The 57,671-nt window shown below is 40.2% G+C and carries 56 protein-coding genes, 2 pseudogenes and 1 riboswitch (1 of these 59 running past the window's edge); of the genes and pseudogenes, 15 read left to right on the forward strand and 43 right to left on the reverse strand.

From position 1 onward, the window contains the following. Positions 1 to 263: 263 nt before the first annotated feature. Positions 264 to 1,766 carry a leucyl aminopeptidase gene (locus NYE23_RS21645; RefSeq protein ID WP_341080984.1) on the reverse strand — a complete coding sequence of 501 codons (1,503 nt, stop codon included), beginning with the start codon at positions 1,764 to 1,766 and terminating at the stop codon, positions 264 to 266. A gap of 88 nt (positions 1,767 to 1,854) precedes the next feature. Continuing rightward, positions 1,855 to 2,232 carry a DUF309 domain-containing protein gene (locus tag NYE23_RS21650; RefSeq protein WP_341080985.1) on the reverse strand — a complete coding sequence of 126 codons (378 nt, stop codon included), beginning with the start codon at positions 2,230 to 2,232 and terminating at the stop codon, positions 1,855 to 1,857. Positions 2,233 to 2,345: 113 nt separating this feature from the next. On the opposite strand from NYE23_RS21650, the gene NYE23_RS21655 reads away from it, so the two are divergent. The 3 genes from NYE23_RS21655 to NYE23_RS21665 all read left to right on the forward strand — a co-directional run bounded on the left by NYE23_RS21655 (position 2,346) and on the right by NYE23_RS21665 (position 4,709). Then, entirely contained in the window at positions 2,346 to 3,011 is a 666-nt protein-coding gene (locus tag NYE23_RS21655; protein ID WP_341080987.1) for a hypothetical protein, read from the forward strand. A gap of 421 nt (positions 3,012 to 3,432) precedes the next feature. Further along, on the forward strand, positions 3,433 to 3,909 hold the full coding sequence (locus NYE23_RS21660) for a divergent PAP2 family protein (RefSeq protein ID WP_061793504.1): 477 nt from the start codon (positions 3,433 to 3,435) through the stop codon (positions 3,907 to 3,909). 14 nt (positions 3,910 to 3,923) lie between these two features. Further along, the gene (locus tag NYE23_RS21665) at positions 3,924 to 4,709 is read left to right on the forward strand and encodes a cobalamin-binding protein (RefSeq protein ID WP_341080990.1); all 786 of its coding nucleotides are present in this window, start codon (positions 3,924 to 3,926) and stop codon (positions 4,707 to 4,709) included. A 50-nt stretch (positions 4,710 to 4,759) separates the two neighbouring features. Here the strand turns inward: NYE23_RS21665 and NYE23_RS21670 are convergent, their stop codons facing one another. From NYE23_RS21670 to NYE23_RS21690, 5 genes are all read right to left on the reverse strand, one after another. After that, positions 4,760 to 5,473 carry a 3D domain-containing protein gene (locus NYE23_RS21670; protein WP_341080995.1) on the reverse strand — a complete coding sequence of 238 codons (714 nt, stop codon included), beginning with the start codon at positions 5,471 to 5,473 and terminating at the stop codon, positions 4,760 to 4,762. A 190-nt stretch (positions 5,474 to 5,663) separates the two neighbouring features. Beyond that, positions 5,664 to 5,987 carry a YuiB family protein gene (locus tag NYE23_RS21675; RefSeq protein WP_341080996.1) on the reverse strand — a complete coding sequence of 108 codons (324 nt, stop codon included), beginning with the start codon at positions 5,985 to 5,987 and terminating at the stop codon, positions 5,664 to 5,666. Positions 5,988 to 6,316: 329 nt separating this feature from the next. Next, positions 6,317 to 6,442 (reverse strand): YuiA family protein, encoded by a 126-nt coding sequence (locus NYE23_RS21680; RefSeq protein ID WP_159867914.1) that lies wholly within the window; start codon positions 6,440 to 6,442, stop codon positions 6,317 to 6,319. A gap of 161 nt (positions 6,443 to 6,603) precedes the next feature. Beyond that, on the reverse strand, positions 6,604 to 7,095 hold the full coding sequence (locus NYE23_RS21685; protein WP_341080998.1) for an NUDIX domain-containing protein: 492 nt from the start codon (positions 7,093 to 7,095) through the stop codon (positions 6,604 to 6,606). 102 nt (positions 7,096 to 7,197) lie between these two features. Further along, the gene (locus NYE23_RS21690; protein WP_341081001.1) at positions 7,198 to 8,415 is read right to left on the reverse strand and encodes an NAD(P)/FAD-dependent oxidoreductase; all 1,218 of its coding nucleotides are present in this window, start codon (positions 8,413 to 8,415) and stop codon (positions 7,198 to 7,200) included. Between the two features lie 383 nt (positions 8,416 to 8,798). Between NYE23_RS21690 and NYE23_RS21695 the strand changes: the two genes are divergently transcribed. Further along, a complete protein-coding gene (locus NYE23_RS21695) occupies positions 8,799 to 9,797 on the forward strand; it encodes an NAD(P)/FAD-dependent oxidoreductase (protein ID WP_341081003.1) in 999 nt (332 codons plus the stop codon). 54 nt (positions 9,798 to 9,851) lie between these two features. On the opposite strand, the gene NYE23_RS21700 is transcribed toward NYE23_RS21695, so the two are convergent. Continuing rightward, positions 9,852 to 10,214, reverse strand: coding sequence for a HesB/IscA family protein (locus NYE23_RS21700; RefSeq protein WP_341081006.1), 363 nt, complete (start codon positions 10,212 to 10,214; stop codon positions 9,852 to 9,854). Positions 10,215 to 10,406: 192 nt separating this feature from the next. On the opposite strand from NYE23_RS21700, the gene NYE23_RS21705 reads away from it, so the two are divergent. Then, a complete protein-coding gene (locus NYE23_RS21705) occupies positions 10,407 to 11,102 on the forward strand; it encodes a DUF2225 domain-containing protein (protein WP_341081010.1) in 696 nt (231 codons plus the stop codon). A 398-nt stretch (positions 11,103 to 11,500) separates the two neighbouring features. Here NYE23_RS21705 and NYE23_RS21710 read toward each other — a convergent pair whose 3' ends face one another. The 11 genes from NYE23_RS21710 to NYE23_RS21760 form a co-directional block, all read right to left on the reverse strand. Next, a complete protein-coding gene (locus NYE23_RS21710) occupies positions 11,501 to 11,989 on the reverse strand; it encodes an SRPBCC family protein (protein ID WP_335687192.1) in 489 nt (162 codons plus the stop codon). A gap of 111 nt (positions 11,990 to 12,100) precedes the next feature. After that, positions 12,101 to 13,054, reverse strand: a complete 954-nt coding sequence (locus NYE23_RS21715) for a DUF6073 family protein (protein ID WP_335687189.1) — start codon at positions 13,052 to 13,054, stop codon at positions 12,101 to 12,103. A gap of 58 nt (positions 13,055 to 13,112) precedes the next feature. Further along, positions 13,113 to 13,931, reverse strand: coding sequence for a helix-turn-helix transcriptional regulator (locus NYE23_RS21720; RefSeq protein ID WP_341081017.1), 819 nt, complete (start codon positions 13,929 to 13,931; stop codon positions 13,113 to 13,115). A gap of 19 nt (positions 13,932 to 13,950) precedes the next feature. Next, positions 13,951 to 14,481 carry a hypothetical protein gene (locus NYE23_RS21725; RefSeq protein ID WP_341081019.1) on the reverse strand — a complete coding sequence of 177 codons (531 nt, stop codon included), beginning with the start codon at positions 14,479 to 14,481 and terminating at the stop codon, positions 13,951 to 13,953. Beyond that, positions 14,481 to 14,918: an acyl-CoA thioesterase gene (locus NYE23_RS21730; protein ID WP_341081022.1), complete on the reverse strand. Its 438-nt coding sequence runs from the start codon at positions 14,916 to 14,918 to the stop codon at positions 14,481 to 14,483. Before NYE23_RS21730 ends, NYE23_RS21725 begins: the two co-directional genes overlap by 1 nt. Continuing rightward, positions 14,915 to 20,623 (reverse strand): SDR family NAD(P)-dependent oxidoreductase, encoded by a 5,709-nt coding sequence (locus tag NYE23_RS21735; RefSeq protein ID WP_341081024.1) that lies wholly within the window; start codon positions 20,621 to 20,623, stop codon positions 14,915 to 14,917. The genes NYE23_RS21730 and NYE23_RS21735 overlap by 4 nt, the downstream gene beginning before the upstream one ends. Next, positions 20,599 to 21,501 (reverse strand): enediyne biosynthesis protein UnbU, encoded by a 903-nt coding sequence (locus NYE23_RS21740; RefSeq protein ID WP_341081026.1) that lies wholly within the window; start codon positions 21,499 to 21,501, stop codon positions 20,599 to 20,601. The genes NYE23_RS21735 and NYE23_RS21740 overlap by 25 nt, the downstream gene beginning before the upstream one ends. Beyond that, positions 21,502 to 23,391 carry a CRTAC1 family protein gene (locus tag NYE23_RS21745; protein ID WP_341081029.1) on the reverse strand — a complete coding sequence of 630 codons (1,890 nt, stop codon included), beginning with the start codon at positions 23,389 to 23,391 and terminating at the stop codon, positions 21,502 to 21,504. After that, on the reverse strand, positions 23,379 to 24,323 hold the full coding sequence (locus NYE23_RS21750) for a DUF1702 family protein (protein WP_341081032.1): 945 nt from the start codon (positions 24,321 to 24,323) through the stop codon (positions 23,379 to 23,381). The genes NYE23_RS21745 and NYE23_RS21750 overlap by 13 nt, the downstream gene beginning before the upstream one ends. A 17-nt stretch (positions 24,324 to 24,340) precedes the next feature. Beyond that, positions 24,341 to 24,556, reverse strand: a complete 216-nt coding sequence (locus NYE23_RS21755) for a helix-turn-helix domain-containing protein (protein ID WP_341081035.1) — start codon at positions 24,554 to 24,556, stop codon at positions 24,341 to 24,343. Then, positions 24,496 to 24,861: a sigma factor-like helix-turn-helix DNA-binding protein gene (locus NYE23_RS21760; RefSeq protein WP_341081037.1), complete on the reverse strand. Its 366-nt coding sequence runs from the start codon at positions 24,859 to 24,861 to the stop codon at positions 24,496 to 24,498. The genes NYE23_RS21755 and NYE23_RS21760 overlap by 61 nt, the downstream gene beginning before the upstream one ends. A 136-nt stretch (positions 24,862 to 24,997) precedes the next feature. On the opposite strand from NYE23_RS21760, the gene NYE23_RS21765 reads away from it, so the two are divergent. Together NYE23_RS21765 and NYE23_RS21770 are read left to right on the forward strand one after the other, a co-directional pair. Then, positions 24,998 to 25,153: a YvrJ family protein gene (locus NYE23_RS21765; protein ID WP_335687177.1), complete on the forward strand. Its 156-nt coding sequence runs from the start codon at positions 24,998 to 25,000 to the stop codon at positions 25,151 to 25,153. A 391-nt stretch (positions 25,154 to 25,544) separates the two neighbouring features. Beyond that, the gene (locus NYE23_RS21770) at positions 25,545 to 27,260 is read left to right on the forward strand and encodes a S8 family serine peptidase (RefSeq protein ID WP_341081039.1); all 1,716 of its coding nucleotides are present in this window, start codon (positions 25,545 to 25,547) and stop codon (positions 27,258 to 27,260) included. 421 nt (positions 27,261 to 27,681) lie between these two features. On the opposite strand, the pseudogene NYE23_RS21775 reads toward NYE23_RS21770, so the two are convergent. Both NYE23_RS21775 and NYE23_RS21780 read right to left on the reverse strand, forming a co-directional pair. Beyond that, a pseudogene (locus tag NYE23_RS21775) lies at positions 27,682 to 27,845 on the reverse strand (transposase); the annotation flags it as partial. Between the two features lie 182 nt (positions 27,846 to 28,027). Next, complete coding sequence (locus tag NYE23_RS21780; RefSeq protein WP_341081040.1) at positions 28,028 to 28,267, reverse strand: YuzB family protein; 240 nt, start codon at positions 28,265 to 28,267, stop codon at positions 28,028 to 28,030. Between the two features lie 276 nt (positions 28,268 to 28,543). Between NYE23_RS21780 and NYE23_RS21785 the strand changes: the two genes are divergently transcribed. Further along, entirely contained in the window at positions 28,544 to 29,611 is a 1,068-nt protein-coding gene (locus NYE23_RS21785; protein WP_341081042.1) for an NAD(P)/FAD-dependent oxidoreductase, read from the forward strand. 37 nt (positions 29,612 to 29,648) lie between these two features. Here NYE23_RS21785 and NYE23_RS21790 read toward each other — a convergent pair whose 3' ends face one another. Next, positions 29,649 to 29,972, reverse strand: a complete 324-nt coding sequence (locus NYE23_RS21790; RefSeq protein WP_341081043.1) for a YuzD family protein — start codon at positions 29,970 to 29,972, stop codon at positions 29,649 to 29,651. A 483-nt stretch (positions 29,973 to 30,455) separates the two neighbouring features. Here NYE23_RS21790 and NYE23_RS21795 point away from each other — a divergent pair. Continuing rightward, a pseudogene (locus NYE23_RS21795) lies at positions 30,456 to 30,677 on the forward strand (NifU family protein); the annotation flags it as partial. A 43-nt stretch (positions 30,678 to 30,720) separates the two neighbouring features. Here the strand turns inward: NYE23_RS21795 and thrB are convergent. From thrB to yutH, 5 genes are all read right to left on the reverse strand, one after another. Beyond that, positions 30,721 to 31,656, reverse strand: coding sequence for a homoserine kinase (gene thrB / locus NYE23_RS21800; protein WP_341081044.1), 936 nt, complete (start codon positions 31,654 to 31,656; stop codon positions 30,721 to 30,723). Then, the gene (gene thrC / locus NYE23_RS21805) at positions 31,653 to 32,714 is read right to left on the reverse strand and encodes a threonine synthase (RefSeq protein ID WP_341081046.1); all 1,062 of its coding nucleotides are present in this window, start codon (positions 32,712 to 32,714) and stop codon (positions 31,653 to 31,655) included. The genes thrB and thrC overlap by 4 nt, the downstream gene beginning before the upstream one ends. Then, on the reverse strand, positions 32,711 to 34,009 hold the full coding sequence (locus NYE23_RS21810) for a homoserine dehydrogenase (protein ID WP_341081048.1): 1,299 nt from the start codon (positions 34,007 to 34,009) through the stop codon (positions 32,711 to 32,713). The genes thrC and NYE23_RS21810 overlap by 4 nt, the downstream gene beginning before the upstream one ends. Before the next feature lie 206 nt (positions 34,010 to 34,215). Further along, positions 34,216 to 35,178, reverse strand: a complete 963-nt coding sequence (locus NYE23_RS21815) for a 2-hydroxyacid dehydrogenase (protein ID WP_341081051.1) — start codon at positions 35,176 to 35,178, stop codon at positions 34,216 to 34,218. Positions 35,179 to 35,250: 72 nt separating this feature from the next. Further along, positions 35,251 to 36,258: a spore coat putative kinase YutH gene (gene yutH / locus NYE23_RS21820; protein ID WP_341081054.1), complete on the reverse strand. Its 1,008-nt coding sequence runs from the start codon at positions 36,256 to 36,258 to the stop codon at positions 35,251 to 35,253. Positions 36,259 to 36,515: 257 nt separating this feature from the next. Here yutH and NYE23_RS21825 point away from each other — a divergent pair, with 257 nt between their 5' ends. Then, entirely contained in the window at positions 36,516 to 37,019 is a 504-nt protein-coding gene (locus tag NYE23_RS21825; RefSeq protein ID WP_035331967.1) for a phosphatidylglycerophosphatase A family protein, read from the forward strand. Between the two features lie 32 nt (positions 37,020 to 37,051). Here the strand turns inward: NYE23_RS21825 and NYE23_RS21830 are convergent, their stop codons facing one another. The 3 genes from NYE23_RS21830 to NYE23_RS21840 form a co-directional block, all read right to left on the reverse strand. Then, on the reverse strand, positions 37,052 to 37,819 hold the full coding sequence (locus tag NYE23_RS21830) for a TIGR01457 family HAD-type hydrolase (protein ID WP_341081058.1): 768 nt from the start codon (positions 37,817 to 37,819) through the stop codon (positions 37,052 to 37,054). 176 nt (positions 37,820 to 37,995) lie between these two features. Further along, the gene (locus NYE23_RS21835; protein ID WP_341081060.1) at positions 37,996 to 38,622 is read right to left on the reverse strand and encodes a helix-turn-helix transcriptional regulator; all 627 of its coding nucleotides are present in this window, start codon (positions 38,620 to 38,622) and stop codon (positions 37,996 to 37,998) included. A gap of 69 nt (positions 38,623 to 38,691) precedes the next feature. Then, positions 38,692 to 39,132 carry a DUF86 domain-containing protein gene (locus tag NYE23_RS21840; protein WP_076258790.1) on the reverse strand — a complete coding sequence of 147 codons (441 nt, stop codon included), beginning with the start codon at positions 39,130 to 39,132 and terminating at the stop codon, positions 38,692 to 38,694. A 229-nt stretch (positions 39,133 to 39,361) separates the two neighbouring features. On the opposite strand from NYE23_RS21840, the gene NYE23_RS21845 reads away from it, so the two are divergent. Together NYE23_RS21845 and NYE23_RS21850 are read left to right on the forward strand one after the other, a co-directional pair. Continuing rightward, positions 39,362 to 39,628, forward strand: a complete 267-nt coding sequence (locus NYE23_RS21845; protein ID WP_035331963.1) for a DUF3055 domain-containing protein — start codon at positions 39,362 to 39,364, stop codon at positions 39,626 to 39,628. Positions 39,629 to 39,730: 102 nt separating this feature from the next. Then, positions 39,731 to 40,018: a hypothetical protein gene (locus NYE23_RS21850; protein ID WP_035331961.1), complete on the forward strand. Its 288-nt coding sequence runs from the start codon at positions 39,731 to 39,733 to the stop codon at positions 40,016 to 40,018. 43 nt (positions 40,019 to 40,061) lie between these two features. On the opposite strand, the gene NYE23_RS21855 is transcribed toward NYE23_RS21850, so the two are convergent. Next, a complete protein-coding gene (locus NYE23_RS21855; RefSeq protein ID WP_035331959.1) occupies positions 40,062 to 40,337 on the reverse strand; it encodes a YutD family protein in 276 nt (91 codons plus the stop codon). Between the two features lie 167 nt (positions 40,338 to 40,504). On the opposite strand from NYE23_RS21855, the gene NYE23_RS21860 reads away from it, so the two are divergent. Beyond that, positions 40,505 to 41,191 (forward strand): YhcN/YlaJ family sporulation lipoprotein, encoded by a 687-nt coding sequence (locus tag NYE23_RS21860; protein ID WP_341081062.1) that lies wholly within the window; start codon positions 40,505 to 40,507, stop codon positions 41,189 to 41,191. 72 nt (positions 41,192 to 41,263) lie between these two features. Here the strand turns inward: NYE23_RS21860 and lipA are convergent, their stop codons facing one another. Beyond that, positions 41,264 to 42,181, reverse strand: coding sequence for a lipoyl synthase (lipA, locus tag NYE23_RS21865; protein ID WP_048011989.1), 918 nt, complete (start codon positions 42,179 to 42,181; stop codon positions 41,264 to 41,266). Between the two features lie 315 nt (positions 42,182 to 42,496). On the opposite strand from lipA, the gene NYE23_RS21870 reads away from it, so the two are divergent. Then, the gene (locus tag NYE23_RS21870) at positions 42,497 to 43,489 is read left to right on the forward strand and encodes a M23 family metallopeptidase (RefSeq protein ID WP_341081063.1); all 993 of its coding nucleotides are present in this window, start codon (positions 42,497 to 42,499) and stop codon (positions 43,487 to 43,489) included. A gap of 38 nt (positions 43,490 to 43,527) precedes the next feature. Here NYE23_RS21870 and NYE23_RS21875 read toward each other — a convergent pair whose 3' ends face one another. After that, entirely contained in the window at positions 43,528 to 43,635 is a 108-nt protein-coding gene (locus NYE23_RS21875) for a methionine/alanine import family NSS transporter small subunit (protein ID WP_341081065.1), read from the reverse strand. Beyond that, positions 43,635 to 45,152: a sodium-dependent transporter gene (locus NYE23_RS21880; RefSeq protein ID WP_341081067.1), complete on the reverse strand. Its 1,518-nt coding sequence runs from the start codon at positions 45,150 to 45,152 to the stop codon at positions 43,635 to 43,637. Before NYE23_RS21880 ends, NYE23_RS21875 begins: the two co-directional genes overlap by 1 nt. A 465-nt stretch (positions 45,153 to 45,617) precedes the next feature. Between NYE23_RS21880 and NYE23_RS21885 the strand changes: the two genes are divergently transcribed. Continuing rightward, the gene (locus tag NYE23_RS21885) at positions 45,618 to 46,484 is read left to right on the forward strand and encodes a YsnF/AvaK domain-containing protein (protein ID WP_341081070.1); all 867 of its coding nucleotides are present in this window, start codon (positions 45,618 to 45,620) and stop codon (positions 46,482 to 46,484) included. A 94-nt stretch (positions 46,485 to 46,578) separates the two neighbouring features. Here the strand turns inward: NYE23_RS21885 and NYE23_RS21890 are convergent, their stop codons facing one another. From NYE23_RS21890 to sufB, 9 genes are all read right to left on the reverse strand, one after another. After that, positions 46,579 to 48,156: a Na+/H+ antiporter NhaC family protein gene (locus NYE23_RS21890; protein WP_341081072.1), complete on the reverse strand. Its 1,578-nt coding sequence runs from the start codon at positions 48,154 to 48,156 to the stop codon at positions 46,579 to 46,581. A gap of 159 nt (positions 48,157 to 48,315) precedes the next feature. Next, positions 48,316 to 48,522: riboswitch (Lysine riboswitch) on the reverse strand. A gap of 65 nt (positions 48,523 to 48,587) precedes the next feature. Beyond that, complete coding sequence (gene yunB / locus NYE23_RS21895) at positions 48,588 to 49,334, reverse strand: sporulation protein YunB (protein ID WP_341081073.1); 747 nt, start codon at positions 49,332 to 49,334, stop codon at positions 48,588 to 48,590. A gap of 71 nt (positions 49,335 to 49,405) precedes the next feature. Next, positions 49,406 to 50,500: an HD-GYP domain-containing protein gene (locus tag NYE23_RS21900; protein WP_341081074.1), complete on the reverse strand. Its 1,095-nt coding sequence runs from the start codon at positions 50,498 to 50,500 to the stop codon at positions 49,406 to 49,408. Positions 50,501 to 50,722: 222 nt separating this feature from the next. Continuing rightward, positions 50,723 to 51,025, reverse strand: a complete 303-nt coding sequence (locus NYE23_RS21905) for a YunC family protein (RefSeq protein ID WP_341081076.1) — start codon at positions 51,023 to 51,025, stop codon at positions 50,723 to 50,725. 81 nt (positions 51,026 to 51,106) lie between these two features. Then, entirely contained in the window at positions 51,107 to 51,952 is an 846-nt protein-coding gene (locus NYE23_RS21910) for a DUF72 domain-containing protein (protein ID WP_341081077.1), read from the reverse strand. Positions 51,953 to 52,321: 369 nt separating this feature from the next. Then, positions 52,322 to 53,500 (reverse strand): Ger(x)C family spore germination protein, encoded by a 1,179-nt coding sequence (locus NYE23_RS21915; RefSeq protein ID WP_341081078.1) that lies wholly within the window; start codon positions 53,498 to 53,500, stop codon positions 52,322 to 52,324. Beyond that, on the reverse strand, positions 53,487 to 54,584 hold the full coding sequence (locus tag NYE23_RS21920; RefSeq protein ID WP_341081080.1) for a GerAB/ArcD/ProY family transporter: 1,098 nt from the start codon (positions 54,582 to 54,584) through the stop codon (positions 53,487 to 53,489). The genes NYE23_RS21915 and NYE23_RS21920 overlap by 14 nt, the downstream gene beginning before the upstream one ends. Positions 54,585 to 54,596: 12 nt before the next feature. After that, the gene (locus NYE23_RS21925) at positions 54,597 to 56,162 is read right to left on the reverse strand and encodes a spore germination protein (protein ID WP_341081083.1); all 1,566 of its coding nucleotides are present in this window, start codon (positions 56,160 to 56,162) and stop codon (positions 54,597 to 54,599) included. A gap of 429 nt (positions 56,163 to 56,591) precedes the next feature. Continuing rightward, positions 56,592 to 57,671, reverse strand: partial view of a Fe-S cluster assembly protein SufB gene (sufB, locus tag NYE23_RS21930; protein WP_061793255.1) — the 3' portion only. It continues 318 nt past the right edge of the window; 1,080 of the gene's 1,398 nt are visible here — the last part of the coding sequence; its start codon lies beyond the right edge, outside the window; it ends in the stop codon at positions 56,592 to 56,594.

Genomic DNA, 57,671 nt, shown 5'->3' on the forward strand with positions numbered 1-57,671 from the left:
AATTGGTAGAGAACTAAAACACATGTATTAAATTATCATACTTCTTCTTTTTATGTCAATGATTTTTGGCGAATTCAGAAATGGGAGTTTAGGCCAGTAGAAGCTATTCGCCGGTATTTGTATGATATAGGGCCGGATTTTGCCGGTTTTGACCCGTAATTCAAGGATTTTTTCCGGTAATTTACATTTCTGTAGTTCCTTATGTTAATAGAGAAAAAACGCATAAAAAAACTCCGGAGATGTCCGGAGTTCCGAAATCAATATTATTTTGTTTCAAATCTTTCAACCAGCAATGCCAATGTACGCACCATTACGCCTGTCGCGCCATCTGGCCCAAGATCATGGCTTTTTGCTGTTGTGGCTGTACCTGCAATATCGAGGTGCACCCATGGTGTGTTTTCGGCAAATTCGCCGACAAAACCTCCGCCCATGATCGCATGGCCGGCACGTCCGGGTGAATTGTTCAAATCCGCAATCTTGCTGCTTCTGATTCTTTCTTTATCTTTTTCAAAAAGAGGCAGCCGCCAGATTGGTTCGCCTGCTTCATAGGAGGCTTCCAGCACTTGTTCAAACCACTCTTCATTATTGGTTAATGCACCTGTTGTTTCTTCTCCCAGCGCAACAATGACACCGCCAGTCAGAGTTGCAACATCCACCAGGAAGTCAGCTCCATGATGCTTCGCATATGTTACTGCATCAGCAAGTGCAAGACGTCCTTCTGCATCTGTGTTGAGGACTTCAATGGTTTTTCCGCTCATGGAGGTGATGACATCATCCGGCTTAAATGCAGTTCCGCTCACCATATTATCTGTAGAAGGAATGACAGCGACAACATTTTGTTCAGGCTTCAGTTCGCCGATGACTTCCATTGCGCCAAGTACTGCCGCTGCACCGCCCATATCGGATTTCATGCCGACAATGCCGTCCTTCGGCTTAATGGAATAGCCCCCTGTATCAAAGGTGATCCCTTTACCGACGAGGCCAATAACATCCTTCCATTCTTCCTTGCCCTGATATTTTAAGACAATCATCTTAGGAGGCTCTGCAGACCCCTGATTAACTGCCAAAAGAGCACCCATGCCAAGTTTAAGCATGTCTTCTTTTTCCAGGATTTCCACTTCAAATCCGTATCTCCACGCCAGTTCAGATGAGTAATTTGCCAAATCAGTGGCAGTCAGCATATTGCCTGGCAGATTTACTAATGTACGGGCTGAGTTCGTTCCTTTCCCATGGGCATATCCAACTGTAAGGGAAGCCTTTACATCTCCCTCTTCGGCGGCTTCGCAATAAACGGCAATACTCTCAATTTCCTTTTCCGGTTCATTTGATTTCTGTTTGTAATCTTCAAACTTATAGGTGGACAGGGCAAACGCCTCGCTTAGGGCATGTGCTGCATCCAGCGCATCTACATTTCCGCCTATAAAAGTATCAAGACAAACACCGGCATTTTGAAGCTTGGACGATTTCACTTCCTTGAATGCCTTTCCCAATGCTTCACGCAAACCTTCAAAGCTGAATTCTTTTTCTTTTCCAAGACCTACTGTAATAAATCGTTTGGCCCCAATTTTTCCAAAAGTATGTATTTTTGCAATGGCTTTTTTCTTGGCAGAAATATCGCCGCTCTTCACAAGTTCTGTCAAATGGCCCTCAAATTGTTCATCTGCACGGGCAAGTATTCCTTCAAACCTGGCTGGTTTATCAAAAACACCAACAATCAGGCATTCCTGTTCGGCTGAAACGTCAAATTCTTTCTTAACAGAAAACATACTGGCACCCCCATAATCTATTTATCACTTTATTATATCGAAAATACTGAATTATTTCGACTATCTAATTTTATAATGTTCTGCTTTGCTACTCTTCCAGATACAGTATCAGCTGAGGCAATTTAGGCAGAATGCCGACCTTTTCAAATGGAAGCCGGTCGATATCTTTCGGAAATATGGAGAGGCATTCTTCAATAAAGCCGTACACATGCTCAAGATCCAGCCCCCAATGTCCGGGCCTGTATGCCTGCAGATATTCATGTGCAGCCTGCATCATCAGCCTTGCACCTTTGACATTGCCATATTCATAATGATAAATGCTGACACTCATTTGCAGCAGGCCTTTAAAAAACAAATTGCCTTTATCAGTCATCCACATTTCTTCAAGAAGATCATGGCAGGTGTAATAATCACCTTCATTGAAACTGACAAAGAATTCGTAGTATTCAAGAGGATAATCTTTCATGAAATCACTCCAAATTCCATACTTTCTTCTACTGATCATTTTAACAAAAGAAAAGGGATTAAATATAATCATTAATTATGGGGTAAAGAAATAGAAACAGAAAGGAGAATGTTATGGATCCTCTATTATTTGCCGTTTTCACAGCCGGATATATACTGCTATTTATTTGGGCCGTTCTCACTGTAAAGAACAGCGGCCCTGTTAGTGCTGCCTTCCTGCTGCCTGTAATTCTCGGATTGATTTACGATAATGGAATTCTTGCTGCTGGCAGTTTGATCGGGGAAGGCAGCACTCTAAAGCTGCTGAATTATCTCCGATACTGGATTCACGCCTTCTTTACGCCGCTGCTTGTTCTATATTCCTGGCATACTTTAAAACAAGCTGATATTGATTGGGCAAAAACAAGTAAGCTAAAATGGGCTGCATACCTGCTTACTGCCGGATTGGTTCTTCTGGAGCTTTTCACCGAGGTTTTCGGCCTTAAACTGGAAGCGAGATCGGAATATGGAGTTCTAAGCTATTCAAACGCAGAGGCGCAGGGCGGCCCTCCGAAAATGGTACTGATCGTTTCCGCTGTATTGCTGGCGGCATCTATCATTATTTGGCGCATACAGGGGTGGTTCTGGTTTTTTGCGGGGTCCTTATTGATGATTATCGGAAGCGCCATAGATATTCCCATTGAAAGTGCCGCTGCCGTGAATGCTTTTGAATGGCTTCTGTTGCTGTCACTGACTGCAACAGCGTATTTTCAAAAAAAACGCTGTTTAACAAAAACTTAAAGCAGACCCTCTTGCAGGAAGGAACAATCTATTGGAGAATATTAGTTAGTATAACTTTACGGCAGCTCCTGAATCTTGAAGAGTCCGAGCAAGGGTATAACTTCGGACATTGAAAGCAGAAATGTGCTGGTCAGAGTCAGAACCCGATTCAACTTCTGACACAGAAAGCAGAAATGCGCTGGCCTGAGTCCGAACCCGATTCAACTTCTGACACAAAATGCACATATGCGCTGGCCTGAGTCCGAACCTGGTTCAACTTCGGACACAAAAAGCATAAATACGCTGGCCTGAGTCCGGATCCGATTCAACTTCAGACACAAAAAGCAAAAAAGAGCAGCTCAGAGTCCGAACCTGGTTCAACTTTCAGAATGCAGAATAGAAGTCAAATATGGAGTATCATAAAACCCAAAGGTGGTCTCACATGGAATTATTGACAAATTTCCCTCTATGGTCTGCTTTGGCAGCCATCTTCTTTGCCCAATTTGTAAAAGTGCCCATTCAATTTATTGCCACCCGAAGAGTGGATTGGTCCCTTTTAACCAGTACAGGCGGAATGCCAAGCTCACACTCGGCTGCAGTAACTGCCCTTTCAACCGGGGTGGCACTTGAGACCGGAATGGATTCCGCTGTTTTCGCTGTTTCTGCTGTTTTTGCCATTATCACCATGTTTGATGCTACCGGAGTGCGGCGCCAGGCCGGGGAACAGGCGATTGTATTAAACCAGCTTGTTGCCGACTTCAATAAATTCGTTGAAGAAGCAAAGACATGGCAGAAAAAAGCAGGCCGGGAAAAACAGAAAGAATTGAAGGAGCTGCTGGGCCATAAGCCGATAGAAGTACTCTTTGGCGGCCTGACTGGAATCTTATTAACCTTAGGGCTTCATTATTTATTTTCCTAAAGGGTGTGATGTGAATGAAAATCCTTTCTTTATGCCCAAGCAATACGGAATTAGTGGAATACTTGGGATTGACTGATATGCTTGCGGGCGTGGACGATTATTCGGATTGGCCGGAGCAAATTTCCAATCTGCCCCGGCTGGGTCCTGACTTGTCTATTAATATGGATAAAGTGGAGGAATTGAAACCGGATCTTGTGCTTGCCTCCCTGAGTGTTCCAGGCATGGAAAAGAATGTAGCAGAGCTTGAAAAAAGGCAGATTCCGCATATTGTCTTAAATCCCCAAAGTCTCACAGATATTGCAAATGACCTGGTTTTTGCTGCTGAAAAAATTGGGAGGCCAGAGAGAGGGATTTTGGCGGCTAAACAATTTACTGAAAAAATAGAGGAACTTAAGCGTATCTCAAGCAGGATTGAAATAAAACCAAGCCTCTATTGGGAATGGTGGCCAAAGCCTGTATTCACACCAGGCAAGGTCAATTGGCTGACGGAAATCAGTGAAATAGCCGGTGGACGGAATTTATTTGCTGATGTTGAGCTTGCAAGTGTCCAGACTGATTGGGAAGATATCCTGAATCGGCAGCCGGATTATATCTGTCTCGCCTGGGTCGGTGTCAGAAGAGAAAAGGTAAATCCGGAGATTGTCCTGAAACGTCCCGGCTGGAGTGAAATGGAAGCAGTAAAACAGAACAGAATCCTGGTTCTGGAAGAAGAACTGTATTGCAGGCCTTCACCGCGGCTGATTGAAGGGGCCATTAAATTAGCGGAAAAGATCCATCCGCAGGCATTTTCTATTTGTTAACACAAAAAGGCAAATCCGTTCATTGTATCGGATTTGCCTCCATCTGCTGTTTATTTTTTCTCAGATTTAATATATTGCTGTCTGAAGACCTGCATGGCTTCATTTTCATTCAGTAACCTTAAATCTTCTTCCGTAAGGGTTCCATCGCCCATTTCAACGATATAAACATCGAGCGTTTTCTTTCCCCAATTATTATAAACATCATCAACCGTTTCATAATAGAGATCCAATTTATTCCCCTTAATGGCACCGCCTTTATCTGCTACAACACCATACCCATATTCAGGAATAAACAGGATCGTTCCAATCGGAAAAACATTTAAATCTGCTGCGACGGTAGAGTATAAGTCCCTTTTAACTTTAACACCTGAGTATGTAATACCAAAGGACGGGTGATCCGGATTTTTTCCCGTCGACTCGTAAAAAGCGGTATATCCTGTAGCAATTACTTGCTTTTTCTGATACTGCGACCAGTCAATTGATTCTTCCAAGGTCGGCGCCTGTTCAATTGCCACAGCTTCACTCGCAGAAATCTTCGGTTCCAGGCTCACGGCCTGCTTCAAAAACTTAAATGCTACGCCAACCGATTTTAATGTATGTTCAAACTTTGAATTTCCATTTTCGCCAGCTTGTTCAGCATTTTGCTGCAGCTGAATAATTGATCTTGCTTCCACACCGGAAATCGAATGAAAAGTTGTCAATAATGCACCTATAAATAAGGCTGACATTACTGTACGTTTCATCCATTTTGTAAATTTGCTCATCTTTTACACTCCTCCCAAAGTTAGTCATTTCCCTTCTTCGATAGAAATATTCATAACTTATGGGAGAGAAAGGCTTCCAGCAGCCGATTTCAGACAGGATAAAACCAGTAATGCCAAAGGCTTGCCCGATTTGATCACACTAATCAAAAAAAAAAAAATCCCTGCAGCCGGCAGAGATTTCATCATCAATTTAAAACATCCGATATCCTTTTTTACGGAGCAGTCTAATCGTAATTCCGGCAACAATGGCGCCTGCCATTCCGCTGCTGAGTATAAGTATGTCAGCCAGAGCGAGGCTGGACAATTCAACGCCAAGACTGGAAAACGATGCGCCCGGTTTTTGAAAATACTCAATGAAACGAACTTTATCGATGATAAAGATGGCAATAACCGGATAAATAATAGCCATAATCCAAGACATTCTTAACAGCATATTTAATATAAAACCTATCCCAAAAAACAGCACAAAAAACAGAAGCATTGAAATAGGCAAAACGAAAATCGTCATTTGCATGAACTTGTTTCCTCCCTTAACACATCAATAATTAGTGTACTTTAATGTGGATTGGGGAGTCAACAGGAAAAGCGGGTGTGTCAGTACACCCGCTAATGAAAAGAAAAACTTCGCAGTCCGCGAAGTTTAAAGTTTATCGCAGTCTAACGGGCAGTAAGACCCCCAGCGGAATTAATGAGGATAAGTGGGGGTCAAACTGCCCGTAAAGGCCCGAAAAGAAGAACAAAGACGTTGCCACATCCTGTGGCAACGTCTTTGTGACCCACTTCCTGTGGGCCTCAACTAACAATCAGTGGGGGATAAAGCCCCCCACTGATTGAAGTTTCACTTTATTCCTTTTTCTTTCCTGTCCCCCCGCAGCAGCTGCAGGTTTCAGATCCGCCTAATAGTAATTGAAAATACCCTTTACCTGAACAATACATACACTCTTTGTTTTCATATTTCTTAGCTGTCATTTCATTCATCTCCTTTTGAATTTACGTAACTGAATTTTCTGATAATATATCAAGAATTTGAATAAATGAAAAGCTCCATATTTCTTGAAAAACTATCGTTGGAAACGCATACAAGCATTATTTACTTCTGATATCTCGTTCTATCTTTAAATTTCAGAAAATTATAAAAATAGGTTATATGCTGTATAGCCGAAAGTATCCCCTGGATTAATGCCGTTAATTAAAGGTTTGATAGACGAATCCGAAGAATTCAATATGTATTTTAAAAGAACTGATGCATTCGGATCATTTGCAAGCTCTACCGGGTTGCGAAACTGCACATCAAAAAGTTCGCTTTCCTGAACTTTTAATGATTGTTCAGGCTCAGCTTCAAGCAAAAACAAGATCATATTATCACTGACTTCTCCTCTTATGACACCTGTACGCAATCCAAGCAGGCCTTTGACAGTACATTTTATTCCGGTTTCCTCTTCTACTTCCCGCACTGCAGCTTCATCAGCCGTTTCACCTGGTTCTACAAACCCTGCCGGCAAAGACCATTTGTCTTTAAGGCCTCCGTATTTCTTTTTTACGACAAGCCAATTGCCTTCAGGAGAAATAACAAGCCCGGAAACCGCAAGCCACACTTTTCCCCTTTTATGTTCGACTCCCATTCTAAAACCCCCTTTTACGTATTCTATCACGAGAAAAGGCACCATTAAAAAAAGGGACAGACTTTAGAGTCCATCCCTTATATATAAATGATAGCTGATTGATTAAAGAACGTTGAATTTACCTTTTTTCAATACAAGAGATGGTCCGCCAACCATGTAAAGAGCACGGTTATCGATCATCTTCTTCATGAATGAAGCTTTAGTCCCGACCATTTTCTTTCCGAATGCCACACCGATGGCATCGTGTTCGCCCAGAGAACATACAGTACCTTTAATATCCGGTGTAAACGTTTCAAGCTCAGTTTTATTGCGGATTAAAGCTGTAATGTTTCTTGCACATACTTCACCCTGCTGCATAGCAATTTGTGCAGTAGGAGGGTATGGACGGTTAATTTCTTCATTGATGATTAATGAGCAGTCTCCGATGATAAACATATTATCATGGCCAGGAGCGCGCAAATCAGGCTGAACTTTTACACGGCCGCGCATTGCTTCAATGCCGGAATTTTCAATAATAGAATTTCCGCGTACACCTGCAGCCCAGACAACTGTTGCAGCTTTGATTTCTTCTACTTCATCTTCGCCCTTGCCAACGATGATGCCTTCAGGGGTAGCTTCTTTAATTGCTGTTCCGATCATGAATTGTACGCCTTTTTTCTCCAAGTGAGATACAGCGTAATTAACAAGCTCAGGATCAAAGCCTGGAAGAACCATTGGAGCTGCTTCCACACAAATGATTTTGACTTTATGGTAGTCTACATCGTACTCTTTGCATAGCTCAGGAACACGGTTTGCCAATTCTCCAAGGAATTCAATCCCAGTGAAGCCTGCACCGCCGACAACAATTGTCAGGCGCTCGTCTTTTTTCTCGGCTTCTGTATTATAAGTAGCAAATTGATATTCAATATGCTCGCGGATCTGACGTGCAGCATTTACATTGACAATCGAAAATGCATGTTCCTTAAGTCCTTTGATGCCGAATGTTTCCGGCTCGGCTCCAAGTGAAACAACCAGATAATCATAGTCAATTTCGCCGTTTTCCAAAATGACTTTCTTTTCTTCTGCTTTAATTTCAAGAGCAGTGCCCTGTACAAATTCAACTTTGTTGCGGTCAATAACATCTTTTATTTCATAGCGTACACGATCATGATGAAGAGTTCCGGCTGATGCCTCGTGCAGCCATGTTGTTTCATAATGGTAGTCATTCTTATTCACTAAAACGATTTCCGCTTCGTTTGTTCCTACAGATTTCTGCAAACGGGTTGCAACCATCAAACCGCCGTAGCCTCCACCGAGGATTACAATCTTTGGCTTTCTCAAGTGTATCACTTCCACCTTTTTTAAGTATTTTCTAATGTTTTCTTATCTTCCGCTGCTTTATATTTTTTATAGCAAAAAACATAAAAAAACTTTGTGATTTTATTCACGAAACAATACAAAAAAACTCAAAAAAATTGTCATAAAATATTAACATTATTCCTCCATTAATCTTATTCTACTTCATATAGTTTTTCAACCCTAAAAAAAAAGACGAAAAACTTAAAAATTTTAGGAAAAATTAAAAAAATATACGTATTTTTATTCCATGTATTCCGCTTGAAATCTTCCAATTATTCATAATATTTACCTCTGTTCGTGAGGTTTCAAACGATTTATGTTAAAATAAAGAGTGGAATTTCAATACATACGTGGGGGGATATTGCATGAAAGAAGATCAAAAAGTGTATGACATAACCATCATTGGCGGGGGGCCAACTGGTTTATTCACTGCTTTCTACGGGGGCATGAGACAAGCATCAGTAAAAATTATTGAAAGCTTGCCGCAGCTTGGGGGACAGTTATCTGCTCTTTATCCTGAAAAATACATATATGATGTTGCCGGCTTCCCGAAAGTCCGCGCCCAGGAATTAATTGATAACCTTAAGGAACAAATGGCTAAATTCGAGCCGACTGTATCACTTGAACAATCTGTTGAAAAGTTAGAAAAGCAAGCTGATGGAACATTTAAGCTTACAACCAATAAAGAAGTGCATTATTCAAAAACCATCATTATCACTGCCGGCAATGGCGCTTTCCAGCCTCGCCGTCTTGAACTTGAGAGTGCAGTTCAATACGAAGGCAAAAATCTTCATTACTTTATTGATGATTTAAATCAATTCGCAGGCAAAAAAGTAGTTGTTTTCGGTGGAGGGGATTCTGCAGTGGACTGGGCATTGATGCTTGAGCCTATCGCTGAGAAAGTGACGATTGTTCATCGCCGCGATAAATTCCGCGCGCATGAGCACAGTGTAGAAAATCTGCAGAACTCTAAAGTTGAAATTAAAACACCTTATGTTCCTGCTGAGCTTATTGGTGACAGTGAAGGAATCAGCCAAGTCGTACTTGAAGGTGTCACTTCAAAGGAGAAAGAGGTATTTGATGTTGATGCTGTAATCGTTAACTACGGATTCGTTTCCTCCCTTGGCCCAATTAAGGAATGGGGTCTTGATATCGAAAAGAACTCCATCGTTGTTAACTCCAGAATGGAAACTAACATCGAAGGCATCTATGCGGCCGGCGATATCTGCACATACGACGGAAAAGTCAAGCTTATTGCCTGCGGTTTCGGTGAAGCGCCAACTGCCGTCAATCACGCAAAATCCTACATTGATCCAAAGGCGAAAGTACAGCCAATGCACAGCTCTTCCATGTTTGGCAAATAAGATAAGAAAAGGACGGCCCGTTCGGACCGTCCTTTTTTTATGCGCTATGTTATTTTAGCACTCTTCCGGTGTACCTGTATTTGCAGCGGTACGGAAAGAGGATCCGCAGCCGCAGTTTGCAATGGCATTGGGATTGTCGATTGTGAATCCGCCGCCCATCATAGATTGTTTATAATCAATTTTTGTGCCATTTAAGATAGGTGCGTCTTCCTTGCTGACAAGAACCTGAATTCCATAGTGCTCTGACTGGATATCATCTTCCTCGGCTTCGTGTGCAAACCCCATTCCATAGGAAAGCCCGCTGCACCCGCCTCCTTTAACGGCTACACGCAAGAATGCATCTTCTTCCTCATTTTGTTTCATCATTTCTTTTATATGCAAAGCTGCTGCTTCTGTTATATCCACAACTTTTTCCATGTTATTCCCTCCTGTCATGTAAGGATACTTCTATAATCATAGTATATACAGTAAAAGGTATGTGCTCAACTTAAGAGGCTTTTACTTTTTCTAATTTTTTCTGAGACAGCCCACGCGATAGTTCTTTGTACTCATAAAACACACCGGTTGTGGTATAATGGTCATAATTATTTTCCTCGGAGGTGGCATTCTATGCAGCAATTAAAGCCTACTTATGATAAAAAATGCGTATGCAGAGTCTGCAAACAGAGTTTCACCACTAAAAAACTCCGCTCCAGATTTGTAAAAGCAGCTGATTATGACAGTGATTTCTGCCCTAATTATTCTGATGAAAGCATGAACCCTCTTTTCTATCATATTAATACATGCCCGCATTGCGGCTACTCAGAATCGGAAGATTTTTCTCCCTATTTCCCGCCGGGAGCACTTGATATGATCCATTCTAAAGTTGCAAGTGCCTGGATTCCCCAGGATTATTGCCAGGATCGATCCATCATTGGGGCAGTCAACACCTATAAGCTGGCTATATATTGCGGAACTTTAAAAAGGGAGAAGCATATTATTATGGCTGGTTTACATGTCAGACTCGCCTGGCTTTACAGGGGTATGAAGAATGATGATCAGGAACAGCGCTTTTTGAAGTTTTCTCTAAAGGAATATGTGGAGTCTTATATGTCAGATGATTTTAAAGGGTCATCTATTTCTGAAACGAGGATTTTTTATCTGATTGGGGAGTTATCCCGAAGAACACATCAGTCTGAACAGGCTGTAAAATATTTTTCAAAAGTAATTGAACTGCAAAGCCGCTCCACTGAGCCAAAATTAATTGAAATGGCCAGAGAACGCTGGTATGAAATGAGACAGGAACAAAAAACTGCCGCTAATTAAGGAATGAGAAGAGGTACGAAATTTTATCGCTCCCAGCTTGTTGAGAAAGGGGTTTTCTCAACAAAGTTTTCCTTAAAATGAAATATACCAAAGGAAGATTGCTTTCCTGGTTTAAAAAAGATCGCCATGCAACTAATTTAGCGGAGCAAACCAGCGGTGACATCCCTTTAATCATGAATCAGTTAGGCCACAGTCAATCTGATATTTCTCTTTTGTATATAAACACAACAAGGGAAAAACAAAGGTTAGTTGGATAAGCGAAGAAAGAACAAATAAACATCCATTTTTGGAGTTAAATAATGTAAAAAGCTGGCCTAACGATGGAGATATTCCTACTAGTATGAAAAAAACCTCATGAAATACAAAATGTATTTATGAGGCTTTTTTCTTTTTTAAAATTACTCTGGTTGGCAGCAGAGTTCACCTTCACCTTTTTCAAGAGAAGATTTTAAGCTGCTTAGGACACCGGACCAGGCCATCTCATGCCACTTATATGCTTGATCCCACTCTTCTCCATTTTTCCACCCAGTGTGATCTACTTTTACTTCTGTTGTATTTTCATCAATCTCTTTGAAGCTTACTTGTACCAATGTCAATTCACCTTTATTCATAAGTTCATCGAATTGATCAGGACCCTTCCATTGAAAGTTTAATTCTTGTTGAGGAATGAGCTTCTCAATTTTACAGCCTTTTGTACACATTCCAGTAGTGTTACCTGGTTCAAAGTAAAGTTCAAACGCTCCGCCTTCTTTAGGTTCTACGATTGCATCACTGGCAAACCACTTAGAAACACGATCTGAAATAGTCCAGGCATGCCAAACTAAAGATAATGGCGCATTAATTACAACATCTTTTGATAGAACCTTATTTTGAGATGTAGTAGACAAAAAAATCCCTCCTAATGGTAGAATAACACTAACTTATTTTACCATTTCGGGAGGGAGGTTGGTATATAGAATTTTTAGAATTTTACAAAAGGTACTTTTTTACTATGATCATCAATGTTGGTGATTATGCTGATTTCCTGATTCTTTTTCTTCTTCGGAATGGCCTTTACAGAAGTCTCCAATGTGTGTCTTTACCTTTTTTAAATAGGCAACCGGTTCGCCATCCGGATCTTCCACATTAAACAATGGAATTCTGACATCACCTGTGCCGCCTCCCTGTCCAACTGGAGGGACATGAGTAATTGTATGCTTTAATTCGATAGGCTCTTTATTGAACGCGGTTAATCCCAAATCCGGCAGATTAAACTTTGCAAAGTTATTCATTTCACACAGTTTTGCTCCGCCTGTTGGAATTTCTGTAAAAGCTGTCCCCTTCTGTACCCTTCCTTGGGACTGCTGAAATTCATTATTTGTAGAAACTTCAACTCTGCCAAGTCTTTCACTAACTCCTTTTACATCTAATTTTTTCATTTTGATGTCGATTTCTGCTTCATTCCAATCGGAAGAAGTTGGATGCTGCCTTTCAATCTGATAAGTTCCTTTCAGCTCAATCGTTTCTTCTCCTACACCTGGAACCTCGATTGTATCCCATGCCATAAATTCCAGAAGATCTTCACCGCCAACTGGCATACTGAATGGCTTTAATTCCGAAATGTTTTTCGCTGAAGAGCAGCAGCCTTCTGGAGCACCATTATTACTTTTAATTTGCTGTAAATCAACTCCGGAGATATCTGCAAGAGACTGTACAAAATCATCCCAGCCTACTACAGGTTCAACATTTGGATGTTCTCCTGTAACAATACACCAAGGAACAACTTTTTTAATTAGATCCTGAGGATTCTCTGTATCAATTACAAGTGTCGCTGCTCTATTTCCAGCGTTAACATACCCTACTTCAACATCTTTAGTGAATTCTACAAGCGAAGTAATGAGCTGAGTGGCTTCTTGAGAATTAAGTGTGTGACCAACAAAAGGAGTCATTGTTAAGTGAAGAGTGTATTTCATTTTTCATTCCTCCAAGTAAAAATTTTTGTACCAATCGCGATTTGGTACTTTAAGTTTATCAACTGGATAAAACCTTTGTTTCTTCAAAATTGCTATCTTTCATGATTTCAATAATTTTTTCATATATATGCGGTAAAGATGCAAGTAGCGGAGGATCGGTCTCCTGTTCAGAGCGCAATTTCAAACCGTACTCTAGAGATATTTTTTGCTTCTTTGTTATCTGTATGGATTTAGAGTGTCGAGCTCTTAGAAAGTTCTGGGAAGCTAGAACACTATCGGCAAGAACTTGATGATTAAACCCAGCTGCAAATATATAGTAATTACCGACCGGTAAATCTCGAAGTATAAACTCTCTATTAGAATTTGCATTAATCACACAGCATGAAGAAGGTATACCTGAAGGAAGTGCTGAAGTGAAGGCACCTAAGAAAATAGTTCCTGAGAAATTCTCAGGAACTATGATTTGACCTTGAACGCTTCCATAACGACCTTCCCCATAACTAATACCTTCGAAGGAAGAATACTGATTGTCCTTTTTCTTTCTAAAGTTATTAGGAGAAACAGCTACCTCTTTTGAGAATTTGGAAGTGAAAGTACCTAAGCTGTTATAGCCTACTTCAAAACAAATATCCGTTGAGGTCCAATCAGACTCCAGTAATAGCTTTTTACTTTCAAGCAATCTAAGAGCCATTAAATACTTTTTTGGCGGAATACCTACCGTTTGTTTAAACACTCTATTAAAATGCCACGGACTTAAATTAACAGATTCTGCAATACGTGTGAGGTCTAAGCTATCATCATAAAAATTCTCTTTCATATTTCTAATGCTATGAGTTATTGCTTCTGTTTTTGGGTTGGTTATAGAAGTGGAATTCAAGGTTTATCATCCTTTTTTATTAAAATTTAACGGCACAAGTACATTTCATATTGGCTCTTACTTTCTTGGAAGGAAACATATGTGTCAGCATCGCGATCACCATTGGAACAGTGACGATAGAGTTATAGAATAAATGCAACTCTACTCTTGGAATGATTAATTGCAGAACACTAGTAGGACTATCATATCCAAAGAAACTAATGCCAGTAATAGCTTGGAATGATAGTAAACTATGTTCAACCACATGCCAGGCTTGTATGGTTAGCGATAAAATCCACCAACTTTTTGAAAGTCCCATAAATCCTTTTCTTAATATGATTAAACCGATAATCATTAACCAGGCGTACCCAGTATGCAGCCACTCAGATTTTACTAACCAAGGGGCATACATTCCTAATAATCCATTTGCGTTATGAGTCTCCATATGAAAAGAGTGTATTTGAACGACTTGAAAAATATGTTCTAGCCAATGTCCCAAAACGATGATTGCATAGAGATAAAGAGATCGCTTATGCCAATCCGTATTGCATTTTTCAATGAAATTTTTCATTATTTTTTCACCTCAAATTTTTTTAATGCCTTATAAAAAGTATCAGGGACCGCAATAGGCGCTAAGGAACCATTATCCTGTTTCTGCAGACACGCAATCTCTTGTTCTCCCCTGCAAACCAATTCCGTAAGTTTAGAAGCCTCGTCCATCTTCCAATACTCAAATTTCATTTTTACCTTATTGTGAAATGTACCACCTGAGTACATACGGATCTGTACACGATCAAAAGCAAATAGTTCTGATAAATATTCACAGGAAACCTTGGTAGTGACCAGATACAAGCCTTCACTCAGCCGCTTTAAAACATCTGGAGAATACTCTTTAAGAAACATCTCCCGACATTTGCCCTGCCAACGAACATAATTGGCATAATACACATTTCCAACTAAGTTGGTTTCCTCAAAACTAACAATGTGTTCAAGATTGAAAGAGTTCATATTTTTACCTCCGCTGCAATAGTGATTACAACTGGTTCGCTGACAGTTCTGATGTCTACCAAAGTGGTAGCTATAGTAACTGAACCGGACTCCAGCTCTACCATGTTCCCGCTTACCCTCTTAACTGCAATTGGTTGATGATCTGGCAAACCTAGCTTCTTAATAGACTCAAATATTGTCCAAGCCCTGGTGGCAGTTGTATTTAAATCTTCATTTAATGTTTTTGATAAATAGTTTGCTAGTTGAAGATGTTTTTTACCCAACATATCTTCCCATATCTCATTTGGCAGCTTTTGAACCTTTTCAACATCACAGCCAATATTCTTAGTGTTTGAAACGGCCAAAACTAAATTATCCATAGTAGAAACAGATAAGAAGAGGTCATCTGCAACAATAGGTTTTCCGTCTAAACGTTTCCTAACTTCTTTAGAATTTGACACCATTTGTTTAGCGAACATACTTTGCTGTTTTTTTAAGGAATTGGAATCCAAAAACACCTGGATATTTCCTTCAGGAATAATCTCATCCAGCTTTCTTTCTAAGTAAGGGCCTAGTAGAAAAGGATTCCATGTCTTAATGCCGATTTCATTACCGACAACTTTTAGTTTTAATGAATCCCAAGTTTCTATTATGGTGCCATCTAAAGAACTGACTTGAATATTAAAGGTTAATATGTCACCTTTCTTCTCAAGTTCATTCCCAACTACTTTAATATGTTTATGAAGTTCCATTCCTGGCTTAATTCTTATCTCCTTTACCGACAGTGGTATGAGGTGTTGATAAGGATATGATGCCTGCAGGGAATGAATAATAGAGTCTCTTGTTCCTATATTTTTTGTGATCAAGTTATTAGGTAGGAATCCACCAAACCACTTTTCTCTTTTAACATTTTGAATGAGAGAAATATTCTTCTTTGAAGAAAGGTAATTGATTTCTTCAATATTTTTAAATACACCTTTTTGAAATAATACGTGTTTATATAAGTCTTCAGATGGTCTTGGTCGGTAGTCTTTTAGGAGAATAACCTTATCAAGACTCTTCTCTTCTGTAAGTTGAACATTTTGTACAAATTGACATATACCTTCGACATGATTAACTGAGTAATTTGTGTCTTCAGATCTAATGGCCACTTTAACCCTGTTGACTCCATCTGCAAGGCCGCAAATTCTAATTTTAGTTCCGATATCATTTACTATAATTGGATGATTGAACCGAACATTTTTAAATACCGGAACCATTCCCTTTTTCCCTAATAGTGCATTAGAGATTTGAGACATTGCTTCTAGTGCCATTACACCCGGGAGTATTTTCTGATGTTCAAGTATATGATCATTCAAATACTTGTCAGTTTCAGGATCAAGTATTGCTTGTGTGATAAGTTCCACTCCATCAATTTCTATTAGTGGTTCTTCTAAAAATCGCCCAAACTGAATATCCTCTGAGCGTCCAAGTGAGATTGTAGGCAATCCACCTAATCTGCCAGCACTAACTACACTGGATGAATTTACTTCGTGATTAACTAAATGCATAAAATATTTAGTACCTTGATCAATTTTTAATGGCTGGATTCCTTTTCTCTTTAACTGGTCTAAAGTTCCAATTCGATTTCCCATCCCTAAACCTTCCCATATAGACCATTCAATACAGAGAGTCTTTACATGCGGAAACTCCTTAGAAAACATATCTGTTTCTTTCCTAAGCAACTCATTTGCTATCGCATAATGAGCATCTCCTTGCATCCCAGACTGACCAATAATCGACCCAAACGTAATTAACAGTTTTAAATTGTCCTTATTTGGAATGCTGCTTAAAACATTCTTCAAGCCTAAAACTTTCGTATCAATCGTAATCTCTATATCTTCATAATTTAAATCTGTAATGGCTTTGGGTTTATTAATCCCTGCAGCATGGACTACTCCTCTGATTGTTCCCAGGTTTTTTTCAATATCTATTACAGCTTCTGCAACCGAGTCAGGGTTTGTAATATCAACACTTATATATTTGAATTCAATATCTTGTTGAACGAGTAGACTTAAGTTCTTGGCTATTTCACTGTCATTTGTAACTTTTGATCTTCCTAAGATGGCTAATTTAACTCCTTTTTCTTTAGCTAGGTGTCTCGCACATTCAGCTGTAATTCCCTTGGCTCCACCGGTTACTAAGAGTACATCTCCTTCATTTAATGTAGGGTTCTTTTCTTTCCGTGTTACCGGTTTTACCTTTAGATATGGAACTCTTCTTTCATTTTTCGAAGTGTATTTCACCTCAACAAAACCATCAGATGATTGAATTTCTTTTAATATAAGCGGAAGGTTTTTCTCTGTTAGTTTTGCATCTATAATACAAACTGTTGAATTGGAATTTTCAAGGTAAAATGACTTCCCTAAAGACTTTAATCCATCCCCATTTTGTATAATGACAAGCCTTTGCTGCTCTTTACTTTTTTGGAGTTCTTTTATAAGATTCCAAACCATCGTTTTATCATTTGGATCTTCGAGATATGCTAAAATTCCTCTTCCAATGTTGGATTTATTTAGTTGCTTTAAAAGTTTGAATGCCAATTCGTTATTTGTTACAGAGCTCCATTTTCCTTTGCCCTTTTTTATCACCATGTCTACTGGCGGCTCGGCTTTCCATTTCACTTGAAATGATTGGATCCAAGAATCAACACCTGGATAGTGATCGAAGTTACTTTCTTTATGGTTATTACCATCATCGTCAAAGTAAGTACTTATCTCTTTTACGGCAGAATTTGCGAAATCAGTTGGCGAAACTGGTGGAACCTTGCCTAGGCTTTTGGCAGTTTCCACAACAATTTGGCTTACAGAAATTGAGTTAAGATGCAAATCATCAAGCATACGGGCATCTTCTTTTATTGCACTAATTGGTAACTCAGTCTTCTCAGAGATAATTTGCATTAAAATATCAATTGATGTTTCACGGTCTTTGTTTTTAACCAAGGTACTAGTTTCAACAGTCTCTTCTACCCGATTATTATCTGCCACCACTAGAGATGCCTCTTGGACCGTTTCGCATGGATTTACAAAAAAGCTCGTTGCCTTTTCATAAGCTTTTACTTTTCTCCCATTTAGGAATGTCGAAAGATTAACTTCCTTACCTATTGCAATCGCAGCAGCCATAATATTGAGTATGTTACGTATGCTATTAGTTCCAATATTTAGCGATAAAACAGGTTTCTTGGTTATCCGGTTCATAATACTGGTTAATGTTGATCCAGCACCTATCTCTACAAATAAATCTACTTGTTCTTCAATTGAATTTACTGAGTCTTGAAACATTACTGGATCTGTTAGCTGCTTTTTTAATAATGACCGAATCTCTGATGGTTCCTTTATAACCTCTCCAGAAACAGTTGAGACGACTTTCTTCCTTGGCTGCTTTATCTCTGTCCTCTTCAAGGTATCCTCAAATTTTTCACTTATCCCCTTCATTAAACTTGAATGGAATGCTCTGGTTACTTTAAGTACAGTGTTGGAATAACCTTTGCTTTCAAGTTTTTTCAGGACTCGTGTTCCAGAATCTTTGTCTCCAGATAAGATAATCTGTTCGGAATGATTAACAGCCGCTATGTCTATTTGTTCATTCTTAATTGCTTTATCGATTACCTCAAGCGGCGCATTTGTTGAAAACATAATTCCTTTAGGTGTACTCTCCATTAACTTTCCTCTCTCCGTGGATAGCTGGTAAAGAGTGTCATTAGAAATACTTCGTCCCCAAGCCAATGCAGTTAATTCCCCTAAACTATGTCCTAATCCAAAGTCACCCTCTATTCCCAGGTTATTTAGAAAACGAGTACCCTCTATTCCCATCGCAGTTATTAGCGGTTGTGCGAACTGAGTATTTTCCCTAGCTTTAGGCAGAAAGTCTTCATTTAGTTCCTCAAATATTAAGCTGGAATCAAGATCACTAATAACTCCTAGGTTTTTTGCTATCGGTGAACCCTGCCCCGGATATAAAAATGCCATTTTTTGATTTGAATTTAATTTTGAACCAAAATATATTTCTTTCTCAGGTGATAGAAAAATATCTTCATGTTTTATTTTTTCAATTGCCAATTTCAGTTTTTCATACAAATCATCGGGATTCTTTGCAACGATTGTAAGAAGGTAATCGTTTTTTCGGTACCTTTGTAATAAATGCGCAGAAAAATCCCCAAACTCCCCAAAAGACATATATTCCATCTCGTTCATTAAGGAAGAAATTTCATCTATTAATCCATTTTTATCGGAATTGCCAAAAACAAAAATCTCATGATCAAAAGTTAAACCTGCATTCTGGTTATCCACCTCTTTTCTTCTTAAGCCTGTTTGGTTTTCTAATGTGATGTGGGTGTTAATCCCACCAAATCCCATTGCACTTACACCAGCACGTAAAGGCTGATTTTGTGGCCAAAGAATAGGAACTGAGGTTATCTGTAATTTAGACTCTTCATTTAAGAACTCAGGATTTGGATTCTCACAGCCAGTAGCCGGTGGAATAACCTGATGAGTCAGTGCCATAACTGTTTTAATTAAACCAGCAACACCCGAAGCAGCTTTGGTATGGCCGATGTTCCCTTTTACTGAACCTATATAGGATAAATGTTTGTTATTCTTTTTTAATGTAGAGACCGTCCTTAGTTCAGTTTCATCACCATATTTTGTACCTGTTCCGTGCCCTTCAATATAAGGAACACTATCCAGGTCATAGCCTGCTTTATCATAAGCTCTGCTTAATGCCAGGACCTGTCCATCAACTTCTGGTCTAGTAATACCGCCTTTACCATCCGAGGAGATTCCCCAGCCCTTAATAACTGCATAAGGGTTAAAACCCGCATTAATAGCATCTTCAACTCTCATTAAAACAACAATCCCACATCCCTCACCTGGCCAAAAACCATTAGATTCCTTATCATAGACAAGCATATTGTCTTTAGCTAAAGCACCATTACGAGCAAAACCTAATATCTCAAAAGGATCGATACTTAAGTCAACTCCACCTGCAATAGCCAAATCTAATTCGTTATTTTCCAGAGCTGAACAAGCTTTTGTAATTGCTAATAACGAAGAACTGCAAGCACCATCTACTGTGTATCCTCCACCTTTTAAATCGAAATAATTACAAATCCGGCCTGCTATTGTATTGGAAAGGCCACCTGCAAGAGTATCCTCATTAATTGTTGGAAATGCTTTTAAATATTCCTTTTTTATATATCCGAGTACTTCATCTAAACGATTCTCAAAAGCACTCTCTTTTTCTAATATGCTTTCAACCACTCTTTGAACATAAGGCCATCGAAGCCCCATAATATTGGCTCTTGAAAATTCTCCCGTCAAAGAGTTCCCTATTAATACCCCTGTCCTATCTTTAGGTATGTTTGAGTCATTAAATCCTGCATCTCTAATAGCTCGCTCAGAGACATCAAGGGCCAGCCAGTGTGTAAGATCGGTATTTTTATATGTTGGACCTGATATTTTAAACTTTACTCTATCAAATGAATAATTTTTGATTAGCGCAGCCTTATTAGAGTATGTTTTGTCTATTTGACTCTTATCTGGTGAATAGTAATCCTTCAAATTCAAGCGTTCTTTAGGAATCTTACGGAAAGATCTTCTTCTAGAAATTACATTCTCCCATAACTCTTTTGGATTACTGGCATCTGGATATTCACATGCCATGCCTACAATTGCAATTCCTTTGTACATACCCTACACTCCTCTAATTTTTGGTTTTTAAGACTCAATAAAGATTTAATAAAGTGATAACAGCCTCTCACCAGGCAAACAATAAATAATGAAAAGAAAAGCGTAAATACAACATCAAAAATCATGAGAACCCCATATACTGCAGCAACTGAGAAACCGAATACTATCTGATTCCTTCTTTTAAAAGGCGTAGTCCCAGGGTCTGTTACCATATAAAAGGTGAACAAAAGGAATGCAAGACCTGTCATTGGCAGTAAAGCACTAATTAAAGAACTATCAGTAAAGATACTTCGGATTAGGGCTTGAAGAACAAATCCACCAAGCCATGCAGCAATTAAAGGTCCTTTTTTGGTTAAACGAATATTTAGCATGGACCCTAAAATCAAAATAATTAAAGGGAAAATAATATCCCATTCATCCTTTAGATTTTCAGTGAAATGATATGGAGGCGCGATTGATATCCATGGAAAAAGCAGTAGAGTTACCGCTATGCCTGTATTAGATGGATTCAGAAAATGTTTTTTCGTTCCTTGAATACTAACTTGAAAAATTGTTTTTGTTACTATGGCTATTGATGCTGCAAAAGCAAATGGCAAAACTTCATTATTCGCATACACAAGCATACCTATAGCCAGGCCAGAAATATGTGCGGGAATTAGAAAATCGATTTTATTACTTAACCCTCCATGGTAAGCCGGTTTTCTTTTATTCACCTTTGAATCTGCAAACTCAATAATTACTTCTACTAAATAAGCTGTGAATACAGCTGTAAGTAATTGAATAAAGGATTGCTCAAATCCCAATACGGTATGCCCTAAAATATTCAAGACTGTTATTGCTGTTCCAAAGGCCCGCAACGCTTTTATACGTGGACTCATTTATTTTCCCCCCTTTTCCATGGGCAGCCATATCGTTTGCCATCCTAGTGTTACTTCTATATTTTTTTCTTGAAGTACACCATTTCCATCTCTCCATTTAATGCGAGCGGGATACTTTTTCTTGTTAATGTCTCCTATTCCAAAATGAATTTCATGACTTCTTTTGCCTGAATGTCCACTTCCCCCATCAATCTCAGCTAGAAGTATTTCATTATTGGGCAGGTACACTTCTATAGAGGCCCCAACTGCATGCCGCTTTTTAGCCGAGTCTTTACCTTCTGTGAATTTTAGGGAATCTTGATTTTGGTCTGTTAAATAGGCAATATCTAAACCTATAAAATTACCTGCACTTTTGGATTTATTAAGGTAAAAAGAAGATTGATCCCATTGATTAGCTAAAGCAAAGTCTAATAATCCATCGCCATTAACATCAGCGATTGCAATACCGCGACCCACTTTCTGTTCACTAGTGCCAAAGACGTCGGACTGATTACCATACCTGCCTTTGGTATTTTGAATAAAAAAGGCATTTTCAGTCTTTCCACTTATGTCTGTACCAGGTAAAAACTTCGGCCATGAATCTGGGTATTTTAAAAGCTCATCGTTGATAGTTGCTAACTCCTGTAGCTCATGCCATTTTTCCTTCTCTCCCCGAATAAAACCTGTTGCTTGAATGACTTCATTTTTACCATCATTATTAAAATCACCAGATTTAATATCCCATCCCCAAGAACTCTTATTTAGACCTAACTCAACACTTTGATTTTCAAATGGGGCAATCCCTTTCTCGACTTGTTCCCACTTTCCAGTGTTGATAAAGGCAAAGTGAGTTTCCATAAGAGCATATTCTTCTGCTATGTTACTTACCAAGATATCTAACCAACCATCTCGATTTAGGTCTACAAATTCAACTCCCATGCCTTTAAAGGAATCCAAACCTAATATTTCTGATTTAGGTGTTTTCCAATCTTTTTTCCCATTCAATGGTGTGAAATTAATCCTCCCTGGCGTAGATTTGTTCAATAGTAATCTATCCGGGCCAAAATCGTTGGCAGCATAAATATCAGGTAAACCATCCTTATTTAGGTCAGCTGCACCTATTCCTAATGTCCAACCACTTAGCAGTTCATCTGGGACTTGGCTTGAAACATCTTTATACAAATAATCGCCTTGATTCTCTGACCATAAGTAAATCCGATTCTTTCCCCCGTTAAAAGCTTGTGACATTGAATCCTGCATTAATGGTTTTTTAACACTATTTTTATTTAGTACCTCTGAAGAATCTGGAAAATAGTTTCCTACCACCATATCTAAGTGACCATCACCGTCAATATCAGAAAAAGTAAGAGCGTTTGAGTACATTTCAACATTTTTTACAATTTCTTTTGGTTGAAAGGATTCACTTGAAAGTGGACCGGAAGTCTCTTTTTGAATGAATGCTATGGGGGACCTTCCCCAATAGTAAACAACTATATCCTGGCGCCCATCCTCGTTAATATCTGCAGGCACACACCCCATTGGTGCAGCAGTTTGATTAGTTGTACTATCAAGCTGAAATTTCTCATATTCACCAATTAACGATTGAACTGTGACGTTGTTAAAACGTGGATCAACCATGCACAAATCATTAGAAAAACCATCCCCATTAATGTCGTTTATAGCTACTGCAGCACCAACCGACGAAACCCAGGATTGAATATTCCGATAATTAGGGTTAACTTCACGAAACTGTTGCTCTTCATGTCCTATGTCTCCATTTATAACCACCTCTTTAAATTCAATTTGATTTTCAATAGCCTCGGTATCCCTAGAAAAATAGACAGCAAGTAATAACATAGTGCTGATCATAATTGCTATAAACTTTTTTATGGTTGAATTTATAGTGAGCATTTAACTGGTACTCCTTTCGCTAAATGTTGCTGTAAAATAGCCCTCCAATTTTGATAAATAGGAGTTTGGTTATTAAGTTTTTTTGCTTCCTCAAGTGACAAATGAGTTAAATTTGATATTTGAACTGGATTCATATTACACATGGCTAAGCTGGTAATAGCTGTATGGGCCGCTGGAGTAGAAGCTTCTATACGTGCTGTATTTGCAAAGGCTACCCCTTGCATATAAGCGGCCAAATTGTCACCCGCAAACTTTCGAATATCACTGTAGCTTGCATGCTTTAAGCCTCCGGCATAAGCTGAAGCCAGTCCTACTCCACTCCATAAATCGTTGTGTAAATTGGTTGGAAAACTGTTTATTGCAGCAGACACGGCTTCTATATTGGCTCCGAATACAAACCATAAACTTCTGCCCACTCCTTGAAAAAAAGCATTTTCCATATACGAACCACTTTTTATCTTTCCAGGAGCTTTCATTCCATTTTTAAACTTATCCCAGTGAAAATAACCGAAATAAAATCCCATCCCATCTACAATTAGCCATTTATAAATTGGATGTTGTTTTTGAAAATCTCTCTTAGGAAACATAGGAAGCTTAGCATAACTCCAGCCCGCTCCAACATGAAGCATATATGAATGGGCAGCTCCCTCATGTTTGGTGAAATCTTGGAATCTTCCTTTATTAAAATAAAATAAATCTAATAGTTTTAATGCCATACCTGCTCCCTCATATGCAAAACCTTTAAACTCTAAAGAGAATACTTCTAATTTTTTAGTGAAATTTACCGGATCTTCTACTACTGCATGGTATCCATCTAAAAAGGTCTCTCCTATTTGTTCGAGTTTGTCTTTAACACGCTTCTCTTTAACTTGAAATCCCCTATTCTTTACTAAAACGTTGTCATAAGAAATTTTTAAAAGTTGACTGAACATCTAACTAACCTCCCAAATTATGCATTTTTCACCAACCCAATAAGCTCGGTCCTCAATGATTGAACTGCTTCCTCTCTAGGTATTCTCAAAAAACTAGATAAATGTTGGATTTCATCATCAAAAAGAAATATAATACTCTCCATTGCACTTTTATCACCTTGTCTAGCTTGTTTTAAGAGTCTATTAAATGGCATATGTGTTCCTTCATGTCTTTGATTGCTTTCCTTTTGCATTTGTTCACCGCCTGTTGACTAATATTTAGTTCACTAGCTACTTCTTTTTCTGTATATCCTTCTAAGATAATTTTTCTGATGATGCTTCTGTTTCTTAGATTTGGTATCGAGCTTAGTAACTCTTCAATAAAAATCCTTGATATTACTTCATCTTCAAAATTTTGTGTAATACCTAATGGGATACTTTCCTCCATTTCAATTTCTTTGTTTTTAACAGTCTTTATTTTGTATTGGATCCTCCAAGCTGCTCTTTTTAGGAGTTTGGAAAAAGTTTCTTTATCCGTTGTTTCAAGACAACAAGTCATTCTAACACCCCTCAAGACTTTCTATTAATCTAGGAAAAATTCATTTTCAAAATACAACCAATTTTTCCAATTATTTAAAAACGGTTGTTTTTCAATAGCGTTTTTTTCCCTAATTGATAAGAGAGGAGGTGCACAAATGGAAGATATTCAGGCTTGGATCACCGTGATGGGTAACTTTGGATTTCCGGTAGTCGTTTCCATCTATTTGTTGGTTAGGTTTGAGAAAAAGATAGAAACCTTAGGGTCAACCATTCAAGAATTAGGGGAAATCATCAGAAGTACCAAAACTTAGTATTTTTAACGAACGTGTGTTCCTATATTCTACAAAAAAAATAGAACATGTTCTAGAAAAATATTAAAAAAGTTTGGATAAGGGTCTAATGTAATGGTTCAATTGCATTAAACCCTTGCACCAAACTTAAGCCATCCTGCTATCTATCTTAAGTCGCACAAACTCTCTCTTCATTTAAGGTCGTACTGAAAAGGATTATTAAAAAGAAATTAATCATTATTCAACTTTAAAAACTGTTTTATACTTTTCTTCTAATTTTTGAGGATTAAAATGGGAATCAGTTCAAGATTTTGAATAGCATCAATCTCTGTTGACTTTTTTACTTCTATTAGGTTGTATTTTTTACTCGCTTTTTTCCTAGTAAATATAACGTAAAAAGGGAGGATTATTTATGCATGGGACAATGTCTAAGTGTGATGAGTTTGTAATTAAAGCATTACAGGAACAAAATGATTTAAATAAAAAGGTTAAGCTGCTAATTGAAGTAAAAAATGAAGAATCAGAAGACGCAAAGCACTTTTTAGTAAGTTGTGGTTGTGATGTAAAAAAACACTTTAGTGCAATTAACACCTATCTTATTGAGACTGATTTAAATGCATTAACGGACTTAATCAATAGTCATTCAATAGTAAGGATTAGTTATGATAGAGATGTGTGGGCACTGTTAGATGTAGCAGTGCAAGCCATTGGAGTACAAAGAGATTTAGACACGAAGAATGGAACAGAACATACTGGAGCAGGTGTGACAATTGGAATCTTGGATACAGGTGTGTATCCTCATAAAGACTTAGTAACCCCCAAAAATAGAATAATTGCATTTAAAGATTTTATTAATGGCAAGGATGAACCCTACGATGATAATGGACATGGAACACACGTAGCAGGCTGCGCTCTTGGAAATGGTATATCAAGCGATGGAAAATACCAGGGAGCTGCCCCACAAGCAAATTTAGTTGCTGCAAAAGTACTAGATTCAATGGGACGAGGAAATGCGTCAAGTATTATCTCTGCCGTTCAATGGATGATTGACAATAAAGACAATTACAACATAGGGGTAATTTCTCTTTCGTTAGGTTCCTACCCTATAAAGTCATATAAAGAAGATCCGCTTTGTTTAATTCTTGAAAAGGCTTGGGATTTAGGAATGACGGTAATGGTGGCCGCAGGAAATAGCGGTCCTAGTAAACAGACAATAGGAAGTCCTGCAGTCCATCCTAAATTGATTGCTGTTGGCGCAATTGATGATAAGGATACCATTGAGAATACAGATGATACTGTTGCAGACTTTTCAAGTAGAGGTCCAACAATTGAAGGCATTGATAAACCAGATATCGTTGCTCCCGGTACAAACATTGTTGCTCTCCGTGCCCCAAACTCTTATACAGATAGACTCAAACCAGACTACCGTATAGAGGAAGGTTACTTTACGTTATCAGGCACTTCAATGGCTACTCCTATTGCTGCTGGGATGGCTGCGCTGCTTCTTGAACAAAGAAGTAATTTGAAACCGGATGAAATAAAGCAATTAATGATGGAAGGGGCATTAAGGCTTTATGAAGATAAATATTCATATGGAAAAGGTTTAATAAATTATCAACAGTCATTAAATCTGCTAGATGGGAATGAAGAAAAACCTGTCAGCGGCAAAGTACCTGGAGAACACTCATTAGTGATTAAATGGGGATCGGACATACCTAAACTTCTTGAAAATGAAATTATGCAATTAAATAAAAACGTTTATATTGCTACCCCAGTCATTACAGATGTTAACTTAATAACTTTACTTTGTGAGGCAAGTCTAAAGAATATTTCCGTAAATATTGCTTTAGACTTACATGTGAAAGAAAATGTTCACATAGCTCAATATTTAACTAATTATGGAGTAAATGTCTTTCAGTTAGGGCAATCCGCTTCTCCAGAATTGCAAGGTGATACTTCCTTTGCGATTATTGATAATAAAAAAGTTTTGTTGTCTAGCGCCTCCTGGAGGTATTTATCCTATTCCGGACAGAGGGAATTTGTAATAAATATTGAAAATAACAAAGCAGTTTCCTACTTCATGGAGCTTTATCATCAATTAAGTGGTGCTAATGAAGATGCCGTCTAATTTAGTCATTCTTTATATTTTGGGGATATGTTTCACGGTGGCAAATTCCTATTTGTTTATAGTAAATAGCTTTTTTCTCCAAAAACCAATAAGCTTAATTTCGATGATTGTTCTAGCCTTTGCCTGGGTGGTTACAGTAGAGTTTAATCCATTATATAGAGAGTTAGTTGATAAGTGGAAAAAATAATTTTTGACGGGCACAAGAGATATTTCTTTATTTGTTTCACCTAATATCTAAAATGAGTACCGATAGTACTCCAATAACTTAAATGCAGAAACACTTCTTAGCTAAAAAATGAAGGGGATAATTCCCTTTCCTCTTGTTGAGAAAGGGTATTTTTTCTCAACAAAGGTTTCCTTCAAGTGAAATATACCATAGGAAGATTAGCTGTCCTGGTTTTAAAAGAAGATCGCCATGCACCTATTCTGGCTTTGCCAGGTGCATGGCGTTTTTTTCATTCTCTGGCAAGCTGCGGTGAGAAGCACCTGTTCGCTTGCGTTATGTAATCCCCGTAACCGGCAATAGCGAAGCCCATGCAGCTCTCTTGAGTCTGCGACGCTTCGTTCCACTTTTTCTTTTCTGAGATTCAATTTTATTTTGCGAAGATTCTTTGGTTTAAACATGTAAATTCACCACAATCTATAGGATTTAATGGATTACTTATAATATATTAACGCGGTGAATAATTAAAGTTAACTATTAAAATAAAGGCTGTCGATAATTTCTTGACAGCCTGGGAGCGAAATTTAATCGCTCCTTTTCCATATTAAAACATGGGATTTCCATCCAGATATTGATATATATTTTCAACCAGCTCATCTGGTGTTTCTCCAGTTACCACTTCTCCGTTCACAAGCGCAAAAAGAGTGCTTGCACATTTGCCGCAATACCCAAGACAGCCATATTCGATGACATCCAGATCATAATCCTTTTCCAGCTGTTCAAGCGCTTTTTGAGAGCCACTGGCCAAATTGCTGATGCAAAATTCGATGATTGGCTTAATCACATCTTTCACCTCTCTACCCTGTTAATGCTACCTTTTTTACCCGAATTCTGCAAGAAAGTGATTCCATTAACCTTTTTTAAAAGTACGCATAATTACCATTTCATGTCGTTTATTGTCAAGTTTCCTGCTGATTTGTGTTGTGATTTTGTCACAATTTCGTTATACTTTTTATGGGTTTGAGGTTTATAATATCATTTATTTTTTTTCAAAATAACTATTAACATCTATTTAGGTTCGGTAACAGCAATTAGTACGGACATAAAGGGGAAATATACTATGAAAAATCTTGTGATACTTGGCGGAGGCTATGGCGGTATGAGGGCACTTGCCCGATTCTTGCCTAACCAGCTTCCCGATGATGTCTCTATTACACTAATAGATCGTGTGCCTTATCATTGTTTAAAGACTGAATATTACGCTCTTGCTGCCGGTACCATTTCTGACCAGCATGTGCGTGTATCCTTCCCTGAACATCAAAGATTAACCATCAAATACGGCGAAGTGACAAAAATCAGCATCGAGGAAAACAAAGTATATCTTCAGGGCGAAGAGCCTGTTGCGTATGATGATATAATAATTGGGCTTGGATGTGAAGATAAGTACCATAATGTTCCGGGGGCTGATATTCACACTTATAGCATCCAGACAATTGAAAAATCCCGCAGAACATATGAAGCTTTAAATAATCTATCACCAGGCTCTGTTGTTGGAATTGTCGGTGCAGGTTTAAGCGGAGTGGAACTGGCTTCCGAATTAAATGAAAGCCGTCCGGATTTGAAAGTCAAATTATTTGATAGAGGGAAGCATATACTGTCCGCCTTCTCCGAAAGATTGAGCACGTATGTAGAAAATTGGTTTTTAGAACATAATGTTGAAATCATTAACCAATCGAATATTACTAAAGTAGAAGAAAAAACCCTTTATAATCATGACGAACCCATCCACTGTGATGCCATCGTTTGGACTGCCGGCATCCAGCCGAACAAAGTGGTTCGGGATATGAATGTGGAAAAGGACCCGCAAGGACGCGTAGTTTTAACCAAACATCACAATATTCCCGGGAATGAACATGTATATGTGGTAGGAGATTGTGCGAGCCTCCCGCATGCACCAAGTGCCCAGCTTGCAGAAGGGCAGGCAGAGCAAATCGTTCAAATCCTATTGAAACGCTGGAAAGGCGAGGAGCTTCCTGAAACATTGCCAGTTATCAAGCTTAAAGGAGTCCTTGGATCACTGGGCAAAAAGCACGGATTCGGTCTGGTCGCAGAACGCCCTATCACAGGCCGCGTTGCCCGCCTGCTAAAATCCGGAATTTTGTGGATGTATAAATACCATAATGGATAATAAAAAATGAGCATCCTGATCGATGCTCATTTTTTTATTAAACTGCCTGGTATCCGTACTTTTCCATTTCGGCATAGATCGTTTTTAATTTTGGATTTCCTTCACCGACAATCTCATCCTCAATCAGGACAACCGGGTAAAACATATCTTCCTCTATCACTCTTAGTGCGAATTCTTTTTTGTCCTCTTCTTCGGGTGGATTATGAATGTCAACATACACGATTTTAAAAGGCTGATTGGCAAATTTCCTGGCTAGTGCTGCCTCGAGCCATTCATAAGTTTCCTTGGATGATGGCAGGTTCACACAGCTTGGACAAAGCTGCTCCGCACCATAAACAGTGATTTCAATCTCTTTTTTCACTCTTCTTTCCCCCTATGCAAAACTTGTTCTTCCCTTCATTTTACAACATTAACATAAAGCAGCCTAATAAAGTGAAACTTCAATCAGTGGGGGGTCCTTATCCCCCACTGATTGTTAGTTGAACCAATCGGGCCTTTACGGGCAGTTTGACCCCACTTATCCTCCTTTGATTCCTCTGAGCCTTGAAGCGGGGATCTTACTGCCCGTTAGACTGCGATAAAGTGAAACTTCAATCAGTGGGGGGGCTTTATCCCCCACTGATTGTTAGTTGAACCAATCGGGCCTTTACGGGCAGTTTGACCCCCACTTATCCTCCTTTGATTCCGCTGAGTCTTGAAGTGGGGATCTTACTGCCCGTTAGACTGCGATAAAAATATTCTCCTAATGAGTGGAAATTACGTTCTTGGAATAGATTTTTAAGACTGATTTGATTATAATAAATGTATGGAAAGGAGTCGATTTCACATGGCAGAACAAACAACTATGACTGAACAAGTTCAGGAAGTATTAGATAAATTGCGCCCATTCCTTCTTCGCGATGGCGGGGACTGTGAATTGGTGGATGTTGAAGATGGCATCGTTAAATTACGCCTTCTTGGTGCATGCGGCAGCTGCCCAAGTTCAACGATTACGTTGAAAGCCGGTATTGAGCGCGCTCTTTTGGAAGAAGTACCTGGTGTAGTCGAAGTAGAACAAGTATTTTAATTTTTCCTTTGCAAAAAGCGATGTCTGGATGACATCGCTTTTTTTATATTGTATGGCCTGCCTCCAGCTTAGCTAAGCTTTTTTTAAAAATCGTGCAGCCTTCCTGATCAATTTTCAGAGGAAGGATTTCCATGTCCGGGAGCAGCCTCTGAAGCCCTTCTGCCACTGCGGGCCCACATCCTGTCTCAGCCAGGCAGAGAACCGCCGGCCCTGCACCGCTTAAGGCAACTCCGAATGCTCCGAGCTCTGGTGCTGCTTTTTCAATGACATCCAAATGCGGAACCATTTTCTTCCGGTAAGGATGATGGAATAAGTCTCCACTCATCATCTTGCCTGCAAGAGAGAAATTTCCGCTAAGCAAGGCTGCTACCATGACATTTCCGACTGCGCCTGCCTGGACAGCTTCCCTAAAGGACCATTCTGAAGGCAGAACGCCTCTGGATTCCTTTGTGAGGAGTTCGTTTTTCGGGACCACTGCTATAACATCAAATTCTATAGTTTTAATACTTTGAACAGATACCTCTTCCTCTGACAGGCAGCCAATAACGAGGCCTCCAAGAAGGGAGGCACCTGCGTTATCAGGATGGCCCTCCATTCTTGATGACAGTTCAAGCTTCTCGTACTGTGTCAGCTGAAGCCCGCAAAATACATCTGCCAATTCGATCCCTGCTACAATGGCTGCAGCGCTTGACCCAAGTCCCCGTGTGAGAGGGATATCGCTCGAAATGCGGGCCTTGCATCCCTGAAGCTCTCTACCATACTTCTTCGCGGTATCCATTGCAACTTGAAAAATAAAATTGGATTCGTCAGAAGGGTAGATGCTTAGCGGCTCTGATAAAGGAATCATTTCAAACTTATCTGCCTTTTCGGCTTCAAGCGTCAAATATAAATTTAAGGCAAGGCCAATCGAGTCGAAGCCTGGCCCGAGATTTGCCGTGCTGCCGGGTACTTTGATGACAACCATTTCACCTTCGCTCATATATGAACGGCTCCCTTGATATGGTCCGCAACTGCTTTTTCATCATTTGGCAGTAAAACTGGCTTAACAGGGCTGCATTCAATGGCTGTATTAGGATCCTTCAGTCCGTTCCCAGTCAGGATAGCCACCACTTTTGTTTTATGAGGAATCTCCCCATTGCGCAGCTGTTTATATACCCCCGCAAGTGAAGCACATGAAGCCGGCTCAGCGAAAATCCCTTCAGAAGAAGCTAGTTTACGGTACATGCAAAGAATCTCTTCATCGCTGACTTCATCAATTTTCCCATTTGATTCCGACAAGGCAGCATTGGCTAAATGCCAGCTCGCAGGATTTCCGATTCTGATGGCTGTTGCAATTGTTTCAGGACTTTCAAACACACGGTTATGGACAATAGCCGCTGCTCCTTCTGCCTGTACTCCGTGCATTCTTGGAAGACCTGTACCTCTTTCTTCGTTGTATTCTTTAAACCCTTTCCAATAGGCAGAAATATTGCCGGCATTGCCCACTGGCAAAGCAAGGATATCCGGAGCGCTTCCAAGCTGGTCGCAGATTTCAAAGGCCGCTGTCTTCTGTCCCTCAAGACGATATGGATTAACCGAGTTTACGAGAGTAAAAGGTTCTGTTTCGCTAATTTTCCGTACCATTGCAAGCGCTTGGTCAAAATTACCTTCAATTGATACTACTTCCGCTCCATACATAACAGCTTGTGCAAGCTTCCCCATGGCGATTTTCCCTTCAGGGATGACAACCACACATCTCATGCCGGCCCTTGCTGCATATGCAGCCGCAGCTGCAGAGGTATTGCCGGTGGAGGCACAGATGATGGCATCGCTTCCTTCTTCTTTCGCCTTTGCAACAGCCATAACCATGCCTCTGTCTTTAAATGACCCTGTGGGATTTGCTCCTTCCGTTTTCACATAGAGATCAATGCCCCAGTCCCTTGAGAGCTTATCCAGCCTGATCAGGGGGGTATTGCCCTCATTTAAAGTAAGCATTGGTGTATTTTCACTAACTGGCAAATAGTCTTTATATGTTCTTATGAGTCCTTCCCATCTCATACTCTGGCGCTCCCTTCCACACGATACGAACTTTTGATTGATTGAACTGCCGGCAAATCTCTTAAACTTACTAAAATATCCTCATAATCCTGAAGGGATGCCTGGTGGGTAACCAGCACAATCTCAGCAAGCCCTTTTTCCTTTAAAGGAAGCTGCAGGATTTTCTCAAAACTGACATGATGCTCTGAAAAAATGGATGTGATGTTGGCAAATGTCCCTACTTCATCTTTTACATGCAATCTTAAGAAATACTTCGAATAAATTTCATGTGCATCTTTTAATTTCTTATCATATTGAGGAACTGCTGCGCTTTTTCCATTGACGCCAAGACGCATATTTTTCATTACCCCAACAAGATCCGATACCACAGCTGTAGCTGTAGGCAGACTGCCAGCTCCAGGTCCGTAGAACATCGTTTCCCCTACCGCTTCACCGTAAACATATACTGCATTGTATTCATCCTGAACCGATGCAAGAGGATGAGACTCGGACAGCAAAGTTGGCTGGACACTTACTTCCACCTTTTCCCCCTCCCGATGGGCAATCCCGATCAGCTTCATGATGTACCCAAGCTGCTTGCCGTACTGCAGGTCTTCTTCTGTAATATCTGTAATGCCTTTAACCTTTACATCATCAAGGTCAATATTCATGGAAAAACCCAGTGTAGACAGGATCGCCATTTTCCTTGCTGCATCGAGGCCCTCCACATCTGCAGTCGGGTCACTTTCCGCATATCCCAGCTCCTGAGCTTCTTTCAGAACGTCCTCATAAGCGCTCCCATTCTTGCTCATTTTTGTCAAAATAAAGTTTGTTGTCCCATTCACAATTCCCATCATTTTTGTAATTCTATCAGACGCCAAACCATCTACCAGCCCTCTTAAAATGGGAATACCTCCGGCAACACTTGCCTCATAAAAGAGATCACATCCGTTTTGAGCAGCAGCAGCCAGCAATTCAGGACCGTAAACCGCCATCAGATCCTTATTTGCCGTCACCACATGCTTGCCATTATCCAAAGCTTTCTTTAAATGGTTTCGGGTTTCTTCTATGCCGCCCATTACTTCAATCACTACATCTATATCAGCATCATTTAAAATGTCTTCAGGATTAAGCGTCAGCAAACTCCTGTCCACTTTAACGGCTCTGTCTTTATTTACATCTTTAACAAGAACTTTCTTTACAACAACCGGACAGCCGACCTGGTGCATAAGCTTATCCTGATGTTTCTCAATGATTTGCACGACACCCGATCCAACTGTTCCTAATCCTAATAAACCAATTGAGATTGATTCCACGCTAGCTCCCCCTTAAAGTGTTCACTATGTAAGTACATTTGTATTTGTATAGTAGACATTATAGGGGGCGAGCGGGATTTTTACAATAGGCAATTTTCCGAAAATATCAGATGGAAGCGCTTAACATACTGTTATATTGCGCTTCAATTTTTTTAAAAATTTTTATCTATCAATAAAGGCACCCTTCTTGGGTGCCTTCATCACTTCTATTTGACCGGTGTCTTCGGATTCTTTTCTGAAAGGACAAGATCAATGTTTTCCACACACAGCTCCATCATACTATAGCGCGTTTCTATGCTTGCACTTCCGATATGGGGCATGGCCACCACATTCTTCAGCTCCAACAGCGGATGTTCGGCGCCGATTGGCTCTTCCGCAAAAACATCCAATCCTGCTGCCGCAATTTCACCTGCCTTCAGTGCTTCATATAAATCATGTTCATTTACGACCGGCCCTCTGGAGGCATTCACAAAAACAGCATGGTTTTTCATCTTCCGGAAGGCATTTCGGTTAAATAGATTCCTTGTTTCTTCTGTTAATGGCGTCAGACAGACAACAAAATCTGACCGTTCGAGCAGCTCATCAAAGCTTACATATCGAGCTCCCAGTTCCTGTTCTGCATCCGGCTTCCTCGAGCGATTATGATATAAAATTTCCATATCAAATCCTGAGGCGCGCTTTGCCACTGTTTTTCCGATATTCCCCATCCCAATAATCCCTATTGTTTTATGATGCACATCCTGGCCTGCCAAAAGGAGCGGGCTCCAGCTCTTCCAATCGCCTTTCTTCACAAACTCCGCAGCCTCCACCATTCTGCGGGCAGCAGCAAGCACAAGTGCAAATGTCAGGTCGGCGGTTGAATCATTTAATACCCCTGGTGTATTGGTAACTGTAATTCCAAGCCTCTTTGCAGTTTCAACGTCCACATTATCATAGCCGACAGCCATATTGGCAACGATCTTCAGTTTCTCTCCCGCTTTTAGAACTTCCTCATTAACCGGCTCTGACAGCATGGTCAGAAGGGCATCTGCCTTTCCAGCTTCTTGCAGGAATACATCATAAGGTACCGGCATATCTTCCCGATCCCACATTTCAACAATGTATTTTTCTTTTAAACTGGCGATAACATCTTCTGGCAGCTTCCTGCTGATAAATACATATGGTTTCATTGAAATATCCCCTTTTCACATTCTCAGCTTACTGTTCCTTTCGCCAAGAAAGAGGGATTTCCCTGCCATTTTTCAGCTCTTGATCCAATTCACCAGAGGAATCCTAAGTTTTTTGATCGGAACTTCGGCAAATTCGAAGAACCCTCCCAGAAAACGCTCATGGTCATCAGACTGCCAGAGATACTTCTGCAGGCGCTCCTGAAGCACCAGCTTCTGCTGTTCAGAATCGGCGCCATAATAGTTTTCGATTGTTTCAAAATAATGGAGGGGAAACAAAAGACGGGCGTAGTATAACCGCCATGAAAAAGAGGATAATCCTCCTATACTTTGATATTCCGATAAAAATTGGCGGAGTTCTGGCTGATACGTTTTGATATTACGAAAGTATTTTTCCCTTGTCCATTCCGCCAAATCTCTGGACGAGTGATCAAATACCCAGTCAAATGGATTTTTCATATAATAACTGTCACCCCAGGTGGCAGATGTCAGTCTAACATGACAAACGGTTCCGCTGTCTGCCATTCCGGGTTCATCATCTAGCTCTGTATCCACAAGATACTGTATTGAGTTTTCAGCCAGCCCCATATAATATGGAAAAGACTCTAAAAACATTCTTTCAAAATCATTTTCGGGTTTCTGGAAAAGCATTTCATTCCATACCTTTTCCATTTGGTCAAGCCGCTGTTCCCAAAGCTGTTTCCATTGCCCGATTCTGCTCGTTTTTTTCACAGGGAAAGAAATGCTCCTGCCTCTGTAATGGAACTTTGCCAGCTTTCGGCCAAACTGATTCTGCTTCCTGCTCAAGGTATGCCGATTAACTAAAATGCAAAAGCGGCTATCATTCCAGTCAATGGACTGCTTGCCTTCCTTCGTTTTCAAAAAAGTGCTTATATTTCTATCTCCGTTATTAGACAGGTGTTCTGCCATTTGGTCCAGTTCATCAAGTTCTTCTTCATCTGTATGCCCCGCAGGCACAAGCAAATAAAGATGCCCCTGCTTTCGGCACGCGTCATATTTTCCGATTCTGATTGTATCTTCCGCTTCTATGCCAAATTGTTCTTTCAAAAGCTTTCTAAACATTAAACCACCTCATTATAAAGAGATCCTTAAGGTATGTATATGAAAGAAGACTTTAAAACTTGTTGTTTTCTTGGATAAGACTGTGTACCATGGATATGATATAGAAAATGAAATTTTTCCGTTTGAGCGGCTGTGGGCATATTTGATAAAAAAAGGGTATATACATAGTGAAAAGAATATAAAAGTGCACTGCACAGGTCCTTTAAAGGCCTGATGTACTTACCGCAATCATCTATTAACCAGAAAAGGTGAAGCCAATGAATGAAGAAAAAAAAGCAGTTAATCTTACCGAGCAGACAGCACGTAAATGGCTACATGAAAGAGGGGTTGAAATACAGGATATAGCTGATTTGGTGTTCTTCCTCCAGGAGAAATATCACCCCGATTTGCAGATGAAGGATTGCATTCATAATGTTGAGCGTGTCTTATCAAAAAGAGAAGTGCAAAACGCCATTTTGACAGGAATTCAGCTTGATATGCTGGCCGAGGAAAAGAAACTCCTGGAGCCGCTGCAATCGATTATCGCTACAGATGAAGGATTATACGGTGCGGATGAAGTGTTGGCCTTATCCATTGTAAACGTATATGGTTCCATCGGATTTACCAATTTCGGGTATATCGATAAATTGAAGCCGGGCATTCTGAAAGATCTGAACGATAAGAGTTCAGGCAGATGCCATACCTTCCTTGATGATATTGTAGGAGCTATTGCTGCTGCCGCTTCGAGCAGACTTGCACATAGTGCTGAAAATGTGGAATAGAAAAAGGATGGAGAGTTTTCTCCATCCTTTTTCTATTTGAAGTCCCAATCCGCTAATGAATCGAGTACAAAGTCCGGCTGTCTCTCATAGCCCTTCAATAATTCTTTCGTTGTTACCCCCGTATGGACAAGCAGGGTATCCATACCGGCATTCATTCCTGCTAAGATATCCGTATCATAGTTATCTCCAACCATCAGTGTTTCTTCCTTGGCGGTTCCCAGCACCTTCAAAGCCTGCTCCATAATAATTGATTCAGGCTTGCCAATAAATACAGGCTGAGTTTGTGTCGAAACAGTGATGACAGAGGTTAGTGACCCATTGCCCGGCAGCAGCCCTCTTTCTGTCGGAATGGCAATGTCTCCGTTTGTGGAAATGAATGTTGCCCCATTCCGGACAGCCAGACAGGCGATGGACAGCTTTTCATAGTTAATCGAACGGTCAATCCCCACCACTACGAAGTCTGCATGCTCCTTTGCAAAGCTTAGTCCTTTTTCAGACAGCGCTTCCCGTATTCCTTCTTCTCCGATTACATAAACAGAAGCATCGTTTTGCTGTTCATATATGTAGCTGGCAGTGGCCATGCTCGTTGTAAAAACCTGGTCTTCTTCAGCAGGAATGCCAAACTTCACAAGCTTATCCGCCACCTGGCCTGGTGTTCTTGAAGAATTATTTGTCACAAACAAATAAGGCAGACCCAGTTCCTGAAGCCTTTTGACAAAGTCGGCAGCCTCACTAATCAGCTCTGTCCCGCGATACATAGTGCCATCTAAATCGATTAAGTATCCTTTATATTTTTTCAAAACAATTCCTCCCATATGATCTATGCCTTGATTAGTATCCCTATAAGTATTGCTATTTAACTTGGCTGTCGCCCATAAAAGCTATCTTAAAGGAGCAAGGTGAATTGTACAATTATTCACGATTACAGGTGATGCAGTTATTCCCGCAAAAAAACTCCTTGAACAGGAGCCCGCGCTTAATCTTGCTCTATTATATAATGACAGCATCCATCACCCGCAGCCATGCAGGATTTGATATTAACTTTATCTGCAGAAAGAAAATCTTTGATAAATTCCTTTTCAGATCTGCAGATTTGTTTAAATTCTTCTGCCGTTTCGATATATGGGCAATTGAATTCTTTGAGATGGACCTGACCTTCCTCTATACGAACTTCCGGCATAAAGCCTTCAAGCAGAAGGAGTTCCTCCAGAATTTGAAGCTTTTCGGAAAAGGATTTCCCCGCTGTCTGAAACTCATACTGCTGTATGAGGCGGCTTTTCCTCCTGGAAAACAACTCAGTAATTAAATGCCCCTGTCCCATGCTTTTTAGTTCTGTTAATAATTCAACACTTAGCTGCTTGTATTTTTTCGGAAACAGATCTTCACCTTTTGACGTTAGCTGATAAAGCTTTGAAGGGCGCCCTTTTGTTTGCCTCTGGATTGAAGATGTAATAAATCCATCCTTTTCAAGGACCTGAATATGCTTTCTGACGGCCATTTCGGATATTCCTAACTTCTGGGCAATTTCCAGAATGGATCGTTTTCCCGCTGTTTTGATTAACCTGAGAATCATATCTCTTGTGGAGTTTTCTCCAATATGCATGACATTCACCGCCCTTCTCTTTATTCAAGACTAATCTGCCCTAGAGAAAAAGATCGGAATTCTCCGACCTTATTGAGGTTTAAATGCAGAAACCGGTCCGAGTTCATTGATCAAATACTCTCGGACCCGGCCTGGAAACTCTTTGATCATGGGGATATGGCTGCTTATCGCTGCTTTTAGCCCCTCATGATTGACATCTGTGTAGTTTTGGACGAGCATTTTACGATATGTAATGAATTGCTTAAAGCTTTCGCTCATTTCTTTGCTGATTACTTTTTCATCGTCAAGAATATCCACGATATCATCGTAGCTGCCTGGATCCCTCATGATAAAACCGTCTATCATCGTATTTCCAGTATCAAGGATTGCTTCGATCATAATTTGGGCAATCCGTTCCAATGCTGCCTTTTCAATAGGGGATGTCCACTCTTTCACTTCTTCAAAAAGGGAGATTTGCTGTTCCAGATAACTGAGTGTGTCTTCAATCTTTTCCCTGTCTACGAAATACATAACGCTTCGTTCCTCCTATGAAGAATTTCAGGCTCCTGGTTAAAGCATCCGCCTGCACCCGTGTCATCCACAGCTACCCGAAATCCTAAAGTTCTCTATACCTCTATATTGTATATAAAGTTTTCAATACCTTCAATGGGGATCACATTGAGTTATTTCAGCTCTGGTGGAATAAACCTTCAGAGGACATGCTATAATCGGTATATAAAACAACTAAGGAGTGTTATATTTGGCAGAACGCTTTTTCTTATATGATGATCTTGAAGATACAAAAACCAGATTTGTCAGCTTTATGGGGGAAAACCAGCGATTTGATTTAGCTATCGTTCGTTCTGATCGCTATTACGGCAAACAATTGGTCCTTGATATTCAGGGAAGCCGCTTTGCCATCATAGGAGAAGATGACTTAAAAGAAGAAGGTTATCTTGAGCATGTATTTCAGCTTTCTGAGGAAGATGCAGAGGACCTTAAATCATTTCTGATGGAAATCGTTTAATATACGATAATAAACAGATAATAAAGGGGAACCTATTTTGGTGGGTTCTCCTTTTTATTCTTTAAAGACCCTGCTTCATATAACTTCTTAAGGAGTGATGGCATGGACGATAAAGAAAGACGCACATACACCGACTTCTCAAATGTGGAAACACAAAGGAATTTCCTGATTCCCGAGGACTTGCCTGAAGGTGCGTATGGCGCTCCGAGAAATGCGGATGAACCGGTAGAGAATAAAAGCACCCCATGGCGAGAGGGCCAGCGTTATTACAGCGCCTTTAACTATGAGTTCAAGTCCCTTCACCAAAACTTGCCGCGGCAAATGCCAGGGGCGCACCCTCCGCATGACGATCCTGATAAAAACGAAGAACCGCCATACACAGAGACTTAAGCAAAGCGCATGCGCAAAAAGGGCCGGGTTTCCCCTGCCCTTTTTAGCTTTTAACTTTTTTCACAACAAAATAGGCACAGCCGAAATTACAGAACTCGTAAAGGTATTCTGTAAGTGTGCTGATTTTTGTATCAAATGAAGCTTTCTGGCTCTGATCATCGAAAAAACCGCGAAGACGCAGCTGTCCATATCCCCAGTCCCCGACAATATAGTCATATCTGGATAAAATTTCGCTATATCTCCCCCGAAATGCTTCTTCATTAAAACCATTCCGTTCTTCCTCGATCAATTCATAACAGATATTATTAATGCAAACCAATTTTTTCACCTCATTTTAAGAGCATAAGTAACAGTATTATATTGGAATTAACATGATATGAAAACAAACCTATAACTTCTCCTATTTAAATTATAACTGATTCCCCATCAATTACTAAGAGAAAAAAATCAGCAGGTGGCAATTCTATAGATGAGGAGGTGTTTATAGTGAAGAAATCACTAATCATTCTTGGCATTAGCGGCATGGCTGCACTGACTGCCTGCCAAAATAATGCTGCAAAAGAAGATATCTATGAAGAAACCGGTCATACCGTAAATGTAAATGACCAGCGTGCTGATTTATACAATAGGGATATGAGCAACGGCAGAAACGGCAGAAACAATACCGGTGAAGACTTTGGATATGTACGCCATCAAAAAAGCCCAATTATGGGAGACAACGTTTCAGCAGACCACTATGCTGCCATTGACCGTGAACAGGTTGCAGATATTATCGGGAAATATTGCACAGAAGTTCCGAATGTGGACGATATTTCAACTCTTGTAACAGATGAAGAAGTCCTGATTGTATATAATACTGACACAAAAAACCGAAATCAGACAGCTGATCAGGTCAAGAAGATGGCTATGTCTGTTGTCCCAAGATGGTATCATGTCTATGTAAGTGATGATACATCTTTAAGGAAAAATGTTGAAAACTATGCAACAGTGGATTCTGATGGACGTAATGCTGAAAATGGCATTAACCAGTTAATCAAACAAATGCTTAAATCTCCTCAAGGAGAAAGAATGAGTGAAAGTGAAAATGAAAACGGTGAAATGCAGGGTGAAAGAAACGATGATATGGATAAAGATGATCTTGGAGAAACAGTCAAAAAGACAGGAAACCGGTAACAGGAAAGTTTCCTCCCCCAGAAAACCACTTCAAAAAAGAGAGTCCAGCGATGGCGCTGGACTCTTTATAATTTATGCTTGCTGAATTTCCTTTTCTCCCATAATCTGCTTTTGTTTAGCTGCCGCATTTACCTGCTCATCAGCATGGTAGGAAGAGCGGACAAGAGGACCTGCTTCACAATGACTGAATCCTTTGCTCATTGCAATGTCCTTCAGCTCCTGGAATTCTTCAGGTGAATAATACTTCAGCACTTTAATATGTTTCTTGGATGGCTGCAGGTACTGCCCTATTGTCATAATGTCAACATCATGAGCACGCAAATCATCCATTACTGCAATGATTTCCTCTTTCGTTTCACCAAGCCCGATCATCAGGCTGGATTTTGTAGGGATATCCGGCTGCATTTCTTTTGCACGCTTTAAAAATTCAAGAGAGCGCTTATATTTCGCACGTGCTCTTACTCTTGGAGTCAGGCGCTCAACAGTTTCGATATTGTGATTAAGGATATCGGGACGGGCATCCATAAGTGTTTTCAGGTTTTCATAAACACCGCCCATGTCGGAAGGCAATACTTCAATGGTAGTGAACGGACTTTTTCTTCTGATGGCACGAACTGTTTCTGCGAAAACAGCTGCACCTCCGTCCTTTAGATCATCTCTTGCTACAGCTGTTACAACAGCATGCTTTAAGTTCATAAGAGCCACGGAATCAGCCACGCGTTCCGGCTCCTGAAGATCCAGTTCAGTCGGCAGGCCCGTTTTGACAGCACAGAAACGGCAGGCACGCGTACAAACATCGCCAAGAATCATAAACGTAGCCGTTCTTCTTACTGCCCAGCATTCATGAATATTGGGGCACTTAGCTTCTTCACATACAGTGTGCAGATTCTTTTCCCTCATCATTTTTTTTAGGCCAGTATAATTTTCATTTGTGTTCAACTTTATTTTCAGCCATTCCGGCTTGCGCAAATACTCTTCTTTCTTGCTCATTTTTCCCACTCCTTAATCTGAAGCTAGACGTAAAGAAAAGCGCAAGCGCCCTTGTCCGCCACTCCCTAACATCGAGGGGGCTACGCTGCTTGAGCTAGACCGTTTTTCTGACTTCAGAATTTATACTTTCTGCCCATTAAAAAAGCCAGTCATACAATTCCGACTAAGCTGATTAGGCTTCACCTGATGCCACTTTATCATAATGAATTGAAGAGGACAAGCCGAAGATTCTGGTATTACCATTAATTGATATTTATTAAATTATCCATTCATCACAAACTATATAAGCAGACCATCACAGAAGGGAGGATTTCCGTGCGGATTTTATTTACCGCTGCTGCGGCCTTATCGTTTTTTCTGATTTCCTTATGTACAGTCAGTGCTCAAGAAAATGCAGCTGATATATACAAACAAAAAATGGCCCTTTATAAAAGAGTTGAGGCTGTTACGAACATTCCCTGGTATTACCTTGCAGGGATTGACCAGTATGAAAGGAATGTCCGGCAGTCAAGAAGGGACATTCCCAAGGCTGAAGGCATTACAGGAATCTATTTCAAACCTGAAGAATGGGCCGGAATTTTGAATCCAGATCCAGCTGATGAAAACCCTGCATCCATTCAATTTTTCAATGGAATAGGATTTGACGGGGACGGGGACGGTAAAGCCAGCTTGAAAAGTGATGAAGATGTTCTTCATTCCTTTGCAAATTTCCTTCTCTCCTATGGTACAGACCATGATAATTTAAAAATTGGATTGTGGAATTATTATAAGCGAGATAAAGCCGTTGGCATTATCATCGGCAAAGCCCAAATTTACAAACAGTTCGGCCGCCTTGATCTTGATGATCACGCCTTCCCTGTCCCCTTGAGGAGCAATTACAGCTACAGAAATACATGGGGTGACGCAAGGGGCTGGGGCGGAAGAAGGATTCATGAGGGAACCGATATTTTTGCTGATTACGGGGTACCCGTCCGGTCTACCTCATATGGAATAGTGGAAATGAAGGGCTGGAACAAATATGGAGGATGGAGAATTGGCATCCGTGACATTAATAACAATTACCATTATTTTGCCCACTTAAGCGGGTTTGCAAAGGATCTCAGAGTCGGCCAAATCGTTGAACCCGGCATGATGATAGGCGGAGTAGGAAGCTCCGGATATGGGCCTCCAGGTACATCAGGCAAATTCCCGCCACATCTCCATTATGGCATCTACAAAGACAACGGCTATACTGAATGGTCCTACGATCCATATCCACACTTAAGATTATGGGAAAGACAGGATCGGATTAAAGCCAGAAGAAAATGAATAAAGGACTGCCCATTAGCCAGGCAGTCCTTCATAAATTATTTAGCTTTTTTTGCTTTAGACACAGCATTCATGATACTTGCTGCAAGGCCGCCCCAGATAATGAGCATCCCAACCACCATCATTGTAATTGCACTTCCAGACATTATTGAGATACCTCCTTATCAGCTGGTATTGTAAGCTTAGACTGTGTATCATTCTTTTTAATAGCCATAAATACAAATCCTAAGATAATGGCTCCAATTGCTACTCCCCATCCGGAATAGAGAAGGAAGCTGGTAGGATACCCTTCATAATTCTCTTTAATATTCGTTATTATGTTTTGAACCATCATATACCCAAGCACGATTGGCGTAATAGCTGTCAAGCATATCTTCCACCAGGAACCAAGTCTTATATCAGAAACAGCATCTGCATGATTCTGGAGATTCTTGAGCTCTTTTAGCACCCAGCCAACAATAACAACCTGTACCAGTCCTGCTAACGCTACACCAAATTGGTTGATAAAGTAATCAGCCGCATCCAGGAAGTATAACCCGCCCTGTGTCGCAAAGAGAATGGAAATTATAGCAGATAAACCGCCGCCAACAAGAACAGCTTTATTACGAGATACATTAAACTTATCCTGTACACCGGCAACAAATGTTTCAACAATTGAAATTAACGATGTTAACCCCGCCAGTGTTAAACAGATAAAGAAGAAAGAACCGAATAAGCCATTTAAAGCAGGGAATTCGTTAATGATCTGGGGGAATACAACGAATGCCAATCCCACACCTGAGGATACAACCTCATTAATGCCTACACCCTGCTGTGCAGCCATAAATCCAAGTGCTGCAAAAACACCGATACCAGCAAGAAGTTCAAAACCGGAGTTTGCAAAGCCGGTAATAAAGGCGCTGTTTGTCAAATCCGTTTTCTTTGGAAGGTAGCTTGAATAGGTTACCATGATGGCAAATCCAATTGATAAACTAAAGAAGATTTGGCCGTAGGCTGCTACCCAGACTTTAGGATCAGCTATCATTTCCCAGTTTGGCTTAAAGAATGCATCCAAACCAGCAATAGCCCCATCAAGTGTCAATGCGCGAACAACAATAATTAAGAATAAAACTACAAGGACAGGAATAAAAATTTTGTTCGCGATTTCGATACCTTTTTTGATCCCTTTAAACAGGATTCCAAGCGTCACAACCCAAACAATAACTAATGGTATAAATACTCCCGGTACAATTCCGCCTACATCTCCAGGCGTTTCTGCAAGCTTTAAATATTCTCCAAAGAGGAATCCGTTTGGATCGTCACCCCATTTAAGGTTAAACGAGAAGCCTGCAAATGACATTGCCCATGCGATGATAACTGCATAATATGTTGAAATTACAAATGAAATGGCGACCTGCCACCAGCCCAGCCATTCGTATTTCTTACTTAATCTTGCATAAGACAATGGTGCTGATCCGCGATACTTATGGCCAATTGTAAATTCCATGATCAAAAGCGGTATACCTGCTGTCAGCAAGGCAAACAAATATGGAAAAAAGAATGCTCCCCCTCCATTTTCATAAGCAACTGCCGGGAAACGCCAAATGTTTCCTAGACCAATTGCAGAACCCACAGCTGCCATAATAAACCCAGCCCTGGATCCCCACTGCGGACGATTATCCATAGTAAATCTTACCCCCTGTAGATATCCCCAATTAAAAAGAACAATGGGAACTTTTTATATTTTCAGATAATTAAATCTAACTAAGCCTAGTATAGCTATTTTTTGATATTCTGTCAAAACATTATTTTCCTAATAGTAATATTTTTCGAAATACTTGGTTTTAGCACAATACCAGAGTAAAGCGTCTATGAAAATTAATATATTCCTATTTTAATTTCCATTTGGATTCCCCCCGACAAGGAGTTATTTTACCAAAAATGACTAAGTATTTCCTTGTCCTCACCCCCTTTGTAAAATTTATTCCTGAAACTTAAAAACTTTCTTTATTTGTTCAGATAATTCAAAATAATATTGTGCATTTGCCAAAATTAACCTCGTTTGTCCTTAGTGGCCCCGGGAATATAACCAATGTGCTTAAAAGTTTTCAAATATAGCATAAATGAAATCCAGAGGAGGTTTTTACAAATGGATACCAATATTATCGGAGTTTATAACTCACAAAGAGAAGCAGTAAATGCCATTCAAGAACTGCAAAATGACGGATACCCTGTTCAGGAACTTTCGATCATTGCGCATACTGAACATCTGGATACATCTCTTGAAAATAAAACCGGTGTTCATACAGAGACCTTCGAGACTAAAAATAGAGACAGCAGTGAAAGTGCAGGTTTCTTGAATAGTCTGGCATCCTGGTTTGATGATGACCGTATGAGCAGCGAATCTGCAGGTGAAAAGTTCAGCCAACTGGGCATGTCAGATGATGAAGCCCGCAAGTATGAAACGTATGTGAACGAAGGGAAAATCATTTTATACAGTGAAAAAATGGATACCGCAACTGGCTTTACCAATGCCGGGACTGCCGAAGCTAAAGCGAATAGCACTTACACAGACGGATATGATGAGCTAAGAAATTCAGTTGCAGATGATGAGCAATCATTAAAACTGCGGGAAGAACAGCTCGATGTGTCAAAAGAACGTGTACAATCTGGAGAAGTTGAAATCCAGAAGGATGTAGTGGAAGAACAAAAAACTATAAATGTACCTGTCGAGCATGAAGAAGTATATGTAGAAAGAAGAAAAGTGGATGATGCGGCTGATGTAAGCTCCTCACCTATATCGGAAGATGAAACAATCAGGATTCCAATTACTGAAGAGCGTGTGGAAGTCTCCAAAAAACCCGTTGTCACCGAAGAGATTGTCGTAGGCAAACGGGAAGTTCAGGAAACGCAGCAGGTCAAAGAAAATCTCAAGAAAGAAGAAGTGCATTTTGAGGGCGGCAGTGAACATATTACTGAAGATGAAGACTTAAATAGAAAAAATAATAACCTATAAATAAAAGGGTTCCCTCGAAGGGAACCTTTTCATTTATGATGGACAGCACCAAAAAAGGCCTTCTCTCAAAGAGAAAGGCCTTTTTCTATAGTTTTTAACTTGCTCTGTTTTCCTGCCATGCTTCTTTTTTGCCGCGGCCAAGGAAAGCAAATCCCGCTACAAGAACAGCCACTGTAAGTAATGCGATGACAGTGCTGCCGGTAAATCCGATGACCAGATATCCAACAGCAGCGATTCCTGCTGAAATCAATGCATATGGAAGCTGAGTCATCACATGGTCCATATGGTTACAGCCTGCACCTGTTGAAGAAAGAATCGTTGTGTCAGAAATCGGTGAACAATGGTCGCCGAATACCGCACCTGCAAGGACAGCAGACATAGCCGGCAATAACAGTGAAATATCTGTTGCAGCGGCAATGTCTCCAGCAATCGGAAGCAGGATTCCGAAAGATCCCCATGAGGTTCCAGTACTGAAAGCCATAATTCCCGCTATGGCGAAAAGTAAAAACGGAAGCCATGACGTGCTCATATTTGAGCTTTCTACAAGACCTGCTAAATACTTTCCAGTTTCCAGACGGCCGATCAAATCAACAATCGCCCAGGCAAACAGCAAGATATAAACAGCTGGAAGCATGGATTTAATACCTTCCCATACTCCTTTTCCAAAAACATTTGGGTTAACCCCTTTCAAAGAGAATGCCTGACGGAAGAATAAACCTAACGAAACCAATAGACCCACCAGGCCACCAAGGATTAGGGATTTGGAGACATCTGTGTTCTCAAATATTTGTAAAACAGTCGCATTTCCTTCTACCGCCTGTGACCCCGTCCAAAACATTGAGCCCACTGTACCAATGACAAGAGCAATAATAGGCCAGACAAGATCGCCGACAGATCCTTTTGAACTTGTTGGAAGGTCGTCCTTCAGTTCACCAGGTGCAGGCTTCTCCGGATCCATTACAAGCCCCTCTTCAACTGCCCGCTTCTCATGCACTTTCATTGGCCCAATCTCTACGCCTCTTAACGCCACGATAAATACAATAGCAAGTGTAGCCCAAACATAAAGATTCATTGGAATCATTTGAATAAATGCTGAGAAAGCGGAATACTCGGTAACATTGTGGGCAGCAAGAATGGTCCCAATCAGCGCAATAATGTACGCACCCCAACTTGAGACCGGTGAAACGACACAAACAGGGGCTGAAGTCGAATCAATCAGATAAGCCAGTTTCGCACGTGATACGCGCTGGCGATCTGTAATCGGACGTGAAATCTGACCGACTGCCAGAGCATTGAAATAGTCGTCAATGAAAATGATAATACCTAAAACAGCTCCGACAATCTGTGCGCCTGCACGGGTCTTGACCCGCTTCATCGCCCATTCTCCAAAAGCGCGGCTTCCGCCTGAGATAGATATAAATGCAGTAATAACTCCTAATACAAGCAAGAATAGAATGATATATACATTCCAGGTGTTCAGCTCTCCGTCTGAAACAAAAATTCCTTTTACAGCATCCCAAATGATGCTGAAAGTTTCTGTGATGCTGAATTCGGCCAGCAATAGTGCGGCTGTTACGATCCCAACTCCCAGTGACAGCAATACGCGCCTGGTCAGGATAACCATAGCGATTGCTACCAAAGGCGGCAGCAGGGAGAAAATCGTGTTAGTCATTTCTTGTCCTCCTCTTGTTTTTTTGGATCACCGCCATGCGGCATGTCCGTTTTGCAATCAGGGGAAACAACAAGGATGATGACGAAAACCAAAATAAAAAAAGAGTAACGATAGAGAAAAATCTATCATTACTCTTTTGAAGTAATTAGTTTCTCCATCACGATCTGTAGCTCCCCATTATGAAGGCTTTGACAAAGTATATTCATACTTTCCCCTCATAATGACAGTGTTACTCCTATTCGAAGTAACCCCAGCAAGATTAGTTCTGACTCACTAATCATGCTTCGGCAACATTCCCTTTCGGCTGCGGTCGTCGTTGTCATCCTCACACAGCGTACTTTTGAATCCTGCACCTCTACCCCATCGGATATGATAAGGTTTTTATGAAATTATAGTAGAATTTTATCAAAATACTAACCTATTGGCAAGTGTTATTGGCCCGCCGGTATTTCTATTGATGGCGAGGTGCCCCCTCCGCCATTGTAAAATTGCGGGACCTTTCCCGGGTAAATGCCATAAGCCGCCAGCACATCCTCCTGTACTGTGATAATTTTAGTGGCAAAAGGAATGATAATTTGAACCTGCACATCCAGGCGGACCAGCACCTTCACTTCCACATTATTTATGCCGTGATCCTTTGTTTCAGTTATAAAATTGGAGGTAACGGAACCGACTGCATTAAACTTCACCGGTATACGGGGACCCAAGTTACCGAGGAGGGCATTATTGGTTGCCTGGCCAAGCGGCACGTAATAGACAATTCCATTTGAGTGCTGCATTTCCTCCGTATTGATTTCCACGTCTGTAAAGGACTCTAATGCATCCAAATCCCCCTTTTCCGCTTTCTTAATATTATCCTGAACCAGTTCGGTTACTTCCGCTTTGACTCTGTTCAGCTTTTCCACGTTTATGCTGACAACACCGCTCTCGCTTGCTTCAAACATATCTTCCAAATCCATCACATTGGTAATTTTTTTATTAATCGCATTGTTTATCACCAATGATGCGATTTTCCTTGTCTGTGAATCGGCATAGCTCATGAGTGTTGGCTTAAGCCCTTCATTGATAATCCAGAGGCCGGCAGCTGTTGAGATAACGAAAAATATAAAGGTCAAAAGAAATACATAGCGAAATGGAAGAGGACCTTTCCGGGGCAGCCGGCCGCGAAATTTTGCCAAAACAAATCCCCCCTTTACAAGCTATATGTATGCTGTAAAGGAGGGAACTAGGCTCAAAAATCCAAAATAGTTTATTGTTGTACTAAAGTCGTATCACAGCCTGTAATAACAGAATTCAATTCAAGCCCTAAATCTGCTTCATATGGCTCCACATTCCTGCCCTTTTCTTCAAGTATGCGGATGACTGGCCTGTCGCTAAGACCCGCGTTCTGCCGGCAGACAACACCTTTTCTTCCGTCATTCAGCTCGACTGTAACACCAACTGGATACACGGCAACCGCCTGCCGGAAAACTTCAATGACTTTCTTATCAAATAATTTTCCAGCCCCTGCATACAGAACTTCCAGGCCTTCATGAGGAAGCATAGCCTGTCTGTAAATGCGATTGGATGTTACTGCGTCAAACACATCTGCAATCGCAATTATCTTGCCAAAATTATGAATCTCGTCCCCCTGGAGGCCGCGCGGATAGCCTGAACCATTCAATCGCTCATGATGCTGAAAGGCACAATGTGCAACAAGGAGAGGGATTGTCTCTACTTTTCTTAATATATTAAATCCATCTTCCGGATGCTTCTTAATTGATTTAAATTCTTCTGCTGTCAATTTACCCGGTTTCAAAAGAATATCTGCCGGCACCTTCATCTTTCCGACATCATGAAGAATTGCACCCAGCCCCAGGATTTCAAGTTCCTTTGGCAGGAGCTGCAGCTTCATCCCGATTGCCAGTGAATAAAGAGTCACATTCAGGGAGTGGGTGAAAATATAGTGATCATATGTATAAACGTCTGATAGGATCGTAAGCAGCTCTTTATTTCCCCTAATTTCACTGATTAGCTGACGTATCAGCGCTGAGAGCCGCTTTGAGGCATTCTCAATTATCAGAGAGCCTGATAACTCTTTATTTGCTTGTACTTCCTTCAGAACGGTTTCAATGGTTTCGATAGCCTGTTTGCGCATTTTGGGAGTCAGAGGGTCCTTATATTGGATATCCTCAGTGCGCACATCCTTGATATACACATAGGTAATACCCATTTCCTGCAGTTTATATATTAATTTATCAGCCAGCTCCACACCTTCATGCAAAAGGACCTGACCCTTGTCATTGTATATAGCTTTGGCCAAAACACTGCCAGTCTCAATTGTATTGGTTGCTGCTAATCTCATATGTATCTCCCATATCCTTTTTTCGGTGCTACTTTATAGTTCGGGCATTATTTGGTTATATTTACATTATACGACAAATTTCCCGGCTTGAGAGTGAGTTTATGATATATTTTGAGATTGAAAGATTTATGTGAGGATAACCCGCTTTTACTTGCGGATAAAATAATTTATGTGCAAAGCGGCTCATGCATAAAAAAAAGACAAGCCCATTCAGGCATGCCTTTAGATCATTTTGAGAAGTGCTTCTTTTCCGATCGTTCCTTTAACAATGCCCAGCTCCTCGGCCTCATAAGTGACAGATTCAAGCGGGGCATTTAACAGCTGATCTATCGTTTTTACACCGACAGCCCTGCCGGCAATTACTTTGCGGTCCTTAAGCTTCTCATTCAGCAAAGCGACATCCAGGGCTCCGCACATGATATACCCTCTATCATTCGTTACCACCAGCAGATTGGTCTTTGGCAGCTGCACCGAAACACTCAAAAAAGTGTGGCCATCTATATCAATCGGTTTCAAATCAATCATACCTGCACCCACTCCTTTCCTTTTCCCTTACACAATATGTATGGACAGGGAAAAGGGTGAACGTGACAGGCACCCCCGGTTTTAGAATAAATCAAGCTGTCTTGGAGCAAGCTGCTGATATTCAATATCCAGCATTTCGATCATTTGTTTAGCGTTGTCTGCCGCGTCACCGCCGGAGTTGTTGTTGAAGACGACGAATACATTTTTACATTTTTTCTCAAGCAATTTCAGGTGTTCTGCCCATTCTGCCAGTTCTTTTTCGTTATAGCGGTAAAGATAGCGGACCTCCCGCCAGTTGTCCGCATTCTTTCTCTGCCAGCCGTGAAAGTTTCGGCCATGAAACCGAACAAGAACCTTATCAGGACTGGTTGTTTCCAGGACCATTGGAATAGAGCCCTCACCGGCTTGCGGCTCGTCACAGATGGTGTGAAACCAGTCTTCCTCTTTCATAAAGCTTAATGTGCTTTCCCTGAACTCCGGACGAAACCATGATTGATGCCTGAACTCCAGGGCACATGGGATATCCCCCATCTGCTCCTTGCACCAGCGGAGGTAATCGACATTGGCTTTTTTGCAGTCAAACCATGGCGGAAATTGAAACAGTACCATAGCCAGTTTGCCGGATTCGATATAAGGCTCCAATGAATCTTTAAACGCTTCAAACATTCCTTCTTTGCTTTCAAAAGGGATTTCGCCTCTTTGATGACCTGTCATGCCCTGGTAGGCTTTTACTATGAATTGAAAAGATTCAGGCGTGTCCTTTACCCATTTGGAAGAGTTACGCTTTGGCTGCACCGCATAAAAAGCAGAGTCCACCTCCACAGTAGGGAAATGGCCCGCATATTCTTTTAGCTTATCTCTAGGTGAAACATTGCCCGTATATAGGCTATCATGGTCGCCCCAGCCTGTTACGCCGATGATAATCATTGAAACACCTCCGTTTTTTTACTCTACTTTTCTTTTAACGGAAAATTTTGTACTGAAACTCTATATGATTATAATTTATTAAAAGTTTCAATTTCCAAGATTTTTAATCCAGTTTACCATAGGATTTTTTAAACTTCCTTTAAAATAATAAACAATTGATCGCTAAGCATTGATTTTATTGAACTCCAAGTTCTTGCCATATATAAAACAAGACGCCTTCTCCTTAACTCTAAGAAAGCGTCCTATGGCTGTGAAGTATCCTTATTTTGTTACTCCTCTGATTTTACCCTATATTGGGAAGTTGCTACTTATATAAATTAAAGGGGCGAGTATAAGCTAGTTGAAGGTTTTGCTCCTTTTGCACTTTTATTATTTCGATTTATTCATTTTTCTGGCTTGAGTCTGGAATTGTTTAATGTTAACCTTCACGTTAATATTAATTGAAGCTTCAGGAAACCGTTCCTCCCAATTGCCCTTTACTTTTTTCCACACTTTCGGTTGATTGATTCGTAAACTCTCTCCAAATCCAGCGACATCTACTTTTAATTCTTTTTGAGTCTTGGTTAAACCTGCTTCCATTAATCGCATAAATTCTTTTTCAACTGTTTTTTCTGCATCTCGAATAAACTTCTCATTAAAAGCATCACTGTTTGGTATCCAATCTTCAGATAATCGGCCTTCAGTATTAATGTTTACTGTATACGAAATATCCCCTCCATTTACCTGAGGCCTAATTGAACTTTTCAGCTGATCAATTTCATATGTAATGATTTTGCCCGTTTCTTTATCGACTCCTGTTACGGCACCTGCTTTCGCTTCACCTGTAATACAATTAATGCCCAAGGTTTCGTCTTCATTAAGCTCCCCAATCATTTTCTGTGTAATCCCTTTAATAACTGCTGCTCCAATGATTTGAACTCCACCATTAAATTTTTGTACTTTCTGAACCAAAAAACTTGAACTGGCCGACATTTTTTCCGAGAAATCGCCTAAGGATAATTTTGGGGGCATTTTTGATGTTTTCGTTTTCATATTTTCAGTTATAGACAATAGCTTTAAAGCAGGTACTGGATCCTTTGTTCCTTTTATGCTTAATATTTCGCTTGCTTTTTCCTCTGATATCAATACATGAACTGTCCGTCTTATTTCATGGTCGCGAAAGAAAAAATTCAATAATTGGAGCAAATTAATGGATTGTGCTGCTTCCTTACTAATTACCAATACTTTTAAATGGGCATAATTCGGACTGCGACTTGTAGCCGTGGAAGCTTCACGGCCCGCTTCAAATAAAGAGGATTCCTCAATTGTTAAGTTTTGAAATGGCTCTGCTTGACTGCCGCCGCCTCCATTCTCTCCAGCCAATACTTTAGGTACAACAGATTGAATTGTAAATTCAGGAGTTATGCGTTTTGTTGAATGTTCTTGATAATCCACTCCGACACCAACAGCCAGACCTATATCTTCAATATCAACGCGATCCCAACACCCTCCCATAAAAAGGATCGAGATGCAGCAGCATATCAAGATGCTTTTTTTAATTCTTCGCATTTCGTTTCCTCCTTATGAAGGCAATTATTAAAAAAAGGACGGGGATAATTACTGTAATTATGATGGCAAAGTTGCCAATATAGTCAGCTAATTTAAAAACTCCATTTATATCTTCCGGATACATCGCACATAGATAAATGAATGGTATAAGACCATACACAAAAGGTTTATACGCTTTCTTAAAAACTTGACTCAAACCTAAACTAGCAAAATAAAAATTCATTATAAAGGATGTAAACGTTGTAATCACCCAAAGAATGATAAAAAAGCTTTCAAATCTTTCTAAAAGGAGGAATTTCATTTCAATTGATTTGACCAGTTCGATCGTTGGCCATGTTAACTGCCTTACCTCATTTACGGTTAATGAGCCAATAACAGCTATTACGATCAAGATATACAAAAATAACGGGATAAATATTCCCACGGCTGCAGCTTTCATAGCTTGTTGTGGACGTTGCATATATGCGATTAAAATAAGAAAACTTTCAATTCCAGCAAGAGATAAAGTTGTTGGCTTAATCCCGTTGACAACTGGCTTAAATCCTTCACCCAAGACAGGGCGAAGGTTATTTAGATCAACATTTGTTACACTAAGACCCAGCATAAAAAAAATAAATACCAAAACAACCGGAAAGTAAATTTGAAGCAATTTTACAATAGGATATATGCCGCTGATCACGATATACACGCCTACTGCGATATAAACGATAATCACTGCTTCTATCGGAGTTTTATCCAGCAAATAAGCGCGAAGCACTTCAGCCATTGATCGTGCCTGATATCCACTAACTAATATAAAATACATAATAATAAATAGATTAAAAACAAGACCTGCCCATTTGCCAACCAATATAGGACTAAATTGATAAATCGTCATTCCTTTGAATCGAAGGCATAACTTAGTTATAAAAAAAGCAACAACAAATGTGATTCCGCCACTAAAAAGCATACTGATCCAAATATCAGGCGTTTGAACTTCCTCTGCACTTACGCGGGGTAATGTTACAATCCCCACACCAATGATTGTCATTACTAAAGCGACTGTAGCCTGTGTAGGTGTAATTTTTTCGTTTGAACCATTCACTATGATCTTCCTTTATTTAATCCGAGTGGAGTCTTTGGGTTTTAATATTTCAGGTCTTTCTTTAAGAACACTATATGGTAATCGAAGTATTGCATCCTTCCAATCTTTAAATTGATACGGAACAAATGGAGAGGTATATTCAACACCAAAACTTTTAAGCTTGACAAGGTGAATCGTAATGGCCATCGCAAACATAATAATTCCAAATAACCCTAATACAGCAGCTGAAAGCATCATTCCAAAGCGTAAGATTCGAATAGCTATTGCCGCCCCATACTGCGGTAAAGAAAAGGAAGAAATTGCCGTAACTGCCACAACAATGACCATCATTGGGCTGACTAAGCCCGCTGTAACAGCCGCCTCCCCAATAACAAGCCCTCCTACAATTCCAACTGTTTGTCCAATTGGTTTAGGAAGCCTTACACCTGCTTCCCGCAGTATTTCAATTGTGATTTCCATCAATAATGCTTCTACAATGCTTGGAAATGGCACTCCTTCCCTGCTTCCTGCTATCGAGATTACTAAATCAGTTGGAATTAACCCTGGATGATACGAAATAAGTGCTACGTATAATGATGGACCAAATAAAGAGACAAACGCTGCTCCAAACCGCATGAAGCGAATGAGGGTGCCAACAAACCATCGTTCATAATAATCTTCCGGCCCCTGAAGAATAGAGGTAATCGTGACTGGCAGAAGCAATACAAAAGGCGTCCCATCAACTAAAATGGCTACACGTCCTTCTAATAATCCACTTGCTACTTTATCCGGCCTTTCAGTTGTTATGAGTTGTGGAAACGGTGATAAAAAATCATCTTCAATGAACTGCTCAATAATCCCCGATTCAAGTATTTGGTCAATATCAATTTTTTCTAATCGTTTTTTGGCTTCTTGGATGATGCTGTCATTTGTAATATCTTTTATATATGCCATGATAACCGGTGTTTGACTTCTGCGTCCGATTGTATATTTGTCTAAAACTAAATGGGGATCTCTAATTCGCTTTCGAATTAAAGACATATTCACAAGAATATTTTCGACAAACCCTTCTCTTGCCCCCCTCACAGAAGCTTCTGTAATTGGTTCTTCAATTTGTCTTGAAGGCCATTTTTTTGTTCCAAGTAAAAGGGATGTATCGACCTTATCAATTAGTAATGCCGTATCTCCATTCAAAACCTCCATCACACAGTCTTCTATCTTGTTGTATTCTTCTACATCCGTTAGCGTTACAACATGGTCTTTAATGGTTTCTTTGATGTGTGAGCCGGTGGCCCGGTCTTCTATTACATAGCATTCTCGCATTTGAAGTTCTAACATGATTGACTTTAATATTTGTTCATGAATTTGCTCTTTATCGGCAAGCCCTTTAATAAAAACGACAGCTGCTTTAACGTTATATAAGTCAATATTAAATCTGCGAATTGCGATATCAGGGTTATTTCCTAAAATATTTTGTATTCGCTCGAGGTTAGAATCCAAACTAGATGAAAAGAATACATCTGTCCCATGTATCTTCACTTGTTGATGAGCATTTTTCGTTTGTTTTTTCTTTTTTTGTAACCAAGCCCATTGATTCATCTCCCTCACCTGCTTACATAAAATATTTTTTCAAACTGGTAAGTTTTAAGTTACTTTAGGTGTGGAAATTTTGATTAAGGGGATGCTAAATCTTTAACTGGATTTAATTGATCGTAACCATTTTGAAACTTTGGAAATAGAATAGGGAATTATAAAAGCTAAACATGCACCTAATAAATGTTCCCATTTTGGAAGGAAAGATATGATATTCTCCATAAACTCATCACCTGCTATTTATTTTCACCTAACACTTTAGTTATCATTCATTTTATAAAAGATGGAAACCCTAAATGAAGACATAAAGAAATCGGCAGGAAATGGAGTGGAAAGATACAGGTTGAATAACTGCCTTCCTTCAAAGGTGGAGTCGCTTAAACAAAAAAATGATTGAACGGCATAGCCGTTCAATCATTTTTTAAAAATTTATTATTAACCAATAGAACCTTCCATTTCAAACTTGATCAGACGGTTCATTTCTACTGCGTATTCCATTGGAAGTTCTTTCGTGAATGGCTCAATGAAGCCCATTACGATCATTTCTGTTGCTTCTTCTTCTGAAATTCCACGGCTCATCAGATAGAATAGCTGTTCTTCTGATACTTTTGAAACCTTCGCTTCATGCTCAAGAGAGATGTTGTCGTTCAGGATTTCATTGTATGGAATCGTATCCGAAGTTGACTGGTTATCCATAATTAACGTATCACACTCGATGTTGGCGCGTGCACCTTCCGCTTTGCGGCCGAAGTGAACGATTCCGCGGTATGTTACTTTACCGCCCTGCTTGGAAATCGATTTAGATACGATCGTTGAAGACGTGTTTGGTGCAAGGTGAATCATTTTTGCACCTGCATCCTGATGCTGCCCTTTGCCTGCTAATGCAATGGAAAGGGTCATGCCGCGTGCGCCTTCTCCTTTAAGAATAACTGCCGGATATTTCATTGTCAGTTTAGAACCAATGTTTCCGTCAATCCATTCCATTGTTGCGTTTGATTCACAAACAGCACGCTTCGTAACCAGGTTGTATACGTTGTTTGCCCAGTTTTGGATGGTTGTATAACGGCAATATGCGTCTTTTTTGATGATGATTTCAACAACCGCACTATGAAGTGAGTTGGTTGTGTACACAGGTGCTGTACAGCCTTCTACATAGTGCACATGTGCGCCTTCATCAACAATGATAAGAGTACGCTCAAATTGCCCCATGTTCTCAGAGTTAATGCGGAAATATGCCTGCAATGGCGTATCAACCTTAACTCCTTTAGGAACATAGATGAACGATCCGCCAGACCAAACCGCTGAGTTTAATGCAGCGAATTTGTTGTCTGTCGGAGGGATAACCTTTGCCCAGTGCTCACGGAAAATATCTTCATTCTCGCGAAGAGCGGAATCTGTATCCTTGAATACAATTCCTTTTGCTTCAAGATCTTCCTGCATGTTATGGTAAACAACCTCTGATTCATACTGTGCAGAAACACCTGCAAGATACTTCTGCTCTGCTTCCGGAATACC

Source organism: Cytobacillus sp. FSL H8-0458, assembly GCF_038002165.1.
Lineage (GTDB): Bacteria > Bacillota > Bacilli > Bacillales > Cytobacillaceae > Cytobacillus.

Coding starts and splice junctions, on each gene's coding strand:
- NYE23_RS21645 (WP_341080984.1), bottom strand. CDS start 1,766: ATGTTTTCTGTTAAGAAAGAATTTGACGTTTCAGCCGAACAGGAATGC.
- NYE23_RS21650 (WP_341080985.1), bottom strand. CDS start 2,232: ATGAAAGATTATCCTCTTGAATACTACGAATTCTTTGTCAGTTTCAAT.
- NYE23_RS21655 (WP_341080987.1), top strand. CDS start 2,346: ATGGATCCTCTATTATTTGCCGTTTTCACAGCCGGATATATACTGCTA.
- NYE23_RS21660 (WP_061793504.1), top strand. CDS start 3,433: ATGGAATTATTGACAAATTTCCCTCTATGGTCTGCTTTGGCAGCCATC.
- NYE23_RS21665 (WP_341080990.1), top strand. CDS start 3,924: ATGAAAATCCTTTCTTTATGCCCAAGCAATACGGAATTAGTGGAATAC.
- NYE23_RS21670 (WP_341080995.1), bottom strand. CDS start 5,473: ATGAGCAAATTTACAAAATGGATGAAACGTACAGTAATGTCAGCCTTA.
- NYE23_RS21675 (WP_341080996.1), bottom strand. CDS start 5,987: ATGCAAATGACGATTTTCGTTTTGCCTATTTCAATGCTTCTGTTTTTT.
- NYE23_RS21680 (WP_159867914.1), bottom strand. CDS start 6,442: ATGACAGCTAAGAAATATGAAAACAAAGAGTGTATGTATTGTTCAGGT.
- NYE23_RS21685 (WP_341080998.1), bottom strand. CDS start 7,095: ATGGGAGTCGAACATAAAAGGGGAAAAGTGTGGCTTGCGGTTTCCGGG.
- NYE23_RS21695 (WP_341081003.1), top strand. CDS start 8,799: ATGAAAGAAGATCAAAAAGTGTATGACATAACCATCATTGGCGGGGGG.
- NYE23_RS21700 (WP_341081006.1), bottom strand. CDS start 10,214: ATGGAAAAAGTTGTGGATATAACAGAAGCAGCAGCTTTGCATATAAAA.
- NYE23_RS21705 (WP_341081010.1), top strand. CDS start 10,407: ATGCAGCAATTAAAGCCTACTTATGATAAAAAATGCGTATGCAGAGTC.
- NYE23_RS21715 (WP_335687189.1), bottom strand. CDS start 13,054: ATGAAATACACTCTTCACTTAACAATGACTCCTTTTGTTGGTCACACA.
- NYE23_RS21725 (WP_341081019.1), bottom strand. CDS start 14,481: ATGAAAAATTTCATTGAAAAATGCAATACGGATTGGCATAAGCGATCT.
- NYE23_RS21730 (WP_341081022.1), bottom strand. CDS start 14,918: ATGAACTCTTTCAATCTTGAACACATTGTTAGTTTTGAGGAAACCAAC.
- NYE23_RS21735 (WP_341081024.1), bottom strand. CDS start 20,623: ATGTACAAAGGAATTGCAATTGTAGGCATGGCATGTGAATATCCAGAT.
- NYE23_RS21740 (WP_341081026.1), bottom strand. CDS start 21,501: ATGAGTCCACGTATAAAAGCGTTGCGGGCCTTTGGAACAGCAATAACA.
- NYE23_RS21745 (WP_341081029.1), bottom strand. CDS start 23,391: ATGCTCACTATAAATTCAACCATAAAAAAGTTTATAGCAATTATGATC.
- NYE23_RS21750 (WP_341081032.1), bottom strand. CDS start 24,323: ATGTTCAGTCAACTTTTAAAAATTTCTTATGACAACGTTTTAGTAAAG.
- NYE23_RS21755 (WP_341081035.1), bottom strand. CDS start 24,556: ATGCAAAAGGAAAGCAATCAAAGACATGAAGGAACACATATGCCATTT.
- NYE23_RS21760 (WP_341081037.1), bottom strand. CDS start 24,861: ATGACTTGTTGTCTTGAAACAACGGATAAAGAAACTTTTTCCAAACTC.
- NYE23_RS21765 (WP_335687177.1), top strand. CDS start 24,998: ATGGAAGATATTCAGGCTTGGATCACCGTGATGGGTAACTTTGGATTT.
- NYE23_RS21770 (WP_341081039.1), top strand. CDS start 25,545: ATGCATGGGACAATGTCTAAGTGTGATGAGTTTGTAATTAAAGCATTA.
- NYE23_RS21785 (WP_341081042.1), top strand. CDS start 28,544: ATGAAAAATCTTGTGATACTTGGCGGAGGCTATGGCGGTATGAGGGCA.
- thrB (WP_341081044.1), bottom strand. CDS start 31,656: ATGAGCGAAGGTGAAATGGTTGTCATCAAAGTACCCGGCAGCACGGCA.
- thrC (WP_341081046.1), bottom strand. CDS start 32,714: ATGAGATGGGAAGGACTCATAAGAACATATAAAGACTATTTGCCAGTT.
- NYE23_RS21815 (WP_341081051.1), bottom strand. CDS start 35,178: ATGAAACCATATGTATTTATCAGCAGGAAGCTGCCAGAAGATGTTATC.
- yutH (WP_341081054.1), bottom strand. CDS start 36,258: ATGTTTAGAAAGCTTTTGAAAGAACAATTTGGCATAGAAGCGGAAGAT.
- NYE23_RS21825 (WP_035331967.1), top strand. CDS start 36,516: ATGAATGAAGAAAAAAAAGCAGTTAATCTTACCGAGCAGACAGCACGT.
- NYE23_RS21835 (WP_341081060.1), bottom strand. CDS start 38,622: ATGCATATTGGAGAAAACTCCACAAGAGATATGATTCTCAGGTTAATC.
- NYE23_RS21840 (WP_076258790.1), bottom strand. CDS start 39,132: ATGTATTTCGTAGACAGGGAAAAGATTGAAGACACACTCAGTTATCTG.
- NYE23_RS21850 (WP_035331961.1), top strand. CDS start 39,731: ATGGACGATAAAGAAAGACGCACATACACCGACTTCTCAAATGTGGAA.
- lipA (WP_048011989.1), bottom strand. CDS start 42,181: ATGAGCAAGAAAGAAGAGTATTTGCGCAAGCCGGAATGGCTGAAAATA.
- NYE23_RS21875 (WP_341081065.1), bottom strand. CDS start 43,635: ATGTCTGGAAGTGCAATTACAATGATGGTGGTTGGGATGCTCATTATC.
- NYE23_RS21880 (WP_341081067.1), bottom strand. CDS start 45,152: ATGGATAATCGTCCGCAGTGGGGATCCAGGGCTGGGTTTATTATGGCA.
- NYE23_RS21885 (WP_341081070.1), top strand. CDS start 45,618: ATGGATACCAATATTATCGGAGTTTATAACTCACAAAGAGAAGCAGTA.
- NYE23_RS21890 (WP_341081072.1), bottom strand. CDS start 48,156: ATGACTAACACGATTTTCTCCCTGCTGCCGCCTTTGGTAGCAATCGCT.
- NYE23_RS21900 (WP_341081074.1), bottom strand. CDS start 50,500: ATGAGATTAGCAGCAACCAATACAATTGAGACTGGCAGTGTTTTGGCC.
- NYE23_RS21905 (WP_341081076.1), bottom strand. CDS start 51,025: ATGATTGATTTGAAACCGATTGATATAGATGGCCACACTTTTTTGAGT.
- NYE23_RS21910 (WP_341081077.1), bottom strand. CDS start 51,952: ATGATTATCATCGGCGTAACAGGCTGGGGCGACCATGATAGCCTATAT.
- NYE23_RS21915 (WP_341081078.1), bottom strand. CDS start 53,500: ATGCGAAGAATTAAAAAAAGCATCTTGATATGCTGCTGCATCTCGATC.
- NYE23_RS21925 (WP_341081083.1), bottom strand. CDS start 56,162: ATGAATCAATGGGCTTGGTTACAAAAAAAGAAAAAACAAACGAAAAAT.